A 57671-nucleotide genomic window follows, 5' to 3' on the forward strand; every position below is an offset into this window, starting at 1 on the left:
GCGAGAGTTGTGCGATGTGGCAGGCGCGGTAAGTAATCTCAGGCCTTCTTTAAAAGAATAGCCCCTTCGCATAGCTCAGCGTTGTGGTGAAATGGAACAAGCGGAGCGCGTGACATTTCGCCACAACTCGTTTATATACGAACTTATTGTTGAATAATTGCTGAAATTTGCAGGTTATGCGAAGTTATGGTACTATTCAGTTGTTGCTAACTTATGTGATAAGTGTACCATATTTCGCATGAATCTTCAAGAATTGTTGGGAAAAATCAAGGATGAACTTCGCCTGCGCAATTATAGTCCGCGGACGATTGAGAGCTATTTAGGCTGTCTCAATGAATATTTCAAGGTCGTGAAAATCATCAAGCGCGAACCGGAACTTGCCGTGATTAAAAAATATTTACTGGAAAAGCAAGATCGCGGACAATCATCGCAAACGATCAACTTGCATCTGCAAGCAATCAAATATTTTTATCGGGAAGTTATGAAAAGTAGGGTTGACGTGGATATCAAATTTGCCAAGACGGCAAGCAAGTTGCCAATTGTTCTTTCCAGAAAAGAAATCGAAAAAATGATTGACTCGCTAAGCAATCCCAAGCATAAATTACTCATTTCTGTCTCCTATGGCGCGGGTCTGCGCGTTAGCGAGGCGATAAATTTGAAATTTAAGGATCTGGATTTGGATGAACTTACTATTCACATCAAAGGCGCAAAGGGAAATAAAGACAGAATAAGCCTATTTTCCGAAAAACTATTTTCCCAGCTAAAAGAGCTTGCAGTACTATCAAATGCGAATAGTTATGTTTTTGAGAGTAATCGAGGTGGCAAATTGACCGAAAGAACCGCGCAGAAGGTTTTTGAAACTGCACTTGAAAAAGCGGGAATCAAGAAAGAGGCCACTTTTCATTCACTCCGGCATAGTTTTGCCACGCATCTTTTGGAAAATGGCGTGGATGTGCGGTACGTGCAAGAACTGTTGGGGCATGCTAATATTAGAACGACCCAGATTTATACTAAAGTAACCAATCCAGCGTTAAGAAAAATTAAGAGTCCATTGGAATAGACTAACTTTATGAAAAACATTCGAAATTTCTGCATAATTGCCCACATTGATCACGGAAAGTCTACTCTGGCTGACCGGATGCTGGAAATCACCAAAACGGTTGAGGCGCGCAAGATGAAAGAGCAGTTGCTCGATCAGATGGATTTAGAGCGTGAGCGGGGGATTACGATCAAGATGCAACCGGTCAGAATGAACTACAAATATCAACCTAATCAAAATTCACCTCACCCTAACCCTCTCCTTAGTAAGGAGAGGGGACAAGAAGAATATATTTTGAATCTGATAGATACTCCTGGACACGTCGATTTTGGTTATGAGGTTTCACGCTCACTTGCCGCCGTAGAAGGGGCGGTACTTTTGGTTGATGCGACTAAGGGCGTGCAAGCGCAGACACTGGCCAATCTTTACCAAGCGATTGATCATAATTTGGAAATTATTCCAGTGGCCAACAAAATTGATCTCCCGAACGCCGATGTGGAAAAAACCAAAGCGGAGATTATGCATATTATCGGTTGCAAAGAAGAGGACATTTTGGAAGTGTCGGGGAAAACCGGCGAGGGCGTGGATAAACTTTTGCAACGAATTGTGGAAGTTGTGCCGGCGCCGAGCGGTGATGAAACCAAACCACTGCGCGCGCTGGTGTTTGATTCAAAATATGACATCTATAAAGGCGTTCTGGCTTATGTGCGTGTGATTGACGGGGGAATTTCCGCTGAGGAAGAAATCTTGATGTTGGCCACAGGCGCAAAAAGTGATGTGATTGAAGTGGGCTATTTCAAACCGGATTTTCAAAAAACCCAAAGACTAAAAGTCGGCGAAATTGGTTACATTGCAACCGGATTCAAGAGTGTTGAATACTGCAAAGTTGGTGATACGGTCACACTTTCCAAATTTGAAAAGCAAATTGAAAAACTACCGGGTTATCGCGAAGTTAGTCCGATGGTTTATGCTTCATTTTACCCGACTTCCGGCGATGATTACAATCTGATGCGCGACGCGCTTTCGAAATTAAAATTAAACGACGCCGCTTTTGTTTTTGAACCAGAAAGCAACTTGGCGCTCGGTCGTGGTTTTCGTTGTGGCTTTTTGGGACTATTGCATCTGGAAATTATTCAAGCTCGTTTGGAAGCGGAATTTGAATTGAGTCCGACCATCACAACGCCCGGTGTAGTCTATGAAGTCCAGCTGACCGGCAAAAGTCAGGAAGCGCGTTTGAAGGTCTATTCTCCATCCGAACTGCCTGATCCCTCCACAATTGAGGCCATTTTTGAACCCTACGTCAGTTTGGAAATAATTTCACCTTCCAACTATCTTGGTGCGATTATGGAGATGATGCGAAATACGCGCGCCGAATATCTTGACACGGAATACCTTAACAGCGAACGGATGATTTTGAAATTTAACTGTCCGCTCACTGATGTGATTACTAATCTGCATGATGATCTCAAAAGTGCCACTTCCGGTTATGCTTCGATGACTTATGCGCTTTCCGATTACAGAGCTAATGAGCTGATTAAGTTGGATATTATCATTGCCGAAGAAAAAGTGGAAGCTTTTTCCCGGATCGTGCCAAAAATTTGGGCGCACAGCGAAGGAAAAAGGATCGTGGAGAAATTAAAAGATTCCATTCCCCGGCAGAATTTCCAAATCGCGATCCAAGCGGCGATCGGTGGCAAAGTGCTGGCACGCGAAACTGTCAAAGCTTTTCGCAAGGATGTGACCAGCGGGCTTTATGGCGGAGACATCACCCGCAAAAGAAAGCTTTTGGAAAAACAGAAAAAAGGCAAGAAAAAGATGAAAAACATCGGCAAAGTCGCCATTCCGTCCGAAGCTTTTTTGGCGGTTTTGAAGAAATAATCCGATGTTGTGCTTGGGTCAATAATTTGTTATAATTTTACTATGAGTTTTAAGAAAAGAAACAAGAAAATATATCGAATTTGGGTGGTGATTTCCATCTTAGCCGTGCTTTCTATGGTTGCTTTTACGATTGCGCCAGCGCTGACGATGATGGGTAACTAATACCGCTTAATTTTATGCGCAAGGAAAGTGACAAGGGAAATTCTTGGCTGATCCGAATCATAATTTTTCTCGGCTGTGTGGCGATTGTTTTTGTTTTTTTGGCCATTTCCCGGGAAACCTACCGCAAAAGACAGGTACAGGATGAAATCGGCAAATTGCAAGAGGAAGCCAAACGGATCCAAGGTGATAATATGCGTCTTTCTGAAAAGCTTGCTTATCTGGAAGGGCGAGATTACCAAGAAAAAGAAATTCGCGATAAGCTGAATCTGCAAGATCCTGAGGAAAATGTGGTCATCATCGACCAGGGACTTGTGGCAAAAAAAACCGACGAGCAACCAGCATCAACCGGTCAGGAGGTTCTTATCAAGGAATTAAACCCACAAAAATGGTGGAATTATTTTTTTAAGTATTAGATTTTATGCAAAGAGAGACTGGCGGGAAAAAAATTAAACTGAAGACAGTTGTTTTGGGACTATTTATATTGTTGGTCGTATATCTGATAGTCATAGGCGTTTTGATCTATGGTTTCGGCGTGGACAATCAATTGACCAAAAAAACGTCAGCTTATATCCCATACCCGGTCGCATTTTGGGGAAAAAATATCATAACCGAAGACAAACTCAAGAGCCAGCTCAATTCTGCCCGGATGTTTTATGAAAATCAAGATTTTTCCGATATGGGTATGCGCGTCGATTTTGCTACTGAAGACGGAAAAAAAAGGCTCAAGATCAAAGAAAAAAATATCCTCAATAAATTAATTGAGAATCAACTGATCGAAAATGAAGCTAAAAAAAGAGGAATAATAATCAAGCAAGAAGATATCTCCCAAGCAGTTTCCCGTAAGATGCAAGAATATGGCAGTGAGGATTATCTGAAAGAAAATCTCAAGAAATTATACGGCTGGAATTTGAGTGATTTTGAGGAAAATATCGTAAAGCCGGATATGTATAAGGAAAAGTTGTTTGACAATATCAAAAAGAGCGATTCTTCAATGGCGGCGGCCAAGGACAAGATTGACCTAGTATTGCGAGAATTGAATGAAAAGAAAAAATTTACTGATGTGGTAGAAAAATATTCCGAAGGAGAAAGTGCAAAAAGTGGCGGCGAGCTAGGTTGGTTCACTCAGTCGGAGATGTTGCCAGAAATCGCGCAAGTCGTGTTTGAACTTAAGAAAGGCGACCGAAGTGGAATCATTGAAAGCTCACTCGGTTATCATATTGTGGCAGTGGAGGATAAGAAAATAGAAAATCGGACGGAGAAAGTCCAGTTGAAACAAATTTTTGTGCGCACGGACAACTTCTCGGACTGGCTTAGTCGCTATGTGAAAACGTTTAATATCCAGATTATCTCGAGAAATGTTTATTGGAACAAAACGGATGGCCAGGTGGAATTTAAAAATAAAGAGCTGAAAGATTTTGAAGATAATCTAGAAAAAAATTCTCCCGGCGACATTTCTGTTCTGTTCTAAACTTGTTGCGAAAATAGTTAATAATTAATTTTTATAACTCCGGATAAATTTTCGGAAAAAAAATATTATGCCAAAAGCAAAAGTGAACGAAGAGCTTTGCATCGGATGTGGAACATGCGAAGCGATGTGTCCAACAGTTTTTAAGGTTGAAGACGGGAAGTCACATGTAATTTCTGAGGATTGTGGAGATTGTGATTGCCAAAGCGTGGTCGATAGCTGTCCAGTGAGCGCAATTTCAATGGAAGAGTAAGTTCGAATAGTGAAAAATTTTCTCTGTCCTTTTTTTTACAAAACCAAAAAAAGGACAGGTGAGATAAAATCAATATAAAATAATTTAAAATTTTTCCGGTGTCAAAATCGGCATCGGATCAAATTTAAACTCATATGGATAATCCAGAAAACATCCCCAAAGAGTCACGAGGGGGAAATGAAGTGGCGACAAAAAAAGAGCGTCCCGGACGGCACTCCCCCATATTTTTTATTTCAGTGCTGTTGATCGCCATCGTCCTTTCTTCAATTTTCGGAGCATTTTTCGGTTTCGTCGCGGGCGGTTTCGGACAAAGAATTTTCACCCAATTTTCTCAACGATTTCCTCAATTTTTTCAATCCGGAAATAATTTGACGAAAGCCGATCCAAACTTATCGCGTGAAAAAATTGTCGAGGAAGATTCGGCCGTCATTGACGTAGTGGAAAAAAGCACTCCGGCCGTAGTCAGTATTGTCATCAGCAAAGATGTACCAAAAATCCAAAATTTTTTCGACCCGTTTGGATTTTTTGGCACTCCAGGCACCCCTGATCAAAATAGTGCGGGCGGCAATACGCAAAAAGAGCAGGTCGGAGCTGGTACGGGGTTTATTATCACCGCCGATGGTATGATTGTGACTAATAGGCATGTGGTTTCTGACACTACGGCGGATTACACGGTTGTTACGAATGATGGTACGGAGCATCCTGCAAAAGTCTTAGCTCGCGATCCCGTGAATGACATTGCCGTGATTAAGATTGACGGCAATGATTATCCCACACTTAATTTTGGCGACTCCAACAATCTCAAGATCGGTCAAACTGCCATTGCGATTGGTAATTCATTGGGTCAGTTTTCAAACACTGTCAGCAAAGGTATTATCTCCGGTTTGGGTAGGAATTTGACCGCCGGAGGCGGATCGGGTGGCAGTGAAAATTTAACAGGCATCATTCAAACCGATGCGGCAATCAATCCGGGAAATTCTGGCGGACCACTTTTGGATATCACAGGCAATGTGATTGGGATCAATGTGGCAATTGCACAAGGAGCACAAAGTGTCGGCTTTGCTTTGCCCGCTGCCCAAGTCCAAAAAATTACAGATCAAGTGAAGACAACCGGGAAAATCTCCACGCCCTATCTCGGTGTACGCTATATTCCCATCGATGCCGCATTGCAAAAACAAATCAACCTGCCGTTTGATTATGGTGTGATGGTACTACGCGGTCAGACAATGACTGACTTTGCGGTTATTCCTGGTTCTCCAGCCGACAAGGCGGGTATTGTGGAAAATGATGTGATTTTGGAAGTGAATGGGCAGAAAATTGACGCGAACAATAGCCTCACCGAGCTCTTATCTAAATTTAACGTCGGTGACCAAATCACCTTGAAAGTCTGGCACAAGGGAAATACGAATGATGTCAAGGTGACACTGCAAGAAAGAACACAACAATAAACTATGGATCTTAATCGCTTTACAACTAAGGCGCAGGCTGTTTTGCAACAAGCGCAAGAGCTAGCGATAATCAACAATCAACAGCAGGTGGATGTTTTTCATCTGCTGTTTTCTCTATTGGATCAAGAAGATTCGATCATCCCCGTGATCCTTAAAAAGCTCGAGCTGGATGAAGATAGCATAAAATTCGATGCCACCAAAGAGATTGAAAAGTATCCGCATAATCCGCCCCAAGGCATCAAACAGATCTTTATCGCACCGGAGGTGGTGCTGGTTCTGAATAATGCCGAAATCGAAGCGCGGAAAAATAGTGATGAATATGTTTCGACGGAGCATCTCCTATTGTCTTTCTTGGCGACCAAGGGTGTGGTTCGAGATTTTCTTCTCACACGAGGGATTGCCTATGAAAGCATCTTGAAAATTATCCAAGAATTGCGCGGTTCGCAAAAAATCGACTCGCCCGATCCGGAAAATCGGTTGCAAGCACTCAAAAAATATACGATCGATCTCACGCAACTTGCTAAAGATAATAAGCTGGATCCGGTGATCGGGCGGGATGATGAGATTCGGCGCGTGATGCAAGTGCTTAGTCGGCGGACGAAAAATAATCCCGTACTGATCGGAGAAGCGGGGACGGGAAAGACTGCAATTGCTGAAGGTTTAGCGCAGCGAATTGCTGATGGCGATGTGCCGGAAACGTTGAAAAACAAATCTTTAATGTCCCTCGACCTAGGAATGCTTATTGCTGGAACAAAATTTCGCGGTGAATTTGAGGAGAGGCTAAAAGCGCTTATCAATGAAGTTGACCGCGAATCAGGAAAATATATTTTGTTCATTGATGAGTTACATACTTTGGTCGGTGCGGGTGCGATTGAAGGGGCGATGGACGCATCAAATATGTTAAAGCCCGCCTTGGCGCGGGGAAAATTACGGATGATCGGCGCAACTACGACCAAGGAATATCAAAAGTATATTGAGAAAGATGCCGCATTTGAAAGGCGCTTCCAACCAATCCAAGTCGGTGAACCTTCCATCGAAGATTCGATTGCGATTCTGCGCGGTCTCAAGGAGAAATACGAGGTCCATCACGGCGTCAAAATTACCGATGCCGCCATCCAAGAAGCAGTAAAACTTTCTGATCGCTATATCACTGACCGATATCTTCCAGACAAAGCCGTTGATCTGATCGATGAAGCGACAAGTGCTTTGCGGATGGAAATCGATTCAATGCCGGCCGAGATTGATTCGACTGAACGGCTCTTGCGCCGGATGGAAATTGAGAAAAAAGCTTTAGAGAGAGAAAAGGGAGGGGATGCAAAAAAGAAAATCCGCGAACTAAATCGCAAGCTGGCCGAAATCAGAGAACAAGAAGGCAAGATTCTTTTGCAATGGAAAGCGGAAAAAGAAATGATCACCAATATCCGGAAACATTCTGCGGAAATTGACAAATTAAAATCTGCCGCGGAAATTGCTGAGAGAAAAATGGAATTGGATAGAGTAGCAGAGATCCGTTATGGGAAAATTCCTGAATTAGAAAAAAAGGTCGTGGTGGAAAAAAACAAACTGGATGATTTGCAGAGCAAAGGAGCAATTCTCAAGGAAGAAGTTACCCAGGAAGATATCGCCAAAGTGGTTTCGCGCTGGACAGGCATCCCAACTCCTAAGCTGATCGAAAATGAGGCTCGCAAACTGCTTGAGATGGAAAAAGAGCTAGAAAGAAGAGTGGTTGGACAAAAAGATGCAATATTGGCCGTGGCCAATGCTATCCGTCGTTCGCGCTCTGGCATTGCTGAAAGCAAACGCCCAATCGGATCGTTTATTTTTCTAGGTCCGACCGGGGTGGGGAAGACTGAGCTCGCCAAGGCCTTGGCCGAGTTTCTGTTTAATGATGAAAAAGCCATGGTGCGGGTGGATATGGGAGAATATATGGAAGCCCACAGCGCCTCGAAATTGATCGGTTCTCCGCCGGGCTATGTTGGTTATGAAGAAGGCGGACAACTGACAGAAATTGTTCGGCGGAAACCTTACTCAGTCATTTTGTTTGATGAGATTGAAAAAGCCAATCCGCAGGTGTTTAATATTATGCTCCAGATTCTTGACGAGGGTCATTTGACGGATGCCAAAGGCAGGCGGGTCAATTTCAAAAATACAGTCATTATTATGACTTCCAATATCGGTTCGGATATTATTTACAAAAAAAATCTCGGGTTTCAGGAGGAACGGATAGATGAAGCTGCCAGTGAAACAGAAATGAATCAACGTGTTCTTATGGCACTTAAAGAAAATTTCAAACCGGAATTCCTCAATCGATTAGATGAGGTGATTATTTTTCATCCGATCAGTCGTCAGATGCTCCGTCAAATTGTCGATTTGCAACTGGCAATAATTGAAAAAAGATTGAAAGAAAAACAGATCAAAATCAGACTGACTCAAGCTGCTAAGGATTATTTGAGCAAGAAAGGTTTTGACAATACTTATGGCGCAAGACCTTTGAAGCGTCTCATTCAGACTGAGATAATGAACGAATTGGCAAAAATGCTGATTGAAAGTCAGATAGAAGGAGGAAGCCGCATTAGAATTGACGCTAAAAATAACAAACTTACTTTTGAAATAGCCTAAACTAAGGGCATATGCACTTGCCAAAAGTAAGTTTTTTGCATAACCAAAGATCATGTTTCTGAAACTACGCCCATTATTATCGAGCCTAATTTTTCTCCTTGGATTGGAGTTTGTTGTTTACATCCATTTGAACACAGATCTAGTCTTGATCACCATGGCAGTAATGTTTTTATTTTCTTTGTGGGAGGGGAAAGTGATTGGTAAGAAATGGAAGTTTTCTGTTTTGCCGATTTTTTTCACTCTCTCTTCAACTTCCTTACTATATCTCATCACTCTTAGTTATGAGCAACAGATTTTTATCTTCCTCGCTTCGACGATGTATTATTTGGCACTCTTTGGCGCCTATCGTCTGGGAGAATATGAAAAAGATCAAACTGCGCAAGGCATGAATATGGCCGCCACATCAGCGACGGTCTTTTTCGCTTATGCCGGCGCCTATGGACTTTATCTTAATTTTCTCGTTCCGCTCCATCTCCTAATGCTCTGTTATTTTATGATAACACTGCTTACTAGCTACCAATATTTTTCTATCATCAAAAATAATGACAAAAAAACCGTGCTGATGTATAGTTTTATCATGGGACTTTCTATGATGGAAATCGCTTGGGCGATAAATTTTTGGCCGTTTGGATATTTGACCACAGGGGTAATTGCGCTTATACTTTATTACATGCTTTGGAGTATCGTACAAAGCTATTTTTTGAACATTTTAAGCCAAAAAAGGACAATGATCAGCGTACTCTTTTTTTCTTTCCTGGTCGTAATCGTCCTTTTGACCTCAAAGTGGATCCCAGTTATCTAAAGTCCTAAACGTAATTTATTCAAAATATTTTTTTATGCAAAAAACTAAAAAAGTTTTTATTATCCTGTTTGTTGTGTTGGTCGCGGGGTTGAGCAGTATTGTTGCTAATCGCTATATTTTTCCTCACTTGGCAACCACAAAGCTTTTTGCTAAATATGACTTTTTAAAAAAAACTGCTGCTGATGTGACGGTCATTAATAAAACTGAGCAGGTCTATGTCAAAGAGGATACTTCGATCAGCAAAGTAGTAGGGCAAGCTTTATCATCGGTTGTAAATGTCACTTCCTATGTAGCAGGGGAGAAAAAAAATCCGCTTTTGAAAAATGGCACCGGCTTGATCGTTACTAGTGATGGGCTGATTATGACTTATGCTAGCGCCATTATTGCTGAAAATGCCAGTTATAAAGTGACTACTGACAATAATAATATCTACGAGGCAACATTGCTAGATATTGATGTCTATAGCAATTTGGTTTTTTTGAAGATCAATGCTAGTAATCTTTCTGCTGCTTCCTTTGCTAATTCAGATGACGCGCAGCCAGGAGAAAAGATTATCGCAGTGGGCAATGATTCTCCTGTCTATGCGCCGTCTTTTGCGGCAGGAGTTCTGAGTAGCTTCCAGGCCTATTATAATTTATCAGAAAAAAGCGTCGCTTCTTCGGAAAAAATGGAGGGTGTGTTTAGTGCTGATCTAAATACGCAAGAGCACTTTATCGGAGGGCCAATTGTGGATTATTCCGGACAGATAATCGGGATTACTGGAGCAGTCAGCCGAGACAATCGGGCGAATTTTTTCCAGATCCCCGCCAACAAAGTGAGGTTAGTGATCGACAAGGAAATTAAAAAAGAAATAGCGACGACGCCCGTCCTCGGTCTATCATATCTGCCACTCACGAAGATCTACGCTTCGATTAATAATTTACCGAGCGAAACCGGCGCGCTGATTTATTCCGCTTCCGGGCAACAAGGCTTAGCTATTATCGCGAATTCTCCCGCGGCCAATGCCGGACTTAAAATTGGCGACATAATTACAGCTGTGGCTGGAGAAAAGATCGACGCTAACAATACCTTGCCCGACCTTTTGTATCGACACAAGAAAGGTGAGCAGCTTGAATTGACTATTTTACGCAATACACAAGAAATGAAGATTAATGTCCAATTATAAGTTTTCGAGCTTAATAGTATAAGTCACATTTAATCAAACTATGCAGATCCAAAAAAAACATTATCCAAAAATTCTGCTTTTTTGCACTCTGGTCGTTTATTTTTTTTTCGGCCTTACGCACCTGACAAAATTTGTTTCTTTTGACGAGCATTATTGGCTGTACAATGCGGACAATGATCGGATTCATCAGTATTGGAATGCGATTGCAACAGGAGATTGGAAGGACACGCGGATCAATGACAAGCCGGGAATCACTTTGGCCTATACATCGGGATTGGCATTACTAGTAGACAATCATGTGGTTGATGATCAGGTGGTTTTCACGGATAAGACGGTCAAGATTTTTGATCCGCAAAAGACAGAAAGGATTAACCTTCTTTTCCGCTTGCCCATCTTGCTTTTGACTGGTTTTTTTGCGATTTATTTTTTTTGGATCATCAAAAAGATTACCCAAGATGAATGGCTGGCGCTGCTTGCCGTGACACTGACATATCTTTCACCAGTGATTATCGGCATCTCCCAAATTGTCAACCCCGATTCGCTTTTTTGGGTTTTTGCTTTTTCTGCGATGCTCGCTTATGTCGCTTGGCTCAAGTATTTTGAAAAAAAATATTTTTGGCTCACGTTGGTTTTTTTTGGTCTTTCGATGGCAAGTAAATATGTCAGCATCATTCTAGTTCCTTTTTTTCTTTTTATGCTATTGACCTTCTATCTATTCGAATTTTCCGGCTGGGAGGATAAGCGAGCGATTTTAAAAAAGTTAGTCTTGAAAAACTGCCTGGCCTATCTGGGAATCATTGCAGGTGGTTTTTTGATTTTTGCCATCATGATGCCAGCGGTTTTTGTCGAACCAAAATATTTTTATGAGGGAACGATCGGCTTTCCCGGCATGGCGCCGATCTTTTGGTTTTCAATGTTTGTGACTGCTCTTTTGGCGGGAGATGCCTACTTCAACCACAATCGAGCCTTTCACTACGTATTGGAAAAAATGCAGAGCGTCAAAAAAATTGCGCCCAAGTTGATTGCTGGCATTTTGCTTGCGAGCATTTGTTTCGTGCTGGTCAATTGGATGCTCCGTCACCGACTGATCGATCTGTCTGATATTGCTTTTGACACGAAGCGCAAACCCGAATTTAGCAATTTGCCTCTGCTATATAAATTTATCATGGAGACTGTGCCACTGGCTTTTGCTTCCCTGCCACTTATCCTTTTTTCCTTGCTCTATCTGTGGTCAAAAAATATTTTTGAAAAAATCAAATATGCATACCTGACTTTTATTTTTTCTGCTTTTATTTTTATTTTTTATCTGGCAGTGATTGAACAAGGGCTAGTATTGACGATTCGCTATAGCATCATTCTCTACCCAATTTCCGCACTACTTTCCGCCATTGCTTTAGTAAATTTTTTTGGTGAAAAAGGAGCGCAGAGAGATTCTCGTAAATTTTTAACATTTTTCTCTATCATTATCGCGATCATTTCTCTTTTGTTTATCGCTTCTTTCTTTGAACAGTCTAAAATTATCAGTGAAGCAAATCTACGCGTTTTCTATAATTTTCATCGCATTATTTTTTCTCTACTTGTAGTTATTGCTTCGGTCATCGGCGCAAGGGGAGTTTACATTTTTGCTGGCTGGAAAATGTTTCGCAGCATATCCAATCTCGGAATTTATTTGATTGTTCTCGTTTCTAGCCTAATAAGTATCTGGCTCATTAAGCCTTATTATTTTAGCTATAGCAACGACTTTCTCCCTAAAAAATACATAATCACTAGCGGCTGGGGCTATGGTGGCTATGAATTAGCCCAAGAGATGAATAAACTGCCCAATGCCAAGGATACGACAGTTTGGGCAGATTCTTATGGTTTTTGCGAATTCTACATTGGAAAATGCATCCATAAGATAAAAATTAGGACCGAACAATACCCAATTGATTATTTCTATTCAACCTTGCAAAGTCAGCTGCGTCCAAAATTTATCGGTCCAACCTATGAAGAAGATGGAAAGCCAATTTATAATCTTGAAATTGACGGGCGTTACAAAAACTACGTTAGAATCTTCAAGGCTAAAAAAACAACCGAATCGGATTTGACAGAACCAAGCACAGAGATTACAAACGAAGAAGATATTGAATAATTATTAAGTTAAAATGAATGAGCTTAAAGAGCAAACGACAAACTGGCGCAATCATTTTGATTCTTCTCATTTCGCTCGGGCTATATCTTTCTTTCGGCCTTTATCATATCTCAAAATTCGAAACCGCTGATGAACATTATTGGATATATGATTCGACGGCAGGCAGGATCCATGATTATTGGAAGGCTATTGCCACGAAAAATTGGCTAGGAACGAGGATCAATGACAAGCCTGGCGTGATGCTGGCCTACGTCAGTGGAATTGGAATTTTTTTTGAAGACGGCTTGAATAAGCGTCCCGATGATTCGCCTGATTACCAAAGTGCATTTTCTTCCGTAGAAACGGAAAAGATCAATCGAGCTTTTCGTGTTCCGCTCCTAATTTTCAACGGACTTTTTTCTTTGTTCATTTTTTGGGCCGTCAAACGTCTAACAAAGAATAAATGGTTGGCCCTGACCGCAACCACTCTCATCCTACTCAATCCGGTCATTATCGGTGTTTCTCAGATTATCAATCCCGATGCGCTGTTATGGGTTTTTTCCTTTTCCGCGCTAATTTCTCTCTTGAATTACCTGGAATATGGGAAAAAAATAGATGCCTTTTTGTGCTCAATATTATTTGGTTTTGCTCTTCTGAGCAAATATTCAGCTGTTATTTTTATTCCCTTTTTCTTTATAATTGTGCTCCTTTATCTTTTACAAGAAAAAGAACAAGGGGATTTGGCTAAAAAAGTAAAAAGGCATATGCCGGCATATCTCCTGATTTTGGCGGGATCCTTTGCGGTTTTTGCCATTTTGATGCCAGCAGTGATTATCAGTCCAAGTTTTTTCTATTATGGAACAATTGGTTTCAAGGGGATGGCGCCGATTTTTTGGTCGGTGATCGGGGTAGATTTATTGCTCTTTCTCGAAGCGCATTTTTTGGGAGCGAGATATAGTTTTCTTTTATCTCGCTATGTTAATTTGGTTTTTCCCTATTTACGTAGATTGTTGTTTTTCGTAGTGGCATTTATAACTGGTTTGGTTTTGATAAATTGGTCAATAGGGGACAATTTCCTTTTGATCAAGGGGATGAATTTTGATGCCGGGCATGATTATCCTTTTCGCCGACAGGATTTTTTTGATAAATTGTTCTTGGAAATATATCCCTTAGTTTTCTCGCTGACTCCACTGGCGCTATTGTCTTTGATTGCACTGTGGATCAAGGGCGTATTTGGAAAATTAAGGTATCCGCTCCTAGTTTTTATCAGCTCCTCATTTATCGTTGTTTTTTATGCGGCAGTACTCAAGCAAGATCTCCTGGTCAATATCCGCTATAGTGTCATGCTTTATCCGATCCTGATGCTACTGGCGGCATTTTCTTTTGATGAATTTCTATTGAGTCGGATGAAAAATTCCCATCGATTTGTAGTAGTGCTTCTTGTGATAGTCGTTAGTAGCACAAGTCTTTGGCTCATTAAACCCTACTATTTCAACTATACCAATGATTTGTTGCCGAAAGATAAAATCATCACCGGCGCCTGGGGTTATGGCGGCTATGAAGCGGCGCAAGTGCTAAATGCTTTGCCTGATTCAAAAAATTTGAATGTCTGGTCGGATTATTGGGGCGTTTGCTATTTTTTTGATGGCACCTGCGTCCAAGCGACGGGGTATGATAACTTTACGCAAAAAGCACAAGACAAAAAAATCGATTACTATGTCATGACCAGAAGGGGAGAGATGAGCAATGTTAAGACTTGGAACAAGATAGGCAAAAAATCACTTGGCAAGGCGGTTTGGGAATTGAATATTGATGATCGACCCAAAAATTTTATCCGGATCTATGCGGCTAATTAAAGCGCTTATGGATTTCCTTTTTCCCGCCCAGTTCATCTGAAACTTCAATTGTAATTTTTTCACCATCACTTTCATTCAAGAGGGGAATGGTGCTTTTTTGTCCAGAGACGACAAGGATGTCGGCTTCTTTTATTATTACGTTGCTTTCTCCAGCCATTTCTTTCCAATGGATTTTTTTTGTTTTAGTATTGTTTTCGATAATGAAGGTTAGATTATCAGACTGGGGATCTTCAAAGTAGATTTCCCAACCAGCATCAGATGGCTGGAGTTGTTTTTTTTCAAAATAAGAAAGAAAACAAAAACTGAAAAATAACAAAATAACTAAAGCAAAAATGATTTTTTTTTCACTACTCATCTTATTTGTTGCGATAATAAATATTTATTTCCTCATTGGAATAGACTTGCCAGAAATTATTCAGTTTTCGAAATTGCGCTCCGTCCATTAATTTGTTCACCATTACGAAATTAGTACCCAAATCTGAGTAGCATTTTTCCCCCAATTCCCCGCCCGGATTAGAAATCATGTCGCGCGTACAAAATTCCTTCTTATCGACGCCGTTTTCATAGCGCTCGAAATTTGCCCGATAACTTGGGAAATAATAGTCCCGCATAAAAAATAACTTCACCCAAGAATCAGCGAAAAGATAGACGTGGTCGGAGGCTAATAGATCGGTCTTTTTCATTCTAGTCGCGAGATACTCGCTGGCGTTAAAAGTTTGAAATGTTTTTTTAGCTGAATCGTTCCCTTTTAGATAAATAGTGGTATCAGAAAATCCATCCAGGTTGATAAAAATAAACAGCAGAAGAAATGCGCCGATAATTAATTTTTGGCCAAAAGGAACGAGGAGATTTTTATGAAAATCTTTTTGACCAAAAACAGAAATAAACGCAAACGCACTGATGATTGCGAATGGATAGACTCCATAGTTTGCAACGCGTCCGGAAGGAATAGAGATTTTTACCAGTCCCGGCGCAAGAGAAATAAGCGTAATCACTGAAATCCAACTAAATAGCAATAGAAAAGAATAGCGGGAGATACTTTTTCGCAATGGTGCTAAAAACAGGAGTATGCCGAAAGCGCCCAGCGCAAAACGCGCCTCACCTAAAACATTTCTAAACTGGAGTATTGAAAGTCCGGTATGTTCAATTTTTTTAACTGCGCCAACAACTGTGTTTACGGCACTATTGGTAAGGTACGTTGGGGTATAAATAATAAACACAAAGACTAGAGAAAAGACCAAGAAAGCAAGCAAAAGAGGAGATTGCCAGGATCTTTTTTGGCTAAAAAAAACTTGTTTTGTTTCTTGAAAATTAAACAGAAAGCTAAGTGCAACAAATCCAACGAAAGTCAAAAGAAAAATTAGTCCCGAGAGGTGATGGGTATAAAATAATCCCATTGAAAAAAATAGCGCGAAAAATAAAAAGACACTTTCTTTTTCGCGAAGAAAACGGACATAAAAATAAAAAGTGAGTGGAATGAGTAGGTTGCCAAGGATGTTGCCAATCACTCCTCCACCGACAAACTTGGCTTGAGGAGGATCTATGACAAATAGCGCTCCGCAAAATAGTAGGGCAAAAATAGCAATATTTTTGTTTTGCGGACTTGCTTCGAACAGGCGCAGAGAAAGGATGAAAACCGCCAAAAGACTGAAAATATTTATAAAGAGTAGAACGGAGACAGGAAAAGCAGAAATAAAACTGGCACCAGAAATAAGGCTAATCGCGGTGAATATTAGATGCTCCCCAATGACGAAATCGCTGATTGGTTTGGGCGCATCAATCTGGTAAGCCCCATCTTTCAAAACAATCTCCCTTTGTGTGTAATTTTGAATTTTTCCCGACTCGGCAAATAGCTTTGACCAATACATATGATGGCCCAGATCAGTACTGGAAGATGGTAGATTATTTTGCAGATAAACTGAGCGGATAAAAATAGACAAGAAAAGAATCAGGATAATTAGAAGGGTTTGTTTGAAAGAAAAATCGGAGGAGGCTTTTGTCTCGGCTACTCCCGGTGCTTTTTTGAATCTTTTTCGATAGACTAAAAAACAACTCGCACTAAAAATCAGTAGCGTGATTACTAGGGATGCTCTGGTGAAAAGTATCTCGACTCGAGACATCACAAGCATCAGAAAATCTGTAATGAGAATACTAAGGCCAGTGGCGGCAATAAACCTTTCCAGCACGCCCAATTTTTCTTTGCCAAAAAAAGCCAGGAGCATAAAATAGCCTGGCACAAAAAGCACTAGCGCAATTGTCAGATAAAAACTGATTTGTGATTGGAAGAGTTCTAGCATAATGTTTTTTCAATTTCCTCAAGATAGCGCTGGGAGATTTTTTCCCAAACAAAATTTTCCATGACAAATTGTTTGGCTTTTTTTCCGAATTCTTTGCGAAATTCGTCATCTTCAAGAAGCTCTTTTATTTTTTCTATCCAGGCGTTTGCGTTTCCTGGTTCAACTAAAAATCCATTCCTGCCCTCAATAATCGCATCTTTGAGGCCTTCATGATTGGAAGCAAGAACTACTCTTTCGCAAACGGCGGCTTCGATGGCGTTGATTCCAAAACCTTCCATTGTTCCGTGGACTTTGATATTTGGTGAAACGTACAAATCAGTCGCGTTGAATAATACCAATTTATCTTTCTCGGGAATGTTGCCAATTAGTTTCACTCTGTCTTCAAGATGTAATTCTCGCGCCGCTTTTTGGCATTTATCAAAAGCATTTTCATTTCCGGTAATTGCCGATGAAACAACTCCTCCCGCGGACACAAAGACATAATTTTCAGGAAGCGCCGGCATGACGTTTCTGATGAACCATTCGACACCTTTATGTGGAACGAAACGCGCCACGCGCAAGATGATTTTTTTGCCGGTTAGATTCATGTCTAAAACTTTCTCCATTTCTTGGCGATTAGTTTCTATGATTATCGATTCAGGATTGATGCCGTTGGGAATAAAAACACACAAATCGCGTGGCACCCCCGCTTTCACGGCCTCTTCAATCGTTTCGTTGCCAACCATGATGAGACGATTGAATTTTTTAAGGGAGGGAATGTTGATGCTCCGATATATTCTTCCCAAGATACTTTTCTTTTTAGCAAAAGTCACATCAAGTCCGTGAATGATGGCAATATATTTTTTTCGCGGATAGAAAAATCTCAAGACGATTGCGATTGGAGTGGGGATGCCGTTGCCAAAAAGCGCGACGTCATAGTTGGAAAGAATAAAAAGACTTTTGAGAAATGCCCAAGCAATAAAGATTGGCAAAAACTTTTTTCCGCGCGTGTTGGCAATCAGTTTTGTTTCGGTTATTTTGGAAAGCGCTTCAAAAATTTCCTGATTTTGCCTTTCCAGCCCGCCAAAAGTTGGCGGATAAGAATGGGAAATAAAAAGAATACGTGGTTTTTTCACTGTAGCCATAAGGAAGATACTATTTCTTTAGCCGATCCTTTTTTTGCAAATACATCTGCTCCTCAGTCAGATTGCGATTAGTCTTGATCATGTCAGCGATCAGTGCAAAAATTAGCAGCTGTGATCCAATAAAGAGAAGCGCTGCCGAAAGAAAAAGATAATTGCGATAGGTAGTAATTTGGAAGGTTTGAAAATATTGAATAAGAAATAGACAAAAAACTAAAAAAGATGCAGCTACAAAAGCGAGTCCCGGCACGCCAAAAAACTTCATCGGTCGCACATCACGCACAGCTTTCAAAATTATTTTGGCTGAATTAGAAACGAATTTCCAGACCGATTTCACAATCCGGCTTTCCCGGTCAGCAAAATATTGGACTTTTACCGGAATCCAGGCTAATTTCAAATTTTTACCGATTGCATCAATGATTGTTTCTTGGGTATAGGTAAAACTAACATTAGTAATATTGAGGCGCAAAAGCGTTTCACGGTTATGCGCGCGGAATCCACAAGTCAGGTCATCAATCGGGTAATTAAGAAAAAAACCAATCATCCTGGCCGCCAGGCGATTGAGGTGGTATTTTATTTTTGGCATATCCTTAGCCTCGTGTTTTCCAAAACGATTGGCAATCGTCATATCACACTTTCCAGTGAGTATCGGGGAGAGAAGCTTTGGGATGTCGCTAGGATCAAACTGCCCATCCGCATCGATGTTCACCATGAAATCCGCATTATTCTCTAAGGCGTTTTCTACGGCACGTTTAAAAGAATACGCAAGACGGCGATTGGGTTTGTATGAAACCAATAAATCCACCCCGGCTTTTTTGGCAACTTCGACTGTGTTGTCACTGGATCCATCATCCACTATTTGGACTAATTTCTCAGAAATCTTTGCTCCTTCGCCACTGAGATAGAAATCAGCGGAAAAGCTTTTTCTGATGCGTTCAATTGTTTCTCCAATTTTTGCTTCTTCATTATATGCGGGAATATTAACAATCAGTTTCATTATTTTTTCTTATTAATGATTAATTTCGGATCAGCGCAATTAAAATCACACTTGGCGCCATCAACGCCATTGTGAATCAGCTTGCCCTTGCATTCATCCAGCTTCTTTTGACATTCAACCTTGCTAGCATTGAAGTAGTCCTTATTAACTTCATAGCCAAAGTAATTAAGGACAAAATAGGCGACAACCACCACCCCACAGATCCAAATGATTAATTTTAGCAATGAAAACATAACGTTTTTCGCTTCGCGAACCCCCACTACGAATGGGGGACATGCGAATTATTTGTTTTTTTAGCTTTATTATCTTGTTTCTAGTATAGCTCAAAGATGCTTTTTCGTAAAGCATTTGTGATCGCTCAAAAAATCGGAGCCAGGCTCCGGAGCTCCGGAGCCTGGCTCCGATTTTTTGCTTTGATCAGAAAAAAGTGTGCTATAATTAAATCAGTAGTATAATTTTATTTTAAAAGTTGTGCCTTCATGAGAATCGGAATCAACGCTTCCTTTTGTCGCAAGCCCTACTCGGGTATTGGACAAGTTACAATCAACTTTTTAAAAAAGTTGATTACCGAAGAAGCAAAAAACCTGCCTACCGGACAGGCAGGAATAAAACAAAAAAATAATCTGGAATTTATTCTCTATCTGGAAGAAGATCTGCCAGCAGATTTTGTTTTGCCGGAAAATTTTCAAAAAAAGATTTTTCTGCCCATCTATCGGCGCGATGACTTGATCCGCAAAATCTGGTGGGAAAAATACCTCTTGCCCCGGCGCGTAAAAAAAGATAAATGCGACCTTTTTTTCAGTCTCTATCAATGTCCGACCATTCTCAAAAAGGGGACGAAACACTTAATGCTGGTGCATGATATTGTGCCCAGTCTTTTTCCTAAATATCTCAACAACGCGCGCAAAAGGCAATATCAGATTCTGACTGAGCGAGCGATTGAACAGGCGGACAAGGTGCTGACAGTCTCAAAAAGGACGGAAAAAGACCTTGTGCAATATCTCAATATTACAGCGGACAGAATTTCTACAAGTTATATCAGTGTGGATGAGCTTTACAAAAAACCGGCCACATTGGAAAATAGCCGGAAAGTTTTAAAAAAATACAAATTAAGTCCCGGCTACATTTTTGCCGGCGGGGGAATGGAGATTAGAAAAAATATCGACGGGGTGATTCAGGCCTACAAATTGCTTTTAGAAAAAAATAAAAATCTGCAATTTGTCGAAACAATACCAAGATTAGTGATTTATGGAAAACTGCAACCCAATCTGTCTCTTGCGATTGACGCGGAAAAGTTAGTCAAAGAATTGAACCTGACTAAATATGTCAAATTTCTCGGCGCTGTGCCACAGGAACATTTGCCGGCGCTTTTCAAAAATGCCCTATTTTTTATCTACCCTTCGCATTATGAAGGCTTTGGAATGCCGGTGCTGGAAGCAATGAATCAGGGCACGCCAGTCATCACGGCCAAAAATTCTTCCTTGCCTGAAGTCGGTTTGGATGCTACGCTATATTGTCACGCGGATGACACAAGGGAAGTCTCGCTCGTGATGAAAAAAGTGCTGACCGATGCGCATTTGCGTGACGTCCTCTCACAAAGAGGTCGTGAACGTGCCAAGTTTTTTTCTTGGGATAAGTTTGTGGGGAGGTTTTATAATATAATACAAAACCACTGATTAGCACCTGATTTTCCTGATTACACTGAATTTTTATGTTTTCATATATCAAACAACTAGCAGAAAAACTAAATAACACCAAAACTTACCTAGTTTTAACTAACGTTTTTTTGTTTTTCTTTTTGATTCTATTTAACAATCTCGGCTTGCTTCCGATGAGGACGGGGGATTTCGTTTTTTTTACTGTTTTAGTTTTAGCCTTTGCGCTCTATCGTCCTGGTTGGGCGTTTCTCTTTTTCATCGGTACAATTGCATTGGAAAACATCAATCTCGCTCCGGTAAGACTGGGTTTAGCTGTTCGCCCATATCAACTTATCGGCGGTCTGCTTTTTCTCGCAGTCACAATTCGGTTTTTTTCTAAACACTTGAATTTTAAGTTGACCAGATTGAATTGGTTGGATTATCTAGTTTTTCTTATTCCGCTGGCTAGTCTTTTGAATGTTTTCAATGCGCCAAACACAGGGGTTGGGCTGAAGCTGACATTAGTGCTTATTTCTTTTGTCGCGCTTTATCTTTTAACGAGAAATTATATTCAAAATATAACGGACTTGAAAAAAGTCCTGCCATTTTTCTTCAGTTCCACTTTCGTCATCATACTCTACGGCTTTTGGCAAAACATCCGCTTTGCTCACGGAATCAATTCTTTTTCTGTCATGCCCGGAAGACCAAATGGCACGCTCACTGAACCGGACTGGCTCGGTTTCTATCTTCTCCTAGCCCTCGCAGGAATTTATGCGCTGATTTATTATTTCCAACAAAACACGCAAAAAAAAGAGCAGGCCACTGGTCGCCTCATATTGATTTCAGTTCATGTTTTTTTGATTCTTACTTTTGCACTACTACTTATTTCCGTTTCACGCAGCGCCTGGCTCGGAGTAGGAGTCACAACTGTTTTGTTTGTTTTCTCCATCCTAACTAATTTAAAATTTAACTTTCGTAATTGGCAATGGAAACTGGCAATGAAAATTAGTTTGGGAATAATTTGTACGTTCGTCATTAGTCTCGGGGCGATCTATTTTTTCCATCTGACCACTTTTCAATTATTTAATCGCGCGGTGAGCACTGGAGGAGAACAGAAAATCACGATTGCTTGCGATTCAAATTGCGTACAGACGAGGCAATGCCTCGTCTCTACGGGTGCAACAATTCACGATGTTTCTGAATTAGCACAATACGGTTGCCGCCAAATTAATCTGGAAGAAATTGCAACAGAAAAAAATCAGGGCAAATTTGTGACCGAAGTTAATCGCAATGATCCTAATGTTAGCGTGCGCGCCGAAGTCTATCGCAATAGCCTCTCGCAAATCAAGGCGCATCCAATCTTGGGCATCGGCTGGGCAAATATCCCGCAAGTGCTGGGAAAAGATCCGCGAGGAGTAAATCTCAATTCCAGTAATATTTTCTTAGAAACCTACCTCGGCAGCGGCCTCATCGGATTTTTGAGTCTGCTCATAATTTTAGGCGCAATTTTTATTCGAGCAATCATTTTGTTTTTCAAAGAAACTGACCCAGAACAAAAGACTTTCGCCCTATTTATCCTCGCTTCCTGGACCGGCTTAGTAATTTTCAACCTCTTCAATGCCGGGATAATGCTAGGCTTCTTTTGGGTCTGGCTGGGGATTGCGGGTGCATTAAAATTAGAAAGAAATTAGGGATAATTGATAAAAAATGATGATAATAGCCAAAAAAGAGCAAGACGTGGATCTGATTAAATATTCCAACCAAAAGCTTATTGTAGACATCTGGAATTTTTTAAAACCATACAGATGGCGTTTTTTTATTGCGTCACTTTCCAGATTTATTAGTGATGTTTCAAATCTGTATATTGCATACGGGTTTGCTCTTATAGTAACTTTTTTTAGTAAATACAGTATTGGAGAATCGTTGAAGTATGCTTGGATTACCCTAATTATTTTACTTGCCGCCTATGTCTCCAAGTATGTTTTTAGAATTTTTGGTAAATATCTTGGTTATCAAGTAGCTGAGAGGGTTGCGCTTGATTCTCAAATCGCAGTGATTAATCATCTAGCACTACTTGATATTGCTTGGCATGAAAAAGAAAATGCGGGAAATAAGTTAAAAAGAATCCAAAAGGGCTCTGATGGGTTGGAGCGTATTTTGCGTATGTGGATAAATAATTTAATTGAGATTGGGGTCAACTTTGTCGGTATGATCTTTATTTTAAGTAGGTTTGATAGATTCGTGGGCGTGGCGATGATCGTTTTTTTGACTAGCTATTTTACTGTTTCTTTTTTCCTTTTAAAAAAGGCGTCTTCTGTTTCGCAAGAGGTTGATATTATGGAAGAGGGTGTTTCGGGTTTAATGTTTCAAACCATTAATAACATAAGGAGCGTGAAGGTGCTGGCTATGGCAGAAAGGCTTTTAAAAATTATAAACGATCAAATCACAGAACTTTTTGGTAAAATAAAAAAACGTATTTTTCGTTTTCAGTTCCGTGCTATAAGTGTTAGCTTGTTGACAACATTTTTCAGGATTGGGATAATGGTTTTAATTATATATGGCATCGCGCAGGGAAAGTATGAAGTAGGCATTCTTGTTCTGTTCTATGGTTATTTTGATAGCTTGGTTGCTTCTGTCGATGAATTGTCCGAGACGACACAGGATTTAATTGTTTGCAAGTACGGCATAGCGCGCATGCAAAGAACACTAAATGAGCCGGTGATCATTGATGCTGAAAAAGATAAAATTGAACTTCCCGCGAATTGGAAAAAAATCACAGTCAAAAATTTGTCGTTCGCTTATGGAGAAAACGAGGTACTTAAAAATATTTCATTTGAAATAAATCGCGGAGAACGCATTGGCATGGTGGGACTTTCTGGAGCGGGCAAATCAACACTGCTAAAATTACTACTCAAGGAAAATGAAAATTACCAGGGCGAGATTTTGTTTGACAATTTATCGCTAAAGCAAATCAAAAAGAAATCATATCTTAGGCAAGTCGGAGTAGTCTTGCAAGATACTGAGGTTTTCAACTTTACTTTGCGCGATAATATCACAATTGCCAGCCCAAAAGATCGAAAAAAGCAAGATTTGACCAAGGCACTTGAGATTGCGCATGTAGCTGACTTCACTAATAAGCTTCCGCAGGGACTTGATACATTTATTGGAGAAAAGGGCATCAAGCTTTCGGGTGGGGAAAAACAAAGACTGGGAATTGCGAGGGCAGTGTATAAGCAACCAGAGATATTACTATTAGACGAGGCTACTTCCCATCTGGATTTGGAATCAGAGGAGAAAATTAAGGATTCGCTGCACCAGGTTTTTCAAAAAGTTACCGCAGTAGTAATAGCGCATCGTTTGACGACTATTCGCGAGATGGACAAAATCCTAGTAATTGAAAAAGGTGAAATTATTGAGTCGGGGAGTTTTGATGAATTGTACGCTGCTAAGGGTAGACTGTATGAGTTATGGGAAAAACAGAAATTCTAAAACATTGACGTTGGATTGTGTGTTGAAAACATCGAATGTGCGATGTTAAAGAGTTTTAGGGTTTGAATCCGCCCCCTTCTATTTTTAGCTTGACAAAAAATCAAAATTAGGCTAGTTTACGGGGTTATCTTTATCTAAAGATTTCTACCAAAAACCGCACATTAAAAGGAGAAAGAGATGAACTTGAGCATAACTAAAGTAATCGAGGGTTTAACTGGAAAAAATTCAGCTTCAACAAGGGAAATCGTTAAAGCTGAAGTCGCCGACGTGTCCAAGATGAATCCTGGTAATTTCTTGGAAACAATACATGTTCACAGATTTCTGAAACATATTTTTGATTTCTTAGATTCGTCACCAGATACTTTCAAAGTATCGTCAGTGCTTGGCGGAAGACGTGGTCTCACCGAAGAAGACTGGCGACGCCCGGCTGAAAATATACCAAGTTACAAAGAAGGCTTGGAAAAGCTGTTCAGTCAGGCGACAGATCGATTAGCTTACATCCTGCTTCCCGTAAGATGGCCGCGACACTACAAAGAGTTTCGCGCAGAGGGTTTTACGTGTAGCAGTGATTTGGCGATTGCTATTTTGCCCGAAGATCATCACTGGCACAGAAAGCATACTGTGCACGATATGGTCAGCATAGCTACACACTTCATCAGAGGAGCATTCAATTATGGAGAATTTGGCGTGTTTATCCTTGCGATTCCGATTGTAGAACTTGGTGATTATTTTAAATTCTTCAATGACTGGCATCTTCGATCCAAAGATAGTGTTCACATCCCGCCAAAATATATTGTCGACCTGATTGGTTCTCCCAGCGACAGAGACAAGGCGTTGCTCGAGGTTGTCATGAGAAGCTACTGGTATAAATTGAAGAAATTTGGTTTCAGAGCTATGACAAAATATAATCAAGTTATCACTGACCAAGATTTGCTTCATGGCGAGATCCCAAGAGTGCTCAAAAAGGGCGACATTGAAGTTGGTCTCGGGGACGAATGGCGCGCCCAAGGCACTCTCGAGGTGATACATAGAATCTACATCATCAATGAGATTATTGAGGCCCATAAAGCGAATTCACAGCCACAACTCGATATGCCACCTCTGTTGTTAGAGACTTTCACTGGACGGTTACGCGCACAAACGTGAAAGAAAATGTCCCTCGGAAGGCTTAGTGATTCATCCGAATTCATCAGAAAACCTCAAACGGAAATTCCGCGCGAGGTTTTCATTTTTTAATATAGAAGGTTGAAAATTAGGATGGCTTTGTTTTTATTGGTATAATAGAATAAGTGAGTGAATTAAAAAATAGAAGCTTATGCTGATTAAGGAATCAAAAGAAGAATATCTCAAGGTGATAAAAGAAAATTTTCCAGAAGTTTCTTTTTCGCGTGCCGAACTTATTACAAAAGGTTGGGATAATAATGTGATTTTGCTGGACGATAATTTTGTTTTTCGCTTTCCCAAAAGAGTTGGTTATGATCTCCGTTTTAGGTCGGAATTAAAATTGCTTAAATACCTAGAGACAAAACTAAACCTGCCCATTCCTCACTACGCTTATGTAGCAGAGAATATTCCTTGTGGCGGATATGTGAAAATACCAGGCATTGAGATGCAACCAGAAATTTTTAATCAACTCGAGGAAAAGCAAATTGAACAAATCGCGAAACAATTAGGAAATTTTTTGTCTATTTTGCATCAAACTCCAATCGATTTTGTTAAAGAGTATGGTTTTGGAGAGGCAAGAAGCAGTTATTGGTGGAACAAAGAACAGCTCGGTGATACTTTGCAGAAACTAAAAGAGTTAGTTTTTCCTCGGCTGGAAAAAGAAGAAATAAGCTGGATTGAACATCAGATTGAGCAATATTCTGCAACATCTGCTGGTTTTGAAAATGTAGTCATTCATTCGAATATTAAGCCAGAACATATTTTTATTGATCCAGTGAAAAAGAGCTTGACTGGTGTTATCGATTTTTCTGACGTAGAAATCGCCGATCCGGCATTGGATTTTTCCGGACTCTGGTATTATGGCGATTCATTTCCTGAAAAAGTCCTTTCTTTTTATGCAGGGAAAATAGACGAGGGTTTTTTAAAGCGTTCCAAGTTTTATTATCTCATGCGTGATGTTAACAATATGCTGGAAATTTCGGATGGCGAGAATATGCCGATTACCTTCGAGGAGTCCCAAAAAAAGTTTAACGCTTTTCTAAAATCACCCAAATAGTGCTACAATAAAGAATAAGAACCTTTTATTGAATCTAAATGGTGCGTTCAGTCGTATTAAAGGCAATTATGCAAATTGGCATTGACATTCGTAATATTGGCAAAAAGAGAACCGGCGATGAGGCGGTGTTTTTTAATCTAGTGAAAAATTTGGCGCTGATTGATAGCAAGAATATATATCAACTTTTTACGGACATCTCAGATCAAGAAACTTTGGTGCAAATAAAACAGGATTTGGGCATTAACAGTAAACCTAATTTTAAAATCACTGCGCTTACGACGAAGAATAAGTTCAGTTGGAATTTTTGGACTTTGCCAAAATATCTCCGAGAGCATCCGATTGATCTTTATCTCACGCAATACATTACGCCATTTTTTGTGCCGAAAAAAATTAAAATTCTCACCATCATCCATGATGTTTCGTTTTGCGTCTTTCCTCGGATGATCAAATTCAGCGATCTTTTTTTCTTGCGCACACTGATTCCGTTGGCGTTGAAAAGGGCGGACAAGATAATCGCGGTTTCAAAATTTACCCAAAGCGAAATTATTAAATACTACAAAACCGATCAAGGAAAAGTCAACTATATCTACAACGCAGTCGCGGACGATTTTTTGAAACAAACTCATTCACAAATCGAATTGGAAAAAATTCGGCAAAAATATAGTTTACCGAAAAAATTCATCCTTTATCTTGGGACGCTTCAGCCAAGAAAAAATCTGCCAGTCCTTATTGAGGCTTACGCGAAAATCAAAGAGCAGTTGCCAGAAATGAAGCTGGTTTTGGCTGGCGGAAAAGGGCATAACTATGACCGAAATATTGATGCGATGATTCAACGCTGCACGCTAAAAAAAGATGAAATTATTCTTCCTGGCTTTATTTCAGAAGAAGATAAAAAAGCCATCATGCTCCTGGCGGATTGCTTTTGTTTTCCATCGCTCTATGAAGGTTTTGGCATTCCGATTTTGGAAGCATTTTCCGTAGGATTGCCATGCCTAATTTCTGACATTGCGCCTCATCGTGAGGTAGCCAAGGACAGTGCACTATTTTTCACCCCTAGCAACAGCGCGGATTTGTCGAAAAAATTACTCAAAATCATAACCGAAAAAGATTTGCGTGCTAAATTGTTAACTAATGAAAAAGAGCGTCTGTTGGGCTTTTCTTGGGAGATAACCGCCAAAAAAGTTCACGCTATTTTTGAAGAATTCGCAGAGGATCATATTCTCGCCAACACATTGACAAATATTGAAAAAAATGTAAAATAAAGAGGTTATGGTAAATTTCCTGTTTTGCCTTATCTGAAGCAAACCAAGCGTATTTATTGGGTTTATATAATTAGTTTAAACTACATACTATTTCGCTATCTAGGGCGAAAAATGTTAAAACTGCATGTTTAATTCAAAAGCACAAAAAAATGTTTCCCTAATGAAAAAGCGTTTTTATCAAAAAAAGGGCTTTAAAATTACGCTGGGAATTTTACTCGTCCTTGTTTTGGTGGGAGGCGCCGCTCTATGGAAGGCGGATAGTGTGATTAAGAAGGTTTCCGTCGGAGGTGGAATTTTTAATTCGATCGCACACTCAATTCCTGGCGTGAAAGATGAGCTTAAGGGAGAAAAAGACGGTCGAGTTAATATCGCCGTTTTGGGTATGCGCGGTGAAGGCGTGGTCGGCGGAGGAACTTTAGCCGACTCGATTATCGTGGTAAGTATTTTACCGGCCGAAAACAAAGTTTCTATGATTTCAGTTCCACGCGACCTTTATGTCACTGTGCCGGGCACAGGCGACAAGCAAAAAATCAATGCCGTTCATGCCTATGGTGAAGAAAATGGAAAGGGTAAGGGATTAGAGAATATGAAAATTGCGCTTGGCGATGTTTTGGGAATTCCGATTCATTATGCCGCGAGCATCAATTTCAGCGGATTTAAACAACTGGTTGATGCAATTGGCGGAGTCGACATCACATTGGAAAAACCATTTGATGAAGCGATGCAATTTAATGAGGAACACGTTTGCGATTCTTTTTTTACTATTCCGACAGGCAATTGGCAGAATAAGATTGTCAAAAGCCATCAGACAAATGCCGCGGGCGTGTCCGTTGTTGTGAAAAGAAAAATTCCCAAATACCCACTTTGCACCGCACCGAAAGAATCATTAGAATGCGGGGGAGATTTCAAATTACCAGCCGGCAAGCAAACACTAAATGGAGAGAATGCCCTCTGTTACGTCCGTTCTCGAGCGACTTCCAGCGACTTCGAAAGAGCCAAGAGGCAACAGCAAGTGATCCAGCTTGTAAAAGACAAGATGCTTAGCGCTGGAACACTGACTGATTTTAATAAACTAAACGGAATGCTTAATAGTCTTGGAGATAACGTCAGAACAGATATGCAACTTTGGGAAATGCAAAAAATGTATGATCTCTATAAAACCATCCCGGACGCTCAAATCTATCAAAGAGTGCTGGAAAATTCTGACGAAGGATTCTTGTATCACCCGGAAAATGGCGCGGCCGGATATATCCTTCTCCCGATCGGCGATAATTATGACAAAATTCATGAAATGGCAAAAAATATATTCACTCTGCCAGCGCAATCTGACATTAAGCCAAAATAACGCAAGCAACGCAAAACAAAGCAAGCCCTAAGTTTACTAAATTTATCCGATTCTTCGATGGAACTCTCAATTATTGTCACTAGCTATAAAAATCCTGAACTCTTGAAGCTCTGTTTGACTTCCATCAAAAAAAATTATACCGGCACCGACTATGAGTTGATCGTTTCAGATAGCGCCACGGAAGAGGTGACGGAAACAATGATGCGGGAAGAATTTCCGGATGTGCTGTTCATTCCATCAGCAGAAAATCTGGGTTTTGGCGGGCTAGTGCGGAGCGGTTATGCGAAAAGTACTGGCCAATTCATATTGATTCTCAATGGGGATATTTTAATCAAAAGAAATTCAATCGAGACACTGCTCGAATTTATCAAAAATAATCCCAATGTCGGCATTGTTGGTCCGCAGCTGATTGGTTTTAATGAAAAGCTTCAGCCATCCAGCTTTCGTTTCTATACTCCGCTCACGATTGTTTATCGAAGAACTTTTTTGGGGAAATTTAATTTTGCCAAAAAACACCTGGCCAATTTTTTGATGCAGGACTTTGATCACAACAGCATCAGGAATGTTGATTGGCTGATGGGTTCGGCGCTGATGACCAAACGGGAAGCCATTGCCAAGGTCGGCCTATTAGATCCGCAATTCAAGATGTATTTTGAGGATACAGATTGGTGCCGTCGCTTTTGGGAAAATAATTACCGTGTTGTCTATGATCCCGATGCAAAAATTTATCACTACCATGGCAAGGGCTCGGCGGGAAAAAGTCTCCTAAAAACCCTGGCTTCAAACCGCCTGGCTTGGCAACATATCGCCAGTGCGCTAAAATATTTCATAAAATACGCAGGAAAACCACTGCCAAAAATCAATTAATAATACACACTCAAATGCTAGAACAATTAAACCAAGAAAGGGAAAGCGAAGCAAGCGAACCGATTAAAACATACCCCGAAGATGAACTTGCCAAAAATAGAAAAATATTCAAAAAAGGCCTATTGATTTTTTTTATCGTTGCAGTTACTTTCGCCAGTTATACCCTCGGATTCAGTCGTGGAAAAAATACGGCGCCAGCTGTTACCAAAGATATTTCACTCGGACAAGCTGTTTTAGAAAATAAATCTGCCAATAATGGGGTGGATTTTTCGCTTTTCTGGAAAGTCTGGGATACCATCAAAGAAAAACATATAAACCGCAAAGACCTTGACGCTCAAAAAATGGTCTATGGCGCAATTTCCGGGATGCTGAAAGCCACCGGAGATCCCTATACCTCCTTTTTTGACCCAGAAGAAAACAAAGCCTTTTCTCAAGATTTAGGTGGCAGTTTTGATGGTATCGGAGCAGAGCTAGGCATCAAAGATAACTTGCTGACAGTCATCGCCCCGCTCGACGAATCACCAGCTCAAAAAGCCGGGCTACGGGCTGGCGATAAGATCATAAAGATCGGCGATAAAGTGATTGCTGATATGACAATCGACGAAGCTGTATCGCTCATTAGGGGCAAGAAAGGCACAGAAGTAAAATTGACTATCTTGCCAAATGGCGAGAAAGATACGAAAGAAATTCCCATCGTTCGCGATACGATTGAAGTGAAAAGTGTCAAGCTGGATTTCAAGGAAGGAGATATTGCACACATTGAAATCACTAAATTTGGTGAGAATACGGACAAAGAATTTGATCAAGCGATGAAAACAATGCTAGCCAAGAATACCAGGGGTATCATCTTGGATTTGCGCAACGATCCAGGCGGGCTCCTTGACAGGGCGGTCTCTATTGCTAGCCGGATGATTCCCAAGGGAAAAGTTGTGGTCACTGAAGAGGACAGCTTTGGAAAAAAAGACAGCTTTTTCACTGAAGGCGGGGACAGCTTAAGTAGCATCCCAACTGTCGTACTCATTAACGAAGGCAGCGCCAGCGCTTCAGAAATCTTAGCTGGAGCACTCAAAGACGATCAAGGCCTGACACTTATCGGCGAAAAATCTTTCGGCAAAGGCACTGTCCAGGAGCTCATCGACCTACCACAGGGCTCCAGCGTCAAAGTTACTGTGGCCAAATGGCTCACGCCCAACGGCGATTATATCATGGAAAAAGGCATCAATCCCGACATTGAAGTCAAAATGACTGCCGATGACTACAAAAATGACAAGGATCCTCAGCTGGACAAAGCTATGGAAGTTATCCAGGAAAAATTGAAATAATCCGCTATTCCCAAAATGACGCATCTGCGTTATACTAAAACTATGCAAATAATTCTCCTCCAAGACGTCAAAAATTTGGGCAAAAAAGGCGAATTGAAAAACGTCTCAGACGGTTATGCTCGTAATTTTTTGTTTGCTAAAAAATTAGCCGAAACGGCTTCGAAAGAAGCGATTGAAAGAATCGATGCGCAAAGGAAAAAAGAAAAAATCGCCGAACTGGAAAATTCAGAAAAGACTAAAAAAATCGCAGCTGAATTGAAAGATAAATCATTTGAAATTAAAGCGAAAGGCAAAGAAGGAAAACTGTTTGGATCAATTTCCGCCAAAGATATTGCCAAAATAATCAGTACTTCGGGGTTTGACGTTGCCGAAAAATCGATCACGATGCCAGCGCATATCAAAGAAATCGGAGAGTATGAAATCAAGGTCAGTTTGGCTGGGGGAGTTGAGACAAAGATAAAGCTCGTTGTTTCCAAAGAGGCATAAGTTTTATTCGTTCTATTTTTGAAAAAATAAAAAGTCGCGGGGGAAGCGACTTTTTGTCTGTAAAAAATTAATTTTAAAATACGCGGACCGGGTTACAAACCCGCTCCTGCAAAGGTAAAAAATATGAAACAAAACCGCAAGTTCATATTCATCGTCGGGGGAGTGATGAGTGGAGTGGGGAAGGGCATATCGACTTCGTCGATCGGAATTATCTTGAAGGCGCGAGGACTGAGTGTTACGGCAATCAAAATTGATCCCTACATCAACGTTGATGCCGGCACGATGAATCCAACAGAACACGGCGAAGTTTTTGTTTTGAATGATGGTTATGAAACCGACCAGGATATGGGAAACTATGAGAGATTTCTCAATATTACCCTGCCGAGCGATAACTATATGACCACGGGAAGCGTCTATCAAACTGTCATTCATCGGGAACGCAATTTGGGCTATAACGGTAAATGCGTGGAAGTGGTTCCGCATATTCCCTTGGAAGTGATCGACCGAATTGAAAAGGCTTCGGCAAAAGCCAAATCAGATGTCACTCTCATTGAAATCGGCGGCACGATTGGTGAATACCAAAACATTCTTTTTCTGGAAGCAGCCAGAATGATGAAAATTAAATATCCGGAAGATGTGATGTTTGTGATGGTTAGCTACCTCCCAATTCCCTCGAAAGTCGGCGAGATGAAGACTAAGCCAACGCAATATGCCGTGCGGACTCTCAATGGCGCCGGCATCCAACCGGACGTGATCATCGCACGCAGTGAAACTTTCCTTGACCAAAAACGCAAAGAAAAATTGGGCATGTTTTGCAATATTTCTGAGCGCTATGTCATCTCTGCTCCGGACGCGGACAATATCTATGAAATTCCAGTCAACTTTGAACGCGATGATTTGAGTCGTTTAATTTTGAAAAAACTCAACTTGCCAGAAAACAAAAAATCCAACATGAAAGAGTGGTATGATTTCGTGGAAGGCATCAAATCAGCCAAGGAAAAAATCAAGATTGGCGTGGTGGGAAAATATTTCGGTACCGGTGATTTCGTCCTCTCTGATGCCTATATCAGCGTGATCGAAGCGATCAAGCACGCGGCATTCAAAAATAAATTAAAGCCGGAAATCGCTTGGATCAACAGCGAGGTCTTTGAGAAAGAACCGGAAAAATTGGAGGAGCTGAAAAATTATGATGGCATTATCATTCCTGGTGGTTTTGGTTCGCGGGGAATTGAAGGTAAGATCAAGGCTATCCAATTTTTGCGCGAAAACAAAATTCCCTTTTTGGGACTTTGCTATGGCATGCAACTGGCTGTAATTGAATATGCCAGAAATGTTTTGGGCCTCAAAGACGCCCACACCACTGAGATTGAACGCAAAACCAAAAATCCAGTCATTGACATCATGCCGGAGCAAAAAAAGAATCTCGAAGACCACAACTTTGGCGCTACGATGCGACTCGGCGCCTATCCTGCCATTCTCAAAAAAGGCACAGTGGCTTATGGTGCATACAAAAAACCCAAGATTTCCGAACGGCACAGACATCGCTGGGAAGTCAATCCGGAATATATCAAAAGATTGGAAAAAGCCGGCTTGGTCTTTTCCGGCACTTCACCAGACAGCAAGCTTATGGAAATCACTGAACTACCCCAATCAGTCCATCCATTTTTCGTCGGCGCCCAATTCCACCCCGAACTAACATCCAAACCACTCACTTCCCATCCGTTGTTTTTTGAGTTTGTGAAGGCGAGTTGGAAGAATAAGAAGAAGTAGTTTCTTGCCAGAAGCAAAATACCTGCTGTAATATAAATGTTTCTTAATTGCTAATCAACAAAAAAATATGGAAGGTGATTAATGAATTGCTTAGTTAAGTTACAAAAATAGCAAGTCAAAAATGAACATAAAAAAATTCCGAGTATAATCGGAATTTTTTTATGTCTTAAAGTTGTCTGAACCACATGATTAGCACCTGATTTTCCTGATTGCACATGATTGAATTTCCGAATCAGTGAAATCAAGTGTAACCAGTGCTAATCAGTGGTTCTGATTTTTTTCGGCACAATCTTGTCCGCCACAGAAACATATCTCCTTTGCACGAGCTTGCCTGTGAAAGCACGTACTTTCTTTGTGGAGAATTTCACGAAACCATCCGCAAGTGCGAACAGGGTATCGTCTTCACCTCGTTTGACGTTTTTGCCGGGATGATATTTTGATCCGCGTTGGCGGATGATGATTTGTCCGGTTTTGACTTTTTGATCGCCAAAAATCTTAACGCCGAGTCTTTTGGAAATAGAGTCTCTTCCAAGTTGGGTAGATCCACCTGCTTTACGATGTGCCATAAGTATCCGCGAAAATAAAAGCCGGGAATGTCTAAATTTGTCCCGTGCCAATCCGCAATTAATCTGATATAACTAACAAGATGTATTCTAGCGAACTTATGCTATAATGTCAATGATGGGATATATCAAAAATTTTCTAATCGAACATGAAATGAAACTGGTGCTTTTGACCGGATTTATTTTGGTGGCGCTCATTTCTTTCCAATTTGGCAAAATTGAAGGTAAAAAAGGCCAAACAAAGGCAATTGTGATTGAAAAAACAACAGAAATAGCCAAAAATGACCCAGAAGGTGCCCCAATTGTAGCAGGGGCTGCTACGCCAGAAAGCACTCAAAACCCCACTGAAGCGAAAATCTTAGCCCCCAATTGCGCCTATGTAGGCAGTAAGAGCTCCGACAAAGTACATCTGCCAACCTGCCGCTATGCCAAATCAATTAAGCCAGAAAATCTCGTTTGTTTTTCCAGTCTTGATGATGCCCTGAAGCAGGGGAGAGTGGCGGATAAGAATTGTATTAAATAATAAATTAATTATTTTTTAAAATAAATATTTATGCAAAAGGACAATATTATTGTCATTTCTCTTGGTGGGTCGCTCATTGTGCCTGATGAAATCGATTGGCGGTTCGTAAAAAGTTTCAAGGAAATTATCAAAAAACAAATCACCAAGGGTTCGCGTTTTATCATCATTACCGGAGGTGGAAAATTGGCCAGACGCTATCAAGAAGCAGCCTTGAAAGTGACAGAAAAATTGACTGATGATGACCGCGATTGGTTGGGCATCCACGCGACAAGAATGAACGCGCATTTTATCCGAACAATTTTTCGTGCCAATGCACACCCGGTGATCAACAAAAATCCCAATGATCTTGAGGATTTTTTTAATTTCAAGGAAAACATCCTGGTCGCCGCCGGCTGGCGTCCCGGTTTTTCTACGGATTATGACGCGGTGCTGTTGGGAAAATATTTCGGAGTGACCAAAATCATCAATATGAGCAACATCGATTATGTCTGCGACAAAGACCCGAACAAATTTATAGACGCTAAAAAACTGAAAAATATCACCTGGGCTGATTTTAGAAAAATGGTCGGGGATAAATGGGACCCAGGCATGAACGCACCGTTCGATCCGATCGCCTCCAAACTAGCCGCCGAAGCCAAAATGGAAGTGGTAATCCTCAATGGCAAAAAACTCAAGAATATGGAAAATTGCCTGGAGGGGAAAAAGTTTAATGGGACTGTAATCAGCTAAAAAAGCACTTCTTTAATTTTACCTTGACAATATTTCAAGCTAAGCATACTATTCTAATATAAATTAGAATAGTTTTATAATGGAGTTCAAATGTTGTGCTAAAAATTCAAAAAAAGAGCAGGATGTTCAAAAAACATACGAATTTTTGCGTGCCATTTCCGATGCTAATCGATTGAAAATCATCTGCGTCCTGCAAGATGGCGCCAAGTGTGTATGTGAAATTGTGCCAATTGTGAAGATTTCCGATAAGCTCGTTTCCCATCATCTTAAGCAACTCAAAAATGTTAACCTTTTAACCGAAAAGCGAGAAGGGAATTTTATCCGCTACAACTTGAACAAAAAAACCATCCGAGAGTATAAAAAAATATTTGATCAAATAATTAAATAATCATTTAAGCATTGTGCCATGCAAGCAAAATTATGAACATTAAAATTTTGGGTACCGGATGCCCTAATTGCCTAAAGCTGGAAGCAAACGTCAAAAAAGCGCTTGAAGAACTAAAGGTTGAAGCACAAGTAGAAAAAATTACCGACATTTTGGAGATCATGAAATATGGCGTAATGGGCACGCCGGCACTGGTTATCAATGAAAAAGTGGAAACGACTGGGAGAATACCGGATATTTCTGAAATCAAAACTGTTCTTTCCAAATAATCATTAAAACAAAAAATAATTTCATGAAAAAAAATAATCCTTATCTTTCCTATACAGTCATAGTCATTATAGGCGTAGTCGGAATATTTGCGATAAATTCTTACGCGAACAAAGATAATACTCCGACTGTCAGAAATGAAAAAGGCATGGCAAAAATTGCGGAAGCTGAAAATTTAAAACCGGCAGAAAAAATTCAGGTCTTTCTTTTTCACGCCTCGCAGCGCTGCTCCTCTTGCATCGCCATCGGAAAATATGCCAAGGAAACGGTGGAGCAAGAATTTCCGGAAGAACTAAAAACGGGGAAAATTGAATTTCGAGAAATAAACATTGATCTGCCGGAAAACAAGGAAATTTCAACCAAGTTTAAAGCCACAGGATCAGCACTGTTTATCAATCCAATCTACGATGGACAGGATCATATCAAAGATGATACTCGAGTCTGGCAATTGGTTTCTAACGAGCAGGGATTCATAAGTTATCTTTCTGACAAATTAAAAGGGATGCTTGGAAGCAAAACTTCGGCTCAAGAAAAATAAATGGAATTTCTCAACACATTAATCGATCAATATAATTTTCCCTTGCTTTCCGCTTTTATCCTGGGCGTGATGACTTCCATCAGTCCCTGTCCTTTGGCGACCAACATCACCGCCATCGCATATATTTCCAAAGATATAAAAACGGCCAAACACACCCTCACAAGTGGCTTGATGTACACATTAGGCCGAACTATCAGCTATACTCTCCTGGCAACCCTTATTTATTTCGGGCTTTCATCGTTTGAAATCGCCAAGATTTTTCAGAGCTGGGGGGATAAATTGTTAGGCATAGTTTTGATTATCATCAGTTTTTTGATGTTCGGAGTGATAAAAATTAATTTTGGCGGAGGCTGGAAGCGAGGAGAGAAGATGAAAAGGTGGCTAGCAAACAAGGGCTATTTAGGTGCGCTATTTTTGGGAATGTTATTTGCGCTCGCGTTTTGCCCCTTTAGCGGAGTATTATTTTTTGGGATTTTAATTCCATTGATATTCAACTCAACAGAAAGCTTATTACTACCACCACTGTTCGCTATCGGCACTGGGTTGCCGGTGATTGCGTTCTCATTTATTTTAGCGTTTAGTATCGAAAAAGTGAGCAAGACGTATGACATTGCTGGTAAACTTGAGAAAATACTACGGTATGCCGTGGCGACAGTTTTTCTTATAGCGGGAATTTATTATCTGCAATTTTTAGTTAAATATTTAATCAACCTCTCATGACAAAAAAACCAAACATCTTTATTGCGATAGTGATCAATATTTTTATCACCATTTTCGAGGTAGTGATCGGATTTTTCATCGGTAGCCTGGCACTGGTGTCAGACGCACTGCATAATTTTTCTGATGTAGGTGCATTGAGCTTGAGCTGGTGGGGTGAAAAGGTCAAGGAGCGGGGGAACACCAAATCTAAGACCTATGGCTATAAGCGAGCGGAAATCTTGATCGCCTTTTTTAACTCGCTGGTCCTTTTAACAATTGTGATTTTTATCTTGATCGAAGCGACGCAAAGATTATTCCACCCTTCGGAAATTACCAGCAATTGGATGATTGTCGCCGCATCAATCGCCCTCGTCGGTAATGGAATCGCCACCTATTTCCTGAAAAAAGATGCCCACAAAAATTTAAACCTTAAAAGCGCTTGGCTCCACTCCCTGCAAGATGCGCTCTTTTCCTTGGGCGTAGTTGTAGGAGCGATGCTCATTTATTTTTTTCATTGGTATATTGTCGATCCGGTCATTTCTATCATTCTTTCGATCTACGTAATCAAAGAAGCCTATATCCTCTTGAGGCAAGCATTGGATATTCTTATGGAATCAGTGCCGGACGATGTTGATTTTGAAAAAGTAAAAAGTGCCCTTGAATCATTGGCTGGTGTCATCAATGTGCATGACTTGCATATCTGGCAGACCGATAGCAATAGTCGATTTTTGAGCACTCACCTAGAAATTGAAAACCTGGAAAATGGAAAACGGAACAAATTAATCCTTGAAGCGCAAAAAATATTAGCTGACCAGTTTGGGATAAGTCATATTACGATCCAGATGATGTCCGCCAGCGAAGCGGAAAAATTCGAGCTGAAATGCAATCATTGCAATTAATCAAATAACCAAAAACGATGGATCTATTTTATCCCGTGCAACTTTTCGCCAACTGGCTGACTTATTCTGCGCTAGCCATTGAACCTGGCACACTCTTAGCGTCAGCGGTCAATTTTTTTATCTTCGACACAATCAAAATTTTGCTTTTGCTCGTGGTGATTATTTTCACAGTTTCTATCATTCGCTCTTTTCTTCCGCCGGAAAAAATTAGAACGATTCTGTCACATGAAAAAAAATATGTCGGAAATATTTTGGCCTCGCTTTTGGGGATTATCACACCTTTTTGCTCCTGCTCGGCCGTACCGTTATTTTTGGGATTCGTACAGGCAGGGGTTCCGCTCGGGACAACATTCTCATTTTTGGTCGCTTCACCAATGATCAATGAGGTCGCTTTGGTTTTGCTCTTTGGACTTTTCGGCTGGAAAATCGCCTTCCTCTATGTCGCAAGCGGTCTTATTATCGCTATCCTTTCTGGAATTGTGATTGGAAAAATGAATGTGGAAAATCTGGTGGAAGAATTTGTCTACAAGAATAAATTTAACGGCCAATTCCAACTGCCAGAAATGTCTTGGAATGAAAGGATGAAATACGCCAAAAATTACACTTGGGATATTATCAAAAAAGTCTGGCCCTATATCATCATAGGCGTGGGACTGGGTGCTTCGATCCATGGTTATGTGCCGACGGATTTTCTGGCACAATACGCCGGAGCGGATAAATGGTACGCCGTGCCGCTGGCAGTGCTCATCGGCATTCCGCTATATTCTAATGCCGCTGGCATCATTCCGTTGGTCAGTGCGCTTACAGAAAAAGGTGTGGCGCTCGGAACAACATTGGCGTTCATGATGGCCGTGACCGCACTCTCACTGCCAGAATTTATGATCCTCAAAAAAGTGATGAAAGCAAAATTAATTTTAATTTTTGCTTCTATCGTTGGCGCGGGAATAATTTTTACTGGCTATTTATTCAATTGGGTATTAAACTAGTTTTATGAATAAATCAGGCAAAAAATTTGACGTGGCAGTCATCGGCGCTGGACCGGCCGGAATGATGGCGGCGGGAAGAGCGGCGGAGTTGGGCGCAAAAGTGGTGCTTTTGGAAAAAAATTCCGCATTGGGAAAAAAGCTTTTGCTCACAGGCAATGGCCGGTGCAATATCACGCAAGTTGATCACGATGCGAGAGGCTTTGTGGAAAAATTAGGCAGAAATGGCAAATTTATTTTTTCGGCTTTCTCAGCTTTTGGACCAAATGAAGTAGTGGAATTTTTTGAGAAAAATAATCTACCGACAAAAGTGGAAAAAGGCGGTCGGGTTTTTCCCGTTTCAGACGATGCAATCGATGTACTTTCAGTGCTCACAAAATATCTCAAAGATAATGGAGCGGAAATAATCACAGGCGCGCAGGTATTGGGATTTGAATCTGATGGCAATAAAATTAGTGGCATAAAAGTTGACCAGGAAATAATTGCGGCGGATAAATTTATCCTTTGTACTGGCGGAAAGGCTTACCCCGCCACTGGCTCAACTGGAGATGGTTATACTTGGGCCAAAGAGCTTGGCCATACGATAATCACACCAGCACCAGCACTCGCCCCAATCAAAGTCAAAGAAGATTGGATTTCTGAATTGCAAGGTCTAAGTTTGGAAAATGCGCTGATCAATCTGTGGCAAGACGAAAAAAAACAAGCCAGCTTTCAGGGTGAAATGCTTTTTACGCACTTTGGGCTGAGTGGCCCCATGATTATCGATGCCAGTAAAGTTGTTAATGCGCTTTTGCAAAAGGGCTCAGTTGTGATTGAATTGGAACTTTTTCCTGAGTTTAGTGTTTCCGAGTTGGATAAAAAATTAGTCTTGGCTTTCGAGGAGAATAATCGGAAAGATATTAAAAATTATTTCAGGGAACTGTTATCGCGAAAAATGCTAGATTTAATTTTAAAACTGGCCCAGATTGATCCAGATAAGAAGTTAAATTTTCTTACTAAAAAAGAACGCCAGAAAATCGTGGCGCTTTTGAAATCATTGAAATTTACCATCTCCGATGTTATGGGTTTCGAGTCAGCGATGATTACGAGTGGGGGAGTGGCGCTCAAGGAAATTGACCCCAAAACTATGCGTTCTAAAATTATGGAAAATTTATTTTTTGCCGGGGAAATGATTGATCTGGATGGTCCGACTGGCGGGTATAATCTGCAGATCTGTTGGAGCACGGGGCATCTCGCAGGCTCGAGCGCGAGCAGGATTATTTAAATTTGATCTTCCTATACTTCAACATGAAGAAAATCAAGAAGTAAAAAAATAGGGCGATTGAAATTGAAACAATGAAATAGCCGACAAAAAACGGCGTCAAAATATCAAAGAAAATTGCCTTGGTGAAAAGATAGTCAAAACCCAACGCATAAGCCTCCTTGAAGCTATTCACTAGCAATTGTGGACTGATTTGAAAGGCAAATCCACCAACCACCGTGGCTAGTGGCAAAACTGCTAAGGTTGACCAAGCGTTACAAGAAAACACTCCAGCCATAGCAGAAAGGCGATTGAAACGCAATAGGGAAGAAATCAAAAAGGTGGTCAAGGGACCTTCGCTCGGCATCATTCCAAAAAAAATTCCCAAAGCAAAACCGCCCGCTACTTTGTGGGGTGTGTCGTCAATTAAGAAAAATTCCTTGATCTTTTCTTTGACTCTTTTTATGTAATGAGGCATTTTCATATTTTTCCTTTTTTCACAATCAAACTACTAGTCGTTTTATCTTCAATTTTGGCTTTTTCAATTTCTTTTTTGACATTCATGGGCAACAGTTCGGCAATATTTTTGAGTGCAGTTTTGTCGAGCTTCAAAACCTCCTGCCATTTTCCCAGTGGCGAAAGGATTGCTTGAATTTTTTCCTCGTCATACTTATAGGTGATGCGCAGGCTGCGTGCAATCAGGCCATTCTGACCAAACACTCGCTCGACGCCTTCTTGACCCATGTACGTCACGATGTCTTCTTGGATTTTGGCTAGACGATCTTTGGTGATCGACATGGCTGATTTGAGATCAATGTACTCATCAATCAGCCCGGCGATTTCTTCCGTGTCAAGTTTGCGCAGTTCTTTGAATTTATGCTTCCACATCGGACAGATATTTTGGTAGCCACACCAATCGCAAAGTGGGGAAATTGTCGGTTCGAATTTTCCTTCCTCGATCAGTTTGATCGTTTCCAAGAAGACCGCTTCATTTTCTTTGAGCTGTTCTTCGGTCCTTGAGGCAGTGAGCTTCATGCCGTGTTTCAAAAAATAGAGACTGACTTTAATTTTGTCCAGATGCTCTTTTTCTTGCGGGTAATAGGACAGAAAAGCCGCCAAATAAACCGAGAGTTGCATATCACCTTCGACCCGTTCTTGGGTGGGCATTTTTTTGGCTGTCTTATAATCAATAATTTCAAAACCGTCCGCCGTGCGATCGATCCGGTCAATGATGCCGGAAATGATATGCTTGTTATCCGGTGTTCCGATTTCAATCTGAAAACGTGATTCCAAATTAAGAATATTAAAATCAGCCGGATTATTTTTTTGATAATAATCTTGGATAATTTTCACGCCTTGCACGAAAGCGGCGCGTTCTTCTTCCGGCGAATCAAACACAGCTGGATTCCAAGAATTAGAAAAAAATTCCATCGCTTGCTCGAGAGTCGGAGAGAGGATGCCCGGAGTGTGGATAAATTTCAAAGTGGAATGCAAAATCGTGCCAAAAACCGCCTCCTTGGATTTGGGCGTCTTAATTTTGTCGATTTGCTGATATTTATACTTCAACGGACAACTTTTATAGGTTTCCAGAGCGGAATAGGAGATGCGCATAGAGATTCGTTATTTAGGCTATTTAGCCCCTCCAGTATAGCACAGAAGTTACGGATTTGACAGGATTAGCAAAGGCGCTATAATAAAAGCATAGTAATATAGTATGAATTAACTTGACTAGGCCATGGCCACTGTTGATCAATAGTCGACTCCGCCAAAGCTTCGTCGTACCGCTGTGCAATTTTCCACTAAAGCAGAATATGGCTTGCGAGCAATGGTTGCTTTGGCACGCGCCTATCCGGCACAAAAAAACATCTCGGAAATTTCGCAGGAGGAAAATATTTCTGCCAAATATTTGGAAACATTGATTGGGATGCTCCGTAAAGATAATCTTGTCAAAAGTCAGAAAGGCAAAAGCGGGGGATACACGCTCATCAAAAATCCTAAACTGATTTCTGCCGGAGAGATCATTGAGATTATGGAAGGACCGATCATTTCCAAGTGCGACGGAAGCCATTGCCAAAAAGCGAAGGTCTGCGCTTCCAGTCTTGTCTGGAACAAGCTAGCATATCAAATTAAAAAAACATTATTCGCAATTAAGTTAAGTGAATTAATATAAAATTATTAAAGATATGGCTAAGGAAAAAATATACTTAGACTATGCGGCGACAACGCCCGTGGACACTGAGGTGCTGAAAACAATGCTGCCATATTTTAGTGAAGAATTTGGCAACGCATCGTCCCTTCACTCTTTCGGCCGGAATGCCGCGGACGCCGTTTTTAGTGCACGAGAAAATTTGGCCAGTTTTTTCAAATGCGCTGATGAAGAAATAATTTTCACCAGCGGGGCGACTGAGTCAAATAATCTCGCTATCAAAGGGGTACTCCGCGCATACAATAAAAATGTAAAAAACAAAGGAAAGATTCCCCATATCATCACGACTGTTTTTGAGCATAGCTGTGTGTTCAATACTTGCCAAAAATTGGAAAAAGAGGGGATTGTGGAGGTCACTTATCTTCCGGTCTATGCGGATGGAATTATTAAGACTACGGATCTGGAAAAGGCGATTAAAGTAAACACGCTTTTAATTTCCGTGATGTATGTTAATAATGAGATTGGCACCGTACAGCCGATCGCGCAAATTGGAAAAATTCTTTCCGCCATTAATATTAAGCGAGGGAGTAAAATAATTTTTCACACTGACGCCACTCAAGCGGTCACCTATTTCGACACAAACGTCAAAAGATTAGGTGTTGATCTGCTTTCGATGTCCGCCCATAAGATTTATGGTCCAAAAGGCGTAGGAATGCTCTTTGTCAAAAAAGGCACTAAAATAAGCCAAATTCAGGACGGTGGAGCGCAAGAATTTGCTCTCCGTGCCGGCACACTCAACTCGACCGGCATCGTGGGTCTCGGTAAGGCCATTGAAGTCTTGGAAAAAAACAAACCAAAGGAAACCAAAAAAATAAAAGAACTGCGCGATTATCTAATTAAGAAAGTATTGAAAGAAATTCCCAAGGTCCAACTGAACGGCTCGCGATCCAAGAGGTCGCCTAATAATGCCAACTTTAGCTTTGCCGATGTGGAAGGGGAAAGCCTCCTGCTTTATCTTGATGCCGAAGGCATCGCCTGCTCAACTGGCTCAGCCTGCTCCTCAGGATCACTCAGTCCTTCGCACGTCCTTCTGGCACTCGGACTCAAGGCCGAACAGGCCCATGGATCATTGCGCATCAGCCTGGGAAAATATACGACCAAAAAAGAGTTGATTATTTTTGTTTCCAAGCTAAAAAAAGTTTTGGAAAAATTGCGAAAAGTTTCTGGAGAAATTTTGAAAGAATACTATTCGAAAAAAAATAAAATTTAATTTTTAATTTGCGCAATATTAAGCGTTGACATATATGAATTATTCCAAAGAGGTGATTAGCCATTTCACCGCTCCGCACAACCAGGGAACGATCGAGGATCCCGACGGCGTCGGGATGGTCGGTAATCCAGTCTGCGGCGATCTGATGAAGATCTATATCAAAGTCAAAAAGGATAGCAAGAAACGTGAGGTCATTTCTGACATTAAATTTGAGACGCTCGGTTGCGCCAGTGCCATCGCCACATCTTCAATGATTACTGATCTGGCAAAAAATAAGACGCTTGAGGAGGCGAGCAAAATTAGTCGCGACGATGTGGCCAAGGCGCTCGACGGCCTACCGCCAATCAAGATGCATTGTTCAAATCTCGCCAGCGAAGCGCTGGTGGCAGCGATTGAAGATTATAAGAAAAAAAATAAATAAGCACTTTTTAGTTTTTCAAAAAAATCACACAATAGGAAAGAGAGGATGGATAAAATAAAAAAAATATTTTTGCAAAATAAACTATTTTTATATTTTAATCTATTTAAAAACCACTGGTCCAGAAAATCATTTTTAATGATAGGGAAGGGTGGTTTTTTGATTAGTGGCTGCCTTTCGGGAAATATTGACCGTGTCGCACAATAACACTTTTACGACACGCTAGGGATTTTAAAGTGTAAGTCTTCTGAAAGTTTGCTTGCTTAAATCAAGATAGCTATTTGATATGTATGCACCACCCATTCACATTAATTTGCTCCTAGCGCAATTTTGAGGGTCGTTTTTTTTATGCATTTGCTTTTTTAAAAAACTGACCCCTCTCTTTGATTAATTGTCTAGTTAAAAAAAGAATTAATTATAGATGATCATTTGATCTATTGATACACTACTATCTACGCCCAATTTTCCTACCAGTGATTTTGAAGTGCCTAAGTATAGATTCGCTCCAAAATATGGATCATGGACGATATAATCTTTACTGTCTTTACCCGTGATGACGACGTAGTGGCCACCGCCACGACTGCGTTTAATGTAAACAATTACCGGATTACCTTTTTTGATCTGTGCGTCAACCGTAGCCCATTTGATGTTGCCATGCGAAATTGAAGAAACTAAGCTGATACCTGGTGACCAGGTAGTTGGCCATTGGATCAAATCATAATAATAAATTTTTTGCGAAGCCATCTTTCCTGGATCGATACTTGCTCCGTTTTTACGGAAGACCATCGCAACGGCTGTGACCGCACAACCATATGACTTCATTAAAGTCTTAGAATTGCCGATTTTTTTATTGCCCCAACGAGAATCTTTCTGGGAGAAATACCAGCTAGTCGATGCTAGGTTACTGCTCGGTTTAGGATAGCTACTGACGCTCGAACTGACATCGTCAATATTACTGGCGGCGCTAAAATCAAACAGCTCTTCTTTTTGCGCCTCGACTCGTGCGAGCAGTTTTTTGTATTTTTCTTCTTCACCTTGCGTTTGAACTAGTAGATTGGTTTTTTGATTTTCTGTCGCTTGTAAAGTTTCTTTTTTATCTGCTAAAGTTTCTTTGGCTTTGTCACTTTCAGCTTTTTTTTCAATCAACGAATTTTGACTATCCACCAATTCTTGCTTCGTCTGTTTGATTTCCGTCAAAATATCAGAGACCTTATTGCTTGATTGTTCCATATAATCCATTTGATTCAACACTTCCGAAAAAGCTTTGTCCGCTAGGACAATTGGCAAAACGCCTTGTTGATCATACTCATAATAGGATTGCATAAGACCTGAGAGGATTTTTCTTTGATAATCAATCTTCACTTCATCCGCTTTTATTTTCTCCGCAAGATCATCAATCTGCTGGCCGAGGGTTTCAACTTGACCCTGCGCTTTTTTTAGTTGCGCAAGCGTTGTTGCTTGCTCGTTGTTGATGCTATCCAACTGAGTAGCCAATGCGTCTTGTTGTTTGTTTTTTAGTTTGATTAAGTCTTCGTAGACCTTAGCTTTTTTTTCTAGCGCATTGCAATCATCAACACATTTGTCCTCACAATTATCCTGACTACTGGAGCTGGTTGGATATGCCGCGACACATTTTGCCTCACAAGTATCATCGCAAGAATCAGCGAAAGTGAATTGTGGCAACGCAAAAAATAAAAGTCCAACCGAAAAAAATAAAATTTTTTTATATTTTATATTTTTTCCGCCCAAGGCGGATCCGCCTTGGGCGGAATTTCCTATTCTCATAATTTTCTAAATTAAAGAAAGCGCCGCATCAATTCTTTTTATACTTTCCAATTTTCCCAAAACCCAAGCCACCTCGAAAGGCGATGGGGATTTTTGTGCTCCGGTCAGGGCAGAGCGGAGCGGCCAGAGCAGCTCTCCCCTCTTTTCGCCCGCCGCTTCCAAAAGAGCTTTTTCCAGATTTTCTTTTGTCCAATTATCTTGCGAAATATTTTCTAAAATATTTTTTGATTTTTCCAAATTTTTTTTCAGTTCATCATTACTCATTTCCTTCCAGCGCAAAAGTGTTTTGTCGTATTGCAAATCATCAGAAAAAAAGAACTGATTATTTTCTCCAACATCGCTCAATTTTGCCAGACGGTCACGTTCAACCGTCAGAACTTTTTTGAGAAATTCTGCTGATTTTTTTTCCACTCCGGCACTTTGGAAAAAATTCTTCTGTTCAAAAAATGGCAATGCTTTTTCATAAAGTTCATCAATCGAAAGTTTTTTCAGATATTGCGCATTGATCCAATCGAGTTTTTTCAGATCAAAAACTGCACCAGCCTTGTGCACTTTTTCCAATTCAAATTTTTCCACCAATTCATCCAATGAAAAAATCTCCTGCGTCTCCCCTGCTCCCGGGTTCCAGCCCAAAAGCGCCACAAAATTTATGATCGCTTCTTTGAGGTAACCTTTTTTAATATAATCCTCAACAGCTACATCTCCTTGGCGCTTGGACAGTTTTGTTTTGTCAGGATTGAGCAGGAGTGGTAGATGGGCAAATTTGGGCGCTTCCCAGCCAAAATAGCGATAAAGTATGAGATGTTTGGGTAAGCTTGGCAACCACTCTTCACCCCGAATCACGTGTGTGATGCCCATTTCATGATCATCCACCATATTGGCCAAGTGATAGGTCGGAAAGCCATCTGATTTCATAAGAATTTGGTCATCAATGAGCTCGGTCTTAAAGCTCACCTTTCCGCGCACTAGATCATCGACTTCAATTGTTTCCCCTTCGGGCATTTTCATCCTAATTGTGTAAGGACAATTGTTTTTGAGATTTTCGTTAATTTTTTCTTCGTTAATATTATGCAAACAATAGCGGTCATACATCGGCGCTTTTTTCTCCGCAATCAAATCAGCTCGCATATTTTCCAGTCGCTCTGGCTCGCAAAAGCAATAATAAGCTTTGCCGTCTTTCACTAACTGATCGACATATTTCTTGTAGATTTCTAATTTTTCCGATTGGATATAAGGCCCAAATTCACCCACCTCCAAAATATCTGGGTAATTTTTTGAGCTAACGACTGTCGCTTGGTCATCCGCAATCTCAGTCTGCAAAAAAACACCTTCGTTCCACTTGAGTCCCATCCAGTCGAGCGATTTAATGAGGCTTTGTACCGAACCTTCAACATAGCGCTTCTGATCAGTGTCTTCAATTTTCAAAATAAAATCCCCGCCAGTTTTTTTGGCAAATAAATAATCATACAAAGCTGTGCGCAAACTACCGATATGCACAAATCCGGTCGGCGACGGCGCAAATCTCACTCTGATTTTTTTCATATCATCCATAAAATTAAACCCGAAAATTATTAGGCTGCTTTTTCTTCCTTCTCTCCTTTTTCTTTCTTGATGAATTTCCAATGAACAAGGAGAATCGGCAGAGCGATAATCACCATTGTCAGAGCATCGACAACTTCATTTTGCCTGGCTGGTACGATGCAATTATCTCCCGACTGGTTCTCTTTCCAATTCTCATAATCCCTAAGGAGCGCATCAATCTGAGTCTTTTGATCTTCTGAGGCAGTTTCTTTTGAAATTACTGGCGAAACCGGTGGCTGTTGATTGCATTCATAGTAACTCTTCTTTTCCGCAGCCGGAAAAATATAGTATTTTAATCCGGTATCAATAAGTCTTCCCGCTCCGACTGCTACAAAAATGAGACTGACTAACGCGGCGATATAGAGGTAGCTGGTGCGAATAATCTTACTTGTTTTTGTCATAAGTTTTATTTTAAAAAATTATTTTTCAAGCGTGTTAACTCCCAACTTTTTCAGTGCCAGGTGGAGTTTGTTGAGTGGTAACCCGACAACGGAATAGAAATCGCCTTCAATTTTTTCAATCAGCACTGCTCCGCGATGCATGAGGCCATATGCTCCGGCCTTATCCAGCGGCTCTCCAGTCGCAACATAATCGTCAATCTCTTCCGCAGATAATTTTCTAAAAGTCACCCTCGCTTCATCATAATCAGTGATAACTGTATTATTTTTCGTATCGATAATCGCTAGTCCTGTAACAATTTCGTGGGTTTTGCCGGAAAAATCAGTCAGTATTCTTTTGGCATCAGTAGTGTCTTTGGGTTTTCCTATAAACTTTCCGCCAGAAAAAACGAACGTGTCAGCTCCGATGATAATGGCATCAGCGTAATATTTGGCCACATCTTGCGCTTTTCCCAAGGCTAAAAACTTTGCCAACTCATAGGGGTCACTCATAGCCGACATGTCTTCTTCGTATTCACTTTCTCTTATTTCAAAATCCAGCTTTATCTGCCTGAGAAGCATCTTTCGTCTTTCTGATTTTGAAGCTAAAACTATTTTTCTTGGCATATAAGTATTTTAATCGGAAAAACCACGACCGCGCCCCAGATTCTTTTCAGTCTTTTTTTCTTATGCTCCCAGGGTTGTGGTTGAAAGAGGCGCCAGAGCCATTCCAGGCCAACTGTCCGCAGAAAAACCGGGGCACGCCTGACTTTTCCCGTCAAAAAATCAAAGGATCCGCCCACACCCATCGCTAGCCGTATTTTAGCATCTTTCTGGGAATTGAGAAAGACTTCTTGATCGGGGGCGCCGAAGTTGCAAAACAGGACACAGCGATCAGCAATCAATGAGCAGGAAACAGTATTTTTATCCAAATCATTGCCACTAATTTTCAAATTGGGATAGGTCTTGAGAATAGCCTTTCTTACCTCTGTGAAGGTGTTCAAGCCATCCTTATTTATGACAAGATGAACAGCTAGTTTTTTTTGATTAGCCAGTTTTAATATTTCTAATGTTAAATCGGCCCCGGATACTCTGGATTTCAAATGCCAGCCATGCCGCCAAAAAGCGCATCTGATACCAAAGCCGTCAGCAATATTCAAAGCGCAATTGCCAAGCACTGTCCGAAAACATAAATTATTTTGCGCTTCCAAGATAAACTCAGGATTAACCGTGGCGATTTGGTGAAATTTTCCCTCGTCCAAAAAACTCTCGATTTTTTCCAGTATTTCTTTCCGTGAAAGATTGTCCACCCGCACACCTAGAATTTTGTATTCTTTTTCTGTCATAAGAGTGCCATTCCCGCGAAGGTGGGAATCCAGGTTCCACTAGTTACGAACTCTAGAAAATCGAACTACAAGTGTAGTGAACTTTCTATTACAGCTAGTCTTGAATTTCAATTAATTCGTTTTCTTTTTGTTTTTCGCCTGAGGTGCCTGGATTCCCGCCTTCGCGGGAATGACACAAAAAGCAAGCTACAAATTCTTCAATTTTCTGAAATAATTAACTCTAATTTTAACTAATCTCTTGGCCTGATCCTTACTAAACTCCGTAATAAACTTCGGAATTCTAATATTTAGCATTGAATCCATGAATTTTTCATTAGATTTGGCATCTAAAATCTGTTTTTTGGTATTTATATCCAAACCACTTAACACATCCGCCTCCATTAAGATTATTTCGTCAACATCTTTAATTTCGAATTTTTTATCATGCACCGCCACCAAATGAATTATTCGCGCTTTTTGTTCGTCGGTCAGAAAGGAAAAAATAGCATCTTGCAATAATTTTTCTGTTTTTTTCGCGCCCAACTCCATATGTAATTTTTTGGCGTTTTCAATAATCTCAAAATCCATAACCTGGCCGTCTTTGAATATTTCAGAATAGCCCCAATCATGAGCATAGGCTGCGATGATTAAGACCGTTTCGTCTAATTTTAATTCTGGGTTATGGCTTATGATTTGCTTCAGCCATTCAACAACTTCCAGCGTATGAATCCGATCAAAACCACCACGACTTTTTTCCAAGTCAGGCAGGATTTTTTCTTGGAGATATTTTTCTAGCTTTTTTAGATTCATGACTTTGTGATTTATTTTGCTTTCTTATTTTAGGCAAACATAAAAAACGGGTGATTTGTAAGAATTAAATTCTTTTGATAGTGACCCACGCATTGAATCAGCATCATCTTTGGATAGCTCCCCCATTTTTTTCCGTAGCTCTATTTTGAAACCAGCATTTTCAATTTGACCCTCCACTTCTTTTCTGCTTGCAAGGTGAATAAATTGTCTTTGTTTTAACTTAGCGTTTGGATAATTTCTCTTAAAAAACAGATCTCCAAAATCAACCTCTTCAATTTTAAATCCCAACGATTTTAAAATATAGAATTCAATCCACGCTTTCATCCAAAAAAATAAATACCTTCCCGAGTAATAACGCTCGTGAGCAGTTAGGATGAAATATCCGCCTGGTTTTAATACTCGATATATTTCGCAAAGAGCTTTTTGGCGATTTTCTTTTCCTGGAATTTGCACCCAGCCATTGTTGGCAAAAATTTCCCCGTCAAAATAATTATCATTAAATCTTAGATTGGTTGCATCACCCACCTCAAAATCAATGTTTATTTTTTTTGACGAAGTTACTTTTTTAGCAGTTTCAATCATCTCGGGAGTTATATCAACGCCGATAACCTCATATCCCTTTTGATTCAATGGAATGGCAGTTCTTCCTGATCCGCAACCAATATCAAGTATTTTTGACTTAGGTTTGAAGTATTTATTCACCAAAATCTCCTCGCTTTCCCAAAAACCTTGCTCGGCAACTTTTGCGTATTTCTCTTGGCAAGTATCGGAACCAAATTCGCCAATACTTTCTTTTTTAATTTGTTCTAGGTCATTCATAAATTCTTTAAATTTATTGTCATTCTGAGCGTAGCACAGCGGAGTCGAAGAATCTGCCACAGGTTACCGTCAGTATTGCTATAAATCGCAGAAACTACGATTATCGCGGGTAGATCCTTCGACTGCGTCCGAGTACAGACTCCGCTCGGGATGACAGCTTTTTTATTTTTGCCTAAAATATTTTTCTCTTGTTTGAATTAATCTTTTCATTTTGCACTTACTAAATTCAGTAATAAATTTCGGAGTTTAACTATTCTGTGATAACTTCAACTTCAGGAACCTCATTTGGTTGCCACTTAACATCACTATTCCTTATATACTCAAGTGACTCAACATCAAGCGTCGCTCTGAGTATTTCTTCTTTATCAAGAGAACCTTCGGCAAGCACTACGCGTTTCGGACAAATAATTAGGGCATGACCAAAGGATGGCCACTCTGTTGTATTTTTGCCAATAGTTCCAGGAGCAAGAACATAAACGCTGAACCACTTTGCCAGCGCTTTTAATGAATTAGTCCATAATTCAATAGACCTTTCAGAAACACCAATTGAATACGAAGGAACAAGCACAATTTCAACACCCGCTTTGTATAATTTTTCAAAAAACCACGCAGCATATCGATGAAAAGAATCTTTGCAAACTAAAATAGACATCTTGCCGAATTCAGTATCAAACACTTCGATGGTTTCGCCTGCTATCAATCCAGCATCAACTTCAGGCGGTGTCAAAACCACTTTATCATGAACATGCACCAGCTCGCCATTTCTATTAAAAAGAAACCCTCGATTGCGTAAATCATCGCTAGTTTTAACGATTGTTGCGCCAAATAGATACACGCCGTACTTTTTAGCAATACTCGATAGATAATTCATCGCGTCATATCCATTTTTGATATCCTCTATCTTGGCAAGACAATCTTCGGACAAACCTACAATATCAATTTTTTGTTGAGTTGCTTCTTTTACTAAGCGATCTATTTGTTCCTCACCAATCGATGTTGATTTAGGAATTTTCGCTTGAATGATAGCGACTTTAAGATCTTTTTTCATATAGGTATGTTAATAATTACAAATTTACGCTCAACGGGCAACTCTCAATCAAGACAAAATTATTTTTCCCTTCACCAAAGTGACTGGCCATAATGTCAACCGACTCGACGCCGACGGCAAAAGAAGCTTTTTCATCTACGCGTGGTTTTGAATCCAGTTCCTCCCATTTTTCTTTCCGGATCTTTCCCAAAGTGATGTGCGGAGAAAAAACTTTTTTGGAAGCGACAAAAATTTCCAATTCCTTTTCGATGGCTTCGCAAAGATTTTTTAGCTTATCACTGGCCTTTCCAACCACGCGGAACTCTTGAGGTTTTTCAACGCTCGGAGCAAGGACGATTTTTTCAAATTCCAGGTCAAACAGCTCAATATCGCAGACCGCCTCGCATACTTTTTGGCATGCCTGGGCCACCACGTCATTGTCAATATAGCCCAGAAAGAATAATTCAATGTGTAAATTTTCTTCTTTCGTCCATTTTACCGGTAGATTTTGCCATTTTTCACAGCTTTTAATGAGCCGACGCCTGATTCTGTCGGCTAAATTGATACTAATGAATATCTTTCTTTTCATAATGTTTTCGCTAAATTATCCCATTTGCTCCTTCTAGTTTAGCCTTTTTTACGGGATAAATCAAGCCGTTTCCCAACGCTTTATCTTCGAGAAATATCTTGCTAGAATAGAGAAAAGCTTATGGCAGAAGAAAAGACCCAATTCATCCTCAGCATCACTCCTCTTGTCAGGATTCCCTTGAATCGTGATCAGTTTTTTTATTACCTGGCGGATGAAAAATTGCCGGCCGGAACACTCGTCAGCATTCCCCTGTTTAAAAAAACTGTTGAAGGTATTGTAATTGAAAGCAAAAATGATTTTTCCCGCGTCGGCGGAATGACGCTCAAAAAAATTGAAAAAGTTTTGGAGCCAAATTTTCTCACCAAAGAGCAACTGGCTCTCGCTAGATATATTTCAGAGTATTACGTTATCTCACTAGGAGTGGTTTTGAAAAATTTTGTGCCCAAAAGAGCAAAGTCACGCAATATGAAACCCTCCTTCGCTTCCCCCTGCGCTAAAGCTACGGCGGGCAAGCAAGAAACAAGTGGGGAGAAAAAAATTACGCTAACTGATGAGCAAGATGAGGCGGTAAAAAAAATTACCAAAAAAGGCGCGGATAAATTTTTGCTCTTTGGGCCAGCGGGGTCAGGGAAAACTGAAGTCTATATCCACTCTATTCTGGAACTTAAAAAACAAAATCCAAAAAATCAATTTTTAATCTTAGTGCCGGAAAAAACCTTGACACCGCAAGCCTTGGAAAGATATGGTGCCTATTTTCCGGAAAATGAAATCGCCCTTCTCAGTAGCAATTTATCCAAAGGCGCCTTGTTTTCTAATTGGCAGCGCATCAAATCCGGCGAAGCCAAAATTATTATTGGCACCCGGATGGCTGTTTTTGCTCCATTTCGAAAACTGGCTCTCATTGTAATTGATGAAGAACAAGACATGTCTTTTAAACAATGGGATATGAATCCGCGCTACGATGCGCGAGCTGTCGCGGAAAAATTGAGCAATATTTTTTACAGTAAGCTCGTCCGCGGATCAGCCACACCAAGCGTTGAAACATATTTCAAGACTCAAAATAAAAACTATACGCTCCTAACTTTGAGCGATTCTTATCATCCCAAAAATTCAATCGCACAAAAAGTCCGCAGTACGATCGAATTGGTCGATATGAAAAAAGAACGTTGGGCGAAAAATTATTCTTGCATCAGTAAAAAGTTGCGGAGCGAAATCAGCTACGCTTTGAAAAATAATCTGCAAACAATCCTCTTCATTAATCGCCAAGGGATGAGTAATTTTTCTGTTTGCAAGAGTTGCAAGACTGTCCTCAAATGCCCTGATTGCGACCGCGCTTTGATCTATGGTTCGCGCGAATACAAATGCCCACATTGCGCCTTTGTCGCGTCCGCCATTCCGAATTGTTCCAAATGTCATGGCATTGAATTTCGCAATATCGGACTAGGCACGCAAAAAGTAGAGAAAGAAGTCAGAGATTTTTTTTCCAGTGCCAGAGGTTTGCGCCTCGACTCAGATGGGAGCAAGGAAAAAGATTTCCAAAAAATAGCGTATGAAAAATTTTCCCGCGGAGAGATTGACATTCTCATCGGCACCCAAATGATCACGAAAGGCTGGGATCTGCCTAAAATGGCGCTGGTTGGCGTCATTGACGCGGACAATATGCTCACGCTACCAGATTTTCGCGTCGGAGAAAAAGCTTGGCAAGATTTGGTCCAACTATCCGGCCGTGTTTCTAGGCCGGGCGCCAGATTTCCCGGCCGAATCATCATCCAGACCTATCATCCAGAAAATAAGATTTTGACGCTGGCCGCGCAAAATAATTATTCCGCGTTCTACGACCAAGAATTGCCTGACCGCGAAATTTTGCACTACCCACCTTTCGGAAAAATTGCTAAACTAGTCTTTGAGGATTATAATCAAAAAAGGGTTGCAAGCGAGACAGAACGGGTGTATAATCTTTTAGCTTCAGAAAATTGCGCCGTACAAATCAGTCCGCCGGCGGATGCATATGTATCAAAAATTCGCCGAAGATTTCGCCGTCAGCTAATCCTTAAATTTCCCGAAAAATTACCCCAAGAAATTCTCATCATTCTCAACGCACTTCCGACCGGTTGGGTCATTGATATCGACCCAGCTTCAATCATCTAACCTAAAATTTATAGCTAAAAACATGGCCATTCTTCCCATCGTAATCTATCCTGATCCGCGCCTCAAAAAAAAGACGCAGGAAATAAAAAACCCCAAAGACCCCCTCATTCAGGAGTTGATTTTCGATATGTTGGAAACGATGAAGGAAAATAACGGCATGGGTCTGGCCGCCACCCAGGTGGGAAAATCGCTGCGTCTGTGCGTCATCCGTTTTGAAAGAAAGACCCATATCCTAATCAATCCAAAAATTAAATCCAAATCTTGGGGCAAGGAAATTGCTGAAGAAGGATGTCTGTCTTTTCCTGGACAATTTTTACCCATTAAGCGCTCCAAAAAAGTCAAAGTAGTTGCCCAGAATAAATCAGGAAAACTTATCACTATCGAAGCAGAGGGACTTCTAGCCAGAGCATTACAGCATGAAATCGACCATCTGGACGGAATTTTATACATCGAAAGAGTCTAAATAAAAAAATATAAATCATACAAAATATGCCAAAAAAATCCATCAAGCTCCGGACTGTCTTTATGGGCACGTCTTCTTTTGCCGATACGATTCTTACTGCGCTGATTGCAGAAAAATACAATCTCATCAGCGTCTACACCCAAACAGATAAGAAGGTCGGACGCGACCAAGCGTTGCAAAAGACCGCTGTCAAAATTACAGCTGAAAAAAACAAGATTCCAGTCTTTTCTCCGGCCAGATTTGGAGAGGAAGAAATCAAAGAATTGGCTGAGCAAAAACCAGACCTGGTCATCGTTGCAGCTTATGGGAAAATTCTGCCCCAAGCTGTCCTAGAACTGCCCGGCTTTGGCGCCATCAATGTGCACGCATCACTTCTCCCTCATTATCGAGGACCATCACCGATCCAAAATGCCATTTTGGACAACGAAAAAGAAACTGGTGTCACTATAATGCTTATGGACACTGGCATTGATACAGGCGCGATTCTCAACCAGGAAAAAACCAAGATTGACCCGGATGAAACTAGTTCAGAACTTTCGGAAAAATTGGCCAAACTTTCAATTCCGTTGCTTCAAAAAACAATTGTGCTTTGGGTTGAAAGAGAAATCACGCCAAAACCGCAGGATGATAAACTAGCTACCCTCTGCCAACTAATTGAACGTGGTGATGGAAAAATAATCTGGATGAATGACTCCACAACAATCTATGACCAATATCGCGCATTTTACTCTTGGCCGGGAGTTTTTACTTATTGGCAACGAGGTGACGCCAATATGCGGTTAAAGATAAACAAACTTGCTCTGGGAAATACCGCTACGCTTGGCGAGCATTCTTTGGGAGAAGTTTTTGAGTCGGACGGTAAGATCGCGGTCCAATCTGGAGCCGGAGCGATTATTTTGGAGGAAGTACAACTAGAAGGTAAAAATAATTTAAAGATAAGAGATTTTATCAATGGAAATCCAAAATTCATTGGAAGCGTTTTAAAATAAACTCATGTTTAACTCTGATCAAGGGAAAGAAGAAAAAAATATCAAAGCAATTGCTATAGGGCTATTTCTAATTGCGCTAATTTCGGCCATTACTATCTTTAAGTCAAATTCAGAAAAAAAAACATCTTTTAAAAACAACCAAGAAGCGGCTGTGGTCAAGCCAACAGAGATTGATCCAGCAAAGATCGGAAAAATTACATCAACTGAACTAGCAAAAAAAATTCAGACAAATCATGAGGAATTGATCCTTGTTGATTTTCGTGATACGAATAGCTACAAAAATGAACACATCGTTGATTCGATCAATATGCCTGTTTCTGACATAGCTTCTTTTCCTCAGGTTGTAGCAAAAAACAAGACCTGCATATTGATCCAAAAGTCAGAAGAAATGATCCTTATTGGCGACATAGCCGATATCCTTTCGGCATTAGGTTACACTAACCTTTTCTATCTTGATGGTGGTTTTGAATCATGGAAAAACAATTTCAATCCAACAATTAGCGATGGCGACCAAAACTCTTTCGCTGATCAAGCTAAAGTGAGATATATCACTAGTGATGATTTGAAAAGAATACTTGCTACGGAGAAAAATCTAGTCATTATTGACGCACGAAAAAGCGATGAATTTAGTACTGGCCACATAGCCGCAGCAACCAATATTTTTCTAGATGATATAGAAAAAAGGAGAAAAGAACTCCCCCTGAATAAAACTATTATTATCTACACCGACACCGCCCTAGGAGCCTTCAAGGGCGCAGCAAGGTTGTTCGACTTGGGCTTTTCAAATACCTTTGCTCTTTCTGATGGATTAGACACTTGGAAAACTAAAGGCTATGAACTGACAAAATAATTCCGAATAATTGGAACGGTTCACTTTTTATATCTCTTAGTGCTATTCCACTACTGCCAAGATATCTTCTGCCTTAAGAATCAAACAGGCATCTCCACCCACCTTGATTTCTGTTCCGCTATACTTGGCAAAAATAACTCTTTGCCCTTTTTTAACCGGCATAGCCTCGACTGTGCCTATTGCCAACACCCTCCCTTCCTGGGGTCGCTCCGTATTGGCTATTTCCGGTAAAAAAATCCCTGACTCGGTCTTTTGATCGGCCTTGAGTAATTTGACCAAAACATTTTCGCCCAATGGTTTGATATTTTCTTTTTGCATATTTTTTTCTTGCGTCGCTTCCATTCCTCAACTATCTTCAAAACAGAATTTCCGGAATAAACAACGAAACGCATTAGAGTTAAAAAATTAAATTACCTACATTATTTTTTCGCAATCACATTCCTTATTATCTTCTTTTTTCGACATATAGCTATAAAGAAATATTCCCTGAGAAGCAAAAAGCTTTAAAATTTCCATATTTTTCGGCTTTCCCTCTTCTTTTTCATCATAACCATCCACTATCAAGTAACTCTTTATATTGTTAATTTTTTGAGGTGAAGAGACAACTAAAAATCCATTATGCTTTTTAACGTTCACG

General features: G+C 40.5%; 57 protein-coding genes (1 of these 57 running past the window's edge). 38 read left to right on the forward strand and 19 right to left on the reverse strand.

Annotated features, from left to right (window positions below; genetic code table 11):
* Positions 1-238 precede the first annotated feature (238 nt).
* From xerA to WC848_03130, 11 genes are all read left to right on the forward strand, one after another.
* The gene (gene xerA, locus WC848_03080) at positions 239-1060 is read left to right on the forward strand and encodes a site-specific tyrosine recombinase/integron integrase (protein MFA5961638.1); all 822 of its coding nucleotides are present in this window, start codon (positions 239-241) and stop codon (positions 1058-1060) included.
* Positions 1061-1069: 9 nt separating this feature from the next.
* Positions 1070-2917 (forward strand): translation elongation factor 4, encoded by a 1848-nt coding sequence (lepA, locus tag WC848_03085; GenBank protein MFA5961639.1) that lies wholly within the window; start codon positions 1070-1072, stop codon positions 2915-2917.
* 176 nt (positions 2918-3093) lie between these two features.
* The gene (locus WC848_03090; protein ID MFA5961640.1) at positions 3094-3492 is read left to right on the forward strand and encodes a septum formation initiator family protein; all 399 of its coding nucleotides are present in this window, start codon (positions 3094-3096) and stop codon (positions 3490-3492) included.
* Between the two features lie 5 nt (positions 3493-3497).
* Positions 3498-4547, forward strand: coding sequence for a peptidylprolyl isomerase (locus WC848_03095; GenBank protein ID MFA5961641.1), 1050 nt, complete (start codon positions 3498-3500; stop codon positions 4545-4547).
* Positions 4548-4614: 67 nt separating this feature from the next.
* A complete protein-coding gene (locus WC848_03100) occupies positions 4615-4797 on the forward strand; it encodes a ferredoxin (GenBank protein MFA5961642.1) in 183 nt (60 codons plus the stop codon).
* Positions 4798-4931: 134 nt separating this feature from the next.
* Positions 4932-6245: a trypsin-like peptidase domain-containing protein gene (locus WC848_03105; protein MFA5961643.1), complete on the forward strand. Its 1314-nt coding sequence runs from the start codon at positions 4932-4934 to the stop codon at positions 6243-6245.
* Positions 6246-6248: 3 nt separating this feature from the next.
* The gene (locus tag WC848_03110) at positions 6249-8864 is read left to right on the forward strand and encodes an AAA family ATPase (protein ID MFA5961644.1); all 2616 of its coding nucleotides are present in this window, start codon (positions 6249-6251) and stop codon (positions 8862-8864) included.
* 52 nt (positions 8865-8916) lie between these two features.
* Positions 8917-9666, forward strand: coding sequence for a hypothetical protein (locus WC848_03115; protein ID MFA5961645.1), 750 nt, complete (start codon positions 8917-8919; stop codon positions 9664-9666).
* A gap of 34 nt (positions 9667-9700) precedes the next feature.
* Positions 9701-10831 carry a S1C family serine protease gene (locus tag WC848_03120; protein MFA5961646.1) on the forward strand — a complete coding sequence of 377 codons (1131 nt, stop codon included), beginning with the start codon at positions 9701-9703 and terminating at the stop codon, positions 10829-10831.
* Between the two features lie 40 nt (positions 10832-10871).
* Positions 10872-12962: a glycosyltransferase family 39 protein gene (locus tag WC848_03125; GenBank protein ID MFA5961647.1), complete on the forward strand. Its 2091-nt coding sequence runs from the start codon at positions 10872-10874 to the stop codon at positions 12960-12962.
* A gap of 17 nt (positions 12963-12979) precedes the next feature.
* Positions 12980-14797 (forward strand): glycosyltransferase family 39 protein, encoded by a 1818-nt coding sequence (locus WC848_03130; GenBank protein MFA5961648.1) that lies wholly within the window; start codon positions 12980-12982, stop codon positions 14795-14797.
* Here the strand turns inward: WC848_03130 and WC848_03135 are convergent.
* From WC848_03135 to WC848_03155, 5 genes are read right to left on the reverse strand one after another with little or no spacing between them, the layout of a single operon-like run.
* On the reverse strand, positions 14790-15152 hold the full coding sequence (locus tag WC848_03135) for a hypothetical protein (protein MFA5961649.1): 363 nt from the start codon (positions 15150-15152) through the stop codon (positions 14790-14792). The genes WC848_03130 and WC848_03135 overlap by 8 nt on opposite strands.
* A 1-nt stretch (position 15153) precedes the next feature.
* Positions 15154-17094, reverse strand: a complete 1941-nt coding sequence (locus tag WC848_03140) for a DUF1616 domain-containing protein (GenBank protein MFA5961650.1) — start codon at positions 17092-17094, stop codon at positions 15154-15156.
* Positions 17088-18218 carry a glycosyltransferase family 4 protein gene (locus tag WC848_03145; protein ID MFA5961651.1) on the reverse strand — a complete coding sequence of 377 codons (1131 nt, stop codon included), beginning with the start codon at positions 18216-18218 and terminating at the stop codon, positions 17088-17090. The genes WC848_03140 and WC848_03145 overlap by 7 nt, the downstream gene beginning before the upstream one ends.
* Before the next feature lie 10 nt (positions 18219-18228).
* The gene (locus WC848_03150; GenBank protein MFA5961652.1) at positions 18229-19212 is read right to left on the reverse strand and encodes a glycosyltransferase family 2 protein; all 984 of its coding nucleotides are present in this window, start codon (positions 19210-19212) and stop codon (positions 18229-18231) included.
* The gene (locus WC848_03155; GenBank protein MFA5961653.1) at positions 19212-19445 is read right to left on the reverse strand and encodes a hypothetical protein; all 234 of its coding nucleotides are present in this window, start codon (positions 19443-19445) and stop codon (positions 19212-19214) included. The genes WC848_03150 and WC848_03155 overlap by 1 nt, the downstream gene beginning before the upstream one ends.
* 246 nt (positions 19446-19691) lie before the next feature.
* On the opposite strand from WC848_03155, the gene WC848_03160 reads away from it, so the two are divergent.
* From WC848_03160 to WC848_03210, 11 genes are all read left to right on the forward strand, one after another.
* Complete coding sequence (locus WC848_03160) at positions 19692-20888, forward strand: glycosyltransferase family 1 protein (GenBank protein ID MFA5961654.1); 1197 nt, start codon at positions 19692-19694, stop codon at positions 20886-20888.
* A 35-nt stretch (positions 20889-20923) separates the two neighbouring features.
* Complete coding sequence (locus tag WC848_03165) at positions 20924-22540, forward strand: O-antigen ligase family protein (protein ID MFA5961655.1); 1617 nt, start codon at positions 20924-20926, stop codon at positions 22538-22540.
* 16 nt (positions 22541-22556) lie between these two features.
* On the forward strand, positions 22557-24338 hold the full coding sequence (locus WC848_03170; GenBank protein ID MFA5961656.1) for an ABC transporter ATP-binding protein: 1782 nt from the start codon (positions 22557-22559) through the stop codon (positions 24336-24338).
* A 177-nt stretch (positions 24339-24515) separates the two neighbouring features.
* Positions 24516-25484 (forward strand): hypothetical protein, encoded by a 969-nt coding sequence (locus WC848_03175; GenBank protein ID MFA5961657.1) that lies wholly within the window; start codon positions 24516-24518, stop codon positions 25482-25484.
* A 169-nt stretch (positions 25485-25653) separates the two neighbouring features.
* Entirely contained in the window at positions 25654-26559 is a 906-nt protein-coding gene (locus WC848_03180) for an aminoglycoside phosphotransferase family protein (protein MFA5961658.1), read from the forward strand.
* A 68-nt stretch (positions 26560-26627) separates the two neighbouring features.
* Positions 26628-27821: a glycosyltransferase family 1 protein gene (locus WC848_03185; GenBank protein MFA5961659.1), complete on the forward strand. Its 1194-nt coding sequence runs from the start codon at positions 26628-26630 to the stop codon at positions 27819-27821.
* A 124-nt stretch (positions 27822-27945) separates the two neighbouring features.
* The gene (locus WC848_03190; GenBank protein MFA5961660.1) at positions 27946-29166 is read left to right on the forward strand and encodes an LCP family protein; all 1221 of its coding nucleotides are present in this window, start codon (positions 27946-27948) and stop codon (positions 29164-29166) included.
* 57 nt (positions 29167-29223) lie between these two features.
* Positions 29224-30033 carry a glycosyltransferase family 2 protein gene (locus tag WC848_03195; protein MFA5961661.1) on the forward strand — a complete coding sequence of 270 codons (810 nt, stop codon included), beginning with the start codon at positions 29224-29226 and terminating at the stop codon, positions 30031-30033.
* Between the two features lie 14 nt (positions 30034-30047).
* A complete protein-coding gene (locus tag WC848_03200; protein ID MFA5961662.1) occupies positions 30048-31355 on the forward strand; it encodes a S41 family peptidase in 1308 nt (435 codons plus the stop codon).
* Positions 31356-31397: 42 nt separating this feature from the next.
* Positions 31398-31841: a 50S ribosomal protein L9 gene (rplI, locus tag WC848_03205; protein ID MFA5961663.1), complete on the forward strand. Its 444-nt coding sequence runs from the start codon at positions 31398-31400 to the stop codon at positions 31839-31841.
* 123 nt (positions 31842-31964) lie between these two features.
* Positions 31965-33611 (forward strand): CTP synthase, encoded by a 1647-nt coding sequence (locus WC848_03210; GenBank protein ID MFA5961664.1) that lies wholly within the window; start codon positions 31965-31967, stop codon positions 33609-33611.
* A gap of 257 nt (positions 33612-33868) precedes the next feature.
* On the opposite strand, the gene rpmA is transcribed toward WC848_03210, so the two are convergent.
* Positions 33869-34177 carry a 50S ribosomal protein L27 gene (gene rpmA / locus WC848_03215; protein ID MFA5961665.1) on the reverse strand — a complete coding sequence of 103 codons (309 nt, stop codon included), beginning with the start codon at positions 34175-34177 and terminating at the stop codon, positions 33869-33871.
* Positions 34178-34289: 112 nt separating this feature from the next.
* Here rpmA and WC848_03220 point away from each other — a divergent pair, with 112 nt between their 5' ends.
* The 9 genes from WC848_03220 to WC848_03260 all read left to right on the forward strand — a co-directional run bounded on the left by WC848_03220 (position 34290) and on the right by WC848_03260 (position 40461).
* Positions 34290-34697, forward strand: a complete 408-nt coding sequence (locus WC848_03220) for a hypothetical protein (protein ID MFA5961666.1) — start codon at positions 34290-34292, stop codon at positions 34695-34697.
* Between the two features lie 30 nt (positions 34698-34727).
* Positions 34728-35426 (forward strand): UMP kinase, encoded by a 699-nt coding sequence (pyrH, locus tag WC848_03225; protein MFA5961667.1) that lies wholly within the window; start codon positions 34728-34730, stop codon positions 35424-35426.
* Positions 35427-35505: 79 nt separating this feature from the next.
* Positions 35506-35814: a metalloregulator ArsR/SmtB family transcription factor gene (locus tag WC848_03230; GenBank protein MFA5961668.1), complete on the forward strand. Its 309-nt coding sequence runs from the start codon at positions 35506-35508 to the stop codon at positions 35812-35814.
* A 32-nt stretch (positions 35815-35846) separates the two neighbouring features.
* The gene (locus WC848_03235) at positions 35847-36080 is read left to right on the forward strand and encodes a thioredoxin family protein (protein ID MFA5961669.1); all 234 of its coding nucleotides are present in this window, start codon (positions 35847-35849) and stop codon (positions 36078-36080) included.
* 23 nt (positions 36081-36103) lie between these two features.
* On the forward strand, positions 36104-36616 hold the full coding sequence (locus WC848_03240) for a nitrophenyl compound nitroreductase subunit ArsF family protein (protein MFA5961670.1): 513 nt from the start codon (positions 36104-36106) through the stop codon (positions 36614-36616).
* Complete coding sequence (locus WC848_03245; GenBank protein ID MFA5961671.1) at positions 36617-37336, forward strand: aromatic aminobenezylarsenical efflux permease ArsG family transporter; 720 nt, start codon at positions 36617-36619, stop codon at positions 37334-37336. It abuts the gene before it with no gap.
* Positions 37333-38214 (forward strand): cation diffusion facilitator family transporter, encoded by an 882-nt coding sequence (locus tag WC848_03250; protein ID MFA5961672.1) that lies wholly within the window; start codon positions 37333-37335, stop codon positions 38212-38214. The genes WC848_03245 and WC848_03250 overlap by 4 nt, the downstream gene beginning before the upstream one ends.
* Before the next feature lie 17 nt (positions 38215-38231).
* Positions 38232-39200, forward strand: a complete 969-nt coding sequence (locus WC848_03255) for a permease (GenBank protein MFA5961673.1) — start codon at positions 38232-38234, stop codon at positions 39198-39200.
* Positions 39201-39204: 4 nt separating this feature from the next.
* Positions 39205-40461 carry an NAD(P)/FAD-dependent oxidoreductase gene (locus WC848_03260; protein ID MFA5961674.1) on the forward strand — a complete coding sequence of 419 codons (1257 nt, stop codon included), beginning with the start codon at positions 39205-39207 and terminating at the stop codon, positions 40459-40461.
* On the opposite strand, the gene WC848_03265 is transcribed toward WC848_03260, so the two are convergent.
* Both WC848_03265 and WC848_03270 read right to left on the reverse strand, forming a co-directional pair.
* Positions 40454-40921, reverse strand: coding sequence for a DUF2062 domain-containing protein (locus tag WC848_03265; protein MFA5961675.1), 468 nt, complete (start codon positions 40919-40921; stop codon positions 40454-40456). The genes WC848_03260 and WC848_03265 overlap by 8 nt on opposite strands.
* Entirely contained in the window at positions 40918-42048 is a 1131-nt protein-coding gene (locus tag WC848_03270; protein MFA5961676.1) for a PD-(D/E)XK nuclease family protein, read from the reverse strand. The genes WC848_03265 and WC848_03270 overlap by 4 nt, the downstream gene beginning before the upstream one ends.
* 175 nt (positions 42049-42223) lie before the next feature.
* Here WC848_03270 and WC848_03275 point away from each other — a divergent pair, with 175 nt between their 5' ends.
* Genes WC848_03275 through WC848_03285 form a run of 3 tightly spaced genes read left to right on the forward strand, consistent with a single transcriptional unit; the run spans position 42224 to position 44274 of the window.
* Positions 42224-42607, forward strand: a complete 384-nt coding sequence (locus WC848_03275) for an Rrf2 family transcriptional regulator (protein ID MFA5961677.1) — start codon at positions 42224-42226, stop codon at positions 42605-42607.
* A gap of 13 nt (positions 42608-42620) precedes the next feature.
* Positions 42621-43853, forward strand: coding sequence for a cysteine desulfurase family protein (locus WC848_03280; GenBank protein MFA5961678.1), 1233 nt, complete (start codon positions 42621-42623; stop codon positions 43851-43853).
* 34 nt (positions 43854-43887) lie between these two features.
* A complete protein-coding gene (locus WC848_03285; GenBank protein ID MFA5961679.1) occupies positions 43888-44274 on the forward strand; it encodes an iron-sulfur cluster assembly scaffold protein in 387 nt (128 codons plus the stop codon).
* Between the two features lie 408 nt (positions 44275-44682).
* Here the strand turns inward: WC848_03285 and WC848_03290 are convergent, their stop codons facing one another.
* The 9 genes from WC848_03290 to thpR all read right to left on the reverse strand — a co-directional run bounded on the left by WC848_03290 (position 44683) and on the right by thpR (position 52584).
* On the reverse strand, positions 44683-46056 hold the full coding sequence (locus WC848_03290; GenBank protein ID MFA5961680.1) for a C39 family peptidase: 1374 nt from the start codon (positions 46054-46056) through the stop codon (positions 44683-44685).
* Between the two features lie 6 nt (positions 46057-46062).
* Positions 46063-47598, reverse strand: coding sequence for a glutamate--tRNA ligase (gene gltX / locus WC848_03295; GenBank protein ID MFA5961681.1), 1536 nt, complete (start codon positions 47596-47598; stop codon positions 46063-46065).
* A gap of 29 nt (positions 47599-47627) precedes the next feature.
* On the reverse strand, positions 47628-48038 hold the full coding sequence (locus WC848_03300; protein MFA5961682.1) for a hypothetical protein: 411 nt from the start codon (positions 48036-48038) through the stop codon (positions 47628-47630).
* A gap of 18 nt (positions 48039-48056) precedes the next feature.
* On the reverse strand, positions 48057-48641 hold the full coding sequence (locus WC848_03305; protein ID MFA5961683.1) for a Maf family protein: 585 nt from the start codon (positions 48639-48641) through the stop codon (positions 48057-48059).
* Entirely contained in the window at positions 48626-49360 is a 735-nt protein-coding gene (locus tag WC848_03310) for a WecB/TagA/CpsF family glycosyltransferase (protein ID MFA5961684.1), read from the reverse strand. Before WC848_03310 ends, WC848_03305 begins: the two co-directional genes overlap by 16 nt.
* A 186-nt stretch (positions 49361-49546) precedes the next feature.
* Positions 49547-50149 (reverse strand): HD domain-containing protein, encoded by a 603-nt coding sequence (locus WC848_03315; GenBank protein MFA5961685.1) that lies wholly within the window; start codon positions 50147-50149, stop codon positions 49547-49549.
* Between the two features lie 24 nt (positions 50150-50173).
* Entirely contained in the window at positions 50174-50968 is a 795-nt protein-coding gene (locus tag WC848_03320; protein ID MFA5961686.1) for a class I SAM-dependent methyltransferase, read from the reverse strand.
* A 250-nt stretch (positions 50969-51218) separates the two neighbouring features.
* On the reverse strand, positions 51219-52016 hold the full coding sequence (locus WC848_03325; GenBank protein MFA5961687.1) for a carbon-nitrogen hydrolase family protein: 798 nt from the start codon (positions 52014-52016) through the stop codon (positions 51219-51221).
* Between the two features lie 16 nt (positions 52017-52032).
* A complete protein-coding gene (gene thpR, locus WC848_03330) occupies positions 52033-52584 on the reverse strand; it encodes an RNA 2',3'-cyclic phosphodiesterase (GenBank protein MFA5961688.1) in 552 nt (183 codons plus the stop codon).
* 120 nt (positions 52585-52704) lie between these two features.
* Between thpR and priA the strand changes: the two genes are divergently transcribed.
* From priA to WC848_03350, 4 genes are read left to right on the forward strand one after another with little or no spacing between them, the layout of a single operon-like run.
* Complete coding sequence (gene priA / locus WC848_03335) at positions 52705-54732, forward strand: primosomal protein N' (GenBank protein ID MFA5961689.1); 2028 nt, start codon at positions 52705-52707, stop codon at positions 54730-54732.
* Positions 54733-54754: 22 nt separating this feature from the next.
* Positions 54755-55195, forward strand: coding sequence for a peptide deformylase (gene def / locus WC848_03340; GenBank protein MFA5961690.1), 441 nt, complete (start codon positions 54755-54757; stop codon positions 55193-55195).
* 26 nt (positions 55196-55221) lie between these two features.
* Entirely contained in the window at positions 55222-56184 is a 963-nt protein-coding gene (gene fmt / locus WC848_03345; GenBank protein ID MFA5961691.1) for a methionyl-tRNA formyltransferase, read from the forward strand.
* A gap of 4 nt (positions 56185-56188) precedes the next feature.
* Positions 56189-57034: a rhodanese-like domain-containing protein gene (locus WC848_03350; GenBank protein ID MFA5961692.1), complete on the forward strand. Its 846-nt coding sequence runs from the start codon at positions 56189-56191 to the stop codon at positions 57032-57034.
* Positions 57035-57076: 42 nt separating this feature from the next.
* Here WC848_03350 and WC848_03355 read toward each other — a convergent pair whose 3' ends face one another.
* Together WC848_03355 and WC848_03360 are read right to left on the reverse strand one after the other, a co-directional pair.
* A complete protein-coding gene (locus WC848_03355) occupies positions 57077-57352 on the reverse strand; it encodes a co-chaperone GroES (protein ID MFA5961693.1) in 276 nt (91 codons plus the stop codon).
* A 96-nt stretch (positions 57353-57448) separates the two neighbouring features.
* A protein-coding gene (locus WC848_03360; GenBank protein MFA5961694.1) for a hypothetical protein crosses the window boundary here: on the reverse strand, positions 57449-57671 show its 3' portion. 500 nt of this gene lie beyond the right edge of the window; only the last 223 of its 723 coding nucleotides appear in the window; the start codon falls outside the window, past its right edge; its stop codon occupies positions 57449-57451.

It is taken from the genome of Parcubacteria group bacterium, assembly GCA_041659505.1.
Classification (GTDB): Bacteria; Patescibacteriota; Minisyncoccia; order Moranbacterales; family UBA2206; genus UBA9630.

What these genes read in the sequence shown, in the direction of transcription:
- xerA (MFA5961638.1), top strand. Translation starts at nt 239, where the DNA reads ATGAATCTTCAAGAATTGTTGGGAAAAATCAAGGATGAACTTCGCCTG.
- lepA (MFA5961639.1), top strand. Translation starts at nt 1,070, where the DNA reads ATGAAAAACATTCGAAATTTCTGCATAATTGCCCACATTGATCACGGA.
- WC848_03090 (MFA5961640.1), top strand. Translation starts at nt 3,094, where the DNA reads ATGCGCAAGGAAAGTGACAAGGGAAATTCTTGGCTGATCCGAATCATA.
- WC848_03095 (MFA5961641.1), top strand. Translation starts at nt 3,498, where the DNA reads ATGCAAAGAGAGACTGGCGGGAAAAAAATTAAACTGAAGACAGTTGTT.
- WC848_03100 (MFA5961642.1), top strand. Translation starts at nt 4,615, where the DNA reads ATGCCAAAAGCAAAAGTGAACGAAGAGCTTTGCATCGGATGTGGAACA.
- WC848_03105 (MFA5961643.1), top strand. Translation starts at nt 4,932, where the DNA reads ATGGATAATCCAGAAAACATCCCCAAAGAGTCACGAGGGGGAAATGAA.
- WC848_03110 (MFA5961644.1), top strand. Translation starts at nt 6,249, where the DNA reads ATGGATCTTAATCGCTTTACAACTAAGGCGCAGGCTGTTTTGCAACAA.
- WC848_03115 (MFA5961645.1), top strand. Translation starts at nt 8,917, where the DNA reads ATGTTTCTGAAACTACGCCCATTATTATCGAGCCTAATTTTTCTCCTT.
- WC848_03120 (MFA5961646.1), top strand. Translation starts at nt 9,701, where the DNA reads ATGCAAAAAACTAAAAAAGTTTTTATTATCCTGTTTGTTGTGTTGGTC.
- WC848_03125 (MFA5961647.1), top strand. Translation starts at nt 10,872, where the DNA reads ATGCAGATCCAAAAAAAACATTATCCAAAAATTCTGCTTTTTTGCACT.
- WC848_03130 (MFA5961648.1), top strand. Translation starts at nt 12,980, where the DNA reads ATGAGCTTAAAGAGCAAACGACAAACTGGCGCAATCATTTTGATTCTT.
- WC848_03135 (MFA5961649.1), bottom strand. Translation starts at nt 15,152, where the DNA reads ATGAGTAGTGAAAAAAAAATCATTTTTGCTTTAGTTATTTTGTTATTT.
- WC848_03140 (MFA5961650.1), bottom strand. Translation starts at nt 17,094, where the DNA reads ATGCTAGAACTCTTCCAATCACAAATCAGTTTTTATCTGACAATTGCG.
- WC848_03145 (MFA5961651.1), bottom strand. Translation starts at nt 18,218, where the DNA reads ATGGCTACAGTGAAAAAACCACGTATTCTTTTTATTTCCCATTCTTAT.
- WC848_03150 (MFA5961652.1), bottom strand. Translation starts at nt 19,212, where the DNA reads ATGAAACTGATTGTTAATATTCCCGCATATAATGAAGAAGCAAAAATT.
- WC848_03155 (MFA5961653.1), bottom strand. Translation starts at nt 19,445, where the DNA reads ATGTTTTCATTGCTAAAATTAATCATTTGGATCTGTGGGGTGGTGGTT.
- WC848_03160 (MFA5961654.1), top strand. Translation starts at nt 19,692, where the DNA reads ATGAGAATCGGAATCAACGCTTCCTTTTGTCGCAAGCCCTACTCGGGT.
- WC848_03165 (MFA5961655.1), top strand. Translation starts at nt 20,924, where the DNA reads ATGTTTTCATATATCAAACAACTAGCAGAAAAACTAAATAACACCAAA.
- WC848_03170 (MFA5961656.1), top strand. Translation starts at nt 22,557, where the DNA reads ATGATGATAATAGCCAAAAAAGAGCAAGACGTGGATCTGATTAAATAT.
- WC848_03175 (MFA5961657.1), top strand. Translation starts at nt 24,516, where the DNA reads ATGAACTTGAGCATAACTAAAGTAATCGAGGGTTTAACTGGAAAAAAT.
- WC848_03180 (MFA5961658.1), top strand. Translation starts at nt 25,654, where the DNA reads ATGCTGATTAAGGAATCAAAAGAAGAATATCTCAAGGTGATAAAAGAA.
- WC848_03185 (MFA5961659.1), top strand. Translation starts at nt 26,628, where the DNA reads ATGCAAATTGGCATTGACATTCGTAATATTGGCAAAAAGAGAACCGGC.
- WC848_03190 (MFA5961660.1), top strand. Translation starts at nt 27,946, where the DNA reads ATGTTTAATTCAAAAGCACAAAAAAATGTTTCCCTAATGAAAAAGCGT.
- WC848_03195 (MFA5961661.1), top strand. Translation starts at nt 29,224, where the DNA reads ATGGAACTCTCAATTATTGTCACTAGCTATAAAAATCCTGAACTCTTG.
- WC848_03200 (MFA5961662.1), top strand. Translation starts at nt 30,048, where the DNA reads ATGCTAGAACAATTAAACCAAGAAAGGGAAAGCGAAGCAAGCGAACCG.
- rplI (MFA5961663.1), top strand. Translation starts at nt 31,398, where the DNA reads ATGCAAATAATTCTCCTCCAAGACGTCAAAAATTTGGGCAAAAAAGGC.
- WC848_03210 (MFA5961664.1), top strand. Translation starts at nt 31,965, where the DNA reads ATGAAACAAAACCGCAAGTTCATATTCATCGTCGGGGGAGTGATGAGT.
- rpmA (MFA5961665.1), bottom strand. Translation starts at nt 34,177, where the DNA reads ATGGCACATCGTAAAGCAGGTGGATCTACCCAACTTGGAAGAGACTCT.
- WC848_03220 (MFA5961666.1), top strand. Translation starts at nt 34,290, where the DNA reads ATGATGGGATATATCAAAAATTTTCTAATCGAACATGAAATGAAACTG.
- pyrH (MFA5961667.1), top strand. Translation starts at nt 34,728, where the DNA reads ATGCAAAAGGACAATATTATTGTCATTTCTCTTGGTGGGTCGCTCATT.
- WC848_03230 (MFA5961668.1), top strand. Translation starts at nt 35,506, where the DNA reads ATGGAGTTCAAATGTTGTGCTAAAAATTCAAAAAAAGAGCAGGATGTT.
- WC848_03235 (MFA5961669.1), top strand. Translation starts at nt 35,847, where the DNA reads ATGAACATTAAAATTTTGGGTACCGGATGCCCTAATTGCCTAAAGCTG.
- WC848_03240 (MFA5961670.1), top strand. Translation starts at nt 36,104, where the DNA reads ATGAAAAAAAATAATCCTTATCTTTCCTATACAGTCATAGTCATTATA.
- WC848_03245 (MFA5961671.1), top strand. Translation starts at nt 36,617, where the DNA reads ATGGAATTTCTCAACACATTAATCGATCAATATAATTTTCCCTTGCTT.
- WC848_03250 (MFA5961672.1), top strand. Translation starts at nt 37,333, where the DNA reads ATGACAAAAAAACCAAACATCTTTATTGCGATAGTGATCAATATTTTT.
- WC848_03255 (MFA5961673.1), top strand. Translation starts at nt 38,232, where the DNA reads ATGGATCTATTTTATCCCGTGCAACTTTTCGCCAACTGGCTGACTTAT.
- WC848_03260 (MFA5961674.1), top strand. Translation starts at nt 39,205, where the DNA reads ATGAATAAATCAGGCAAAAAATTTGACGTGGCAGTCATCGGCGCTGGA.
- WC848_03265 (MFA5961675.1), bottom strand. Translation starts at nt 40,921, where the DNA reads ATGAAAATGCCTCATTACATAAAAAGAGTCAAAGAAAAGATCAAGGAA.
- WC848_03270 (MFA5961676.1), bottom strand. Translation starts at nt 42,048, where the DNA reads ATGCGCATCTCCTATTCCGCTCTGGAAACCTATAAAAGTTGTCCGTTG.
- WC848_03280 (MFA5961678.1), top strand. Translation starts at nt 42,621, where the DNA reads ATGGCTAAGGAAAAAATATACTTAGACTATGCGGCGACAACGCCCGTG.
- WC848_03285 (MFA5961679.1), top strand. Translation starts at nt 43,888, where the DNA reads ATGAATTATTCCAAAGAGGTGATTAGCCATTTCACCGCTCCGCACAAC.
- WC848_03290 (MFA5961680.1), bottom strand. Translation starts at nt 46,056, where the DNA reads ATGAGAATAGGAAATTCCGCCCAAGGCGGATCCGCCTTGGGCGGAAAA.
- gltX (MFA5961681.1), bottom strand. Translation starts at nt 47,598, where the DNA reads ATGAAAAAAATCAGAGTGAGATTTGCGCCGTCGCCGACCGGATTTGTG.
- WC848_03300 (MFA5961682.1), bottom strand. Translation starts at nt 48,038, where the DNA reads ATGACAAAAACAAGTAAGATTATTCGCACCAGCTACCTCTATATCGCC.
- WC848_03305 (MFA5961683.1), bottom strand. Translation starts at nt 48,641, where the DNA reads ATGCCAAGAAAAATAGTTTTAGCTTCAAAATCAGAAAGACGAAAGATG.
- WC848_03310 (MFA5961684.1), bottom strand. Translation starts at nt 49,360, where the DNA reads ATGACAGAAAAAGAATACAAAATTCTAGGTGTGCGGGTGGACAATCTT.
- WC848_03315 (MFA5961685.1), bottom strand. Translation starts at nt 50,149, where the DNA reads ATGAATCTAAAAAAGCTAGAAAAATATCTCCAAGAAAAAATCCTGCCT.
- WC848_03320 (MFA5961686.1), bottom strand. Translation starts at nt 50,968, where the DNA reads ATGAATGACCTAGAACAAATTAAAAAAGAAAGTATTGGCGAATTTGGT.
- WC848_03325 (MFA5961687.1), bottom strand. Translation starts at nt 52,016, where the DNA reads ATGAAAAAAGATCTTAAAGTCGCTATCATTCAAGCGAAAATTCCTAAA.
- thpR (MFA5961688.1), bottom strand. Translation starts at nt 52,584, where the DNA reads ATGAAAAGAAAGATATTCATTAGTATCAATTTAGCCGACAGAATCAGG.
- priA (MFA5961689.1), top strand. Translation starts at nt 52,705, where the DNA reads ATGGCAGAAGAAAAGACCCAATTCATCCTCAGCATCACTCCTCTTGTC.
- def (MFA5961690.1), top strand. Translation starts at nt 54,755, where the DNA reads ATGGCCATTCTTCCCATCGTAATCTATCCTGATCCGCGCCTCAAAAAA.
- fmt (MFA5961691.1), top strand. Translation starts at nt 55,222, where the DNA reads ATGCCAAAAAAATCCATCAAGCTCCGGACTGTCTTTATGGGCACGTCT.
- WC848_03350 (MFA5961692.1), top strand. Translation starts at nt 56,189, where the DNA reads ATGTTTAACTCTGATCAAGGGAAAGAAGAAAAAAATATCAAAGCAATT.
- WC848_03355 (MFA5961693.1), bottom strand. Translation starts at nt 57,352, where the DNA reads ATGCAAAAAGAAAATATCAAACCATTGGGCGAAAATGTTTTGGTCAAA.